This is a genomic window from Pectobacterium peruviense (genome assembly GCF_003312355.2).
Classification (GTDB): Bacteria; Pseudomonadota; Gammaproteobacteria; order Enterobacterales; family Enterobacteriaceae; genus Pectobacterium; species Pectobacterium peruviense.
The window spans coordinates 1,670,818-1,728,488 of sequence record NZ_CP161826.1 but is presented as its reverse complement, the minus strand read 5'-3'; the positions used below and the strand labels follow the sequence as shown (position 1 = coordinate 1,728,488).

Genomic DNA, 57,671 nt, shown 5'->3' with positions numbered 1-57,671 from the left:
GATTATCAGCGCGGAATTCGCTTACCGCTCGCGTCATATCGCTCCCTTGTGCTTCCGACAAGCCAGTACTGATGATGACAATCGCCTTAGGCGCATTGCGCTGACACAACGTGGTCAAGGCCGTCAAAATATTGCTGTCTGACCCCATCACCGTCGTGGTGGGATCCATGGCGGTGGACTGGAGCGGAATGGGATCGTGAAAATGCTGAATAAAAAACACCTTGGCAAAGGCGCTGCAACCCTGAGCGCCATGAACCAGAGGAATGCAGTGTTCGATGCCCTGACTGGCCAGAATCGCCCCCAGAGGCTGCCCGCTTTTAATTGGACTGGTCGCCAGCGGCTTTTTGTTACGAATAACCTGAGCCATAATTTGCTCCTAATGCCAAGGGGCACGTTGATGAGTCTGCGCCCAAATCGGGCTTTCCAGCGTCAGGCATAGCTGTTCCGCCAGCGTCACAATACCGCGATACCCAGCGTAGGCGTGTTCGCGCTCCTGATTGATATCGAGAAACGGCAACCGAGCCTTATAGGCGGTGTACATGTTGCGTCCCCCAGCGATCATCAGGTCAGCGCCATAGCGATACGCCACATCCAGCAAGGTGCGCGCATTCCCCTCATCTAGCATGATGGCATCATCCCCCATCAGTTCGCGGATACGCTGTTTGTCTTCCTCGGTAGATTTACGTGTCCCGGTCGCCACCACCGTCATACCGAGATCCTGCAAAGCCGAGACCACCGACCAGGATTTTACGCCTCCGGTATAGAGCAGTACCTTGCGCCCTTGCAGGCGTGCACGATACGGAGCCAACGCCTGTTGCGCCGTCGCTTCTTCCCGCGCAATCACGGTTTCTGTGCGCTGCATCAGGTCGGGATCGTCTAGCATGGCCGCGAGCTGACGCAGCGCATCGGACATGGCTCGTACGCCATAGAAGCTGCCTTCAAACCACGGTGTGCCATAACGTTGTTCCAGCGTGCGCGCCACGTTGATCAACGCACGCGAACACACCAGCATGTTGACCTGAGCGCGATGCATCGTCTGGATTTCGGCAAAGCGCCCATCGCCGGATAAATTGCCCAACACGCGGATACCCAGCTCATCCAGCAGCGGCTGCACATGCCAAAATTCGCCAGCAATGTTGAACTCACCAATCAAGCCAATATCGTGACGCTGTGCAGGGGAAAACGGTGTGTCATCCCGCCACGGTGCAGGCTCACGCGTCCCAATCACCTGTTTTACCATCACTTCCCCTGCCAGACGGTTACCCAGATTCTTGCTGCCGTAGAATCCAGCGGCATCCACCGCAATCACCGGAACCTCTACCGCGACTGACGCTGCCCGACACACCGCCTCAATATCATCACCCTCCATAGCCGGGACACAGGTGTTGTAGATAAAAACAGCGGCAGGGTCGTATCGCTCCACGATATGACGCACGGCATGAAACAGCCGCCGTTCACCACGCCCCATGATCACATCCTGCTCGTTGAGGTCGGTGGTAAACCCCAAACGATTGATCGCTGGCCCGGAACTTTGGCTACCACGGTTATCCCATGAACTGCCCGCGCAACCGATAGGGCCATGCACCAGATGGGCAACATCCGCCAGCGGCAGCAGCGTAATTTGCGCCCCGTCAAACGCACAGCCGCCTGCCGTCGCGCCAGGTTTAGGCGCACTGCATCCCGATTTTTGTTTGTGGTTATGTTCGCAGGCGGGCTCATCGAGCAACGCCAAAATTTCATTTCCCTTCATCTTGCCCTCGTCGAGTCGGTTGACCTTACTCAACTCTTTTTGTGCAATTCACAGGCCATAAATTAATCCATTAATTTCAATCAGATAGGTTTGTCGCCTTTGTAACAAAGGCGACAATAGCGGAATATTGAGGGGGAGTGGTGTTACTGGACTCCATTTTGGAAATGGAAAATATTGTACGTTATGGTTGTTTTTTGTACTGACTGACATCAATTGATCAAGCAGATAGAACAACACGATTAGGGTCAGACACATCGAAAACAGAATCGCATACGGGTTTGATTACAGGCTACAACCGTGCGGTGTCCCATAATTTCATTATTTGCGCGATGCCCCGTAGTGTCTCTTTCAGCGGCACATTATCCCGAGCGAGCGTCGATATTCCCACCAGAAAACTGTCAAAACAGACTGCCAGGGAAAGGGTATCCTCACCATTAACAAGCTCACCGCTGTTTATGCCTCTCTGTAAGCAATGCTTTATTCCCTCCCTGGTGTGACGCCTTGACTCAGCAAGGGGCTTCAGGAGATCCCCGTTTTCATCAGAGCATAGCGGCATTACGCTGAGCGCAACCATACATCCCCGGGGATGCCCGGGTTCATACTGCATTTTTGCCGAATTCGTTAATGCCATCTCCAGCGCCTGTCGTGGAGGCAGGTTGGGATCCCAGAGCGATGATGTTACCTGTGCATGTGTTTTCAGATAACAATCAACCGCCTCGTTAAAAAGAGAGGCTTTCGAACCAAACGCCGCATAAAAACTGGGCGCACTGATCCCTTTGCCTATCGAGGCCTTCAGGTGGGCAAGTGATGTTGCCTCATAACCCTGTTCCCAGAAAAGATGCATTGCCTGTACGACAGCTTCATCTCTGTCAAACTGCCTTGGTCTGCCTGTTTTCATGATCCTGCCCTCCTTAAATATATACTAATCGATACAAAATTCATTGACAACTCTCCCTCCCGACATCCAACATATATACCGATCGATACATTAATGGTCATTTATAGCTGCCTTGTGAAATCCACGCAGGGTGAGAAATCTTCTGGAGAGTTATTTTATATGAAAAAACATACGCAAAATGATGGGGCTGATAGCCTGCCTGTTTTTGCTTTACTGGCACTGGCCATGACGGGTTTCATCTGTATATTGACCGAAACAATCCCAGCGGGTCTTTTGCCTGGCATAAGTGCGGGCCTTAATATATCACCATCCGTTGCCGGGCAGATGGTAACCGCTTATGCAGCGGGTTCACTTCTGGCCGCCATTCCCCTGACTATCATGACCCAGGCATGGTCCAGACGTCTGGTTTTGCTTACTACGGTGGGCGGCTTTCTGCTCTTCAACAGCCTGACGGCTTTATCTGATAGCGTTGCTGTCATTATGTGCGCCCGCTTTCTTGCCGGTGCAGCTGCAGGGCTGGCATGGAGTTTAATTGCGGGCTATGCAAGAAGAATGGTTGCTCCTTCACTTCAGGGACGGGCTCTTACGCTGGCAATGATTGGTACCCCTGTCGCACTTTCCCTTGGCGTGCCTGCAGGAACCTGGCTGGGGGATCTCCTGGGGTGGCGTCTGACTTTCGCCGTTATGTCCGGATTATCCGTGGCACTGATGGCCTGGATCATTCTGGCTGTGCCTGATTACCCAGGGCAGGCCACCCGGCAAAAAATGCGTCTCACTTCTGTCCTGTTGATCCCCGGTATCCGTCCTATTCTGGGAGTGGTTTTGACCTGGATGCTTGCGCACAATATTTTGTATACCTATATCGCCCCTTTCCTGTCCCAGGCAGGGCTTTCATCAAGCGTGGATATTGTTCTGCTGGTCTTTGGCCTGGCTGCGATGGTCGGGATTTTCATCACTGGCAGAGTGATAGACTCCGGCCTGCGTATTGCCGTGCTTCTTTCACTTTCAGTATTCGCCCTTGTTTCTATCATATTTGGTATTTCTGCCACGTCCCCCGCCGTGATTTATCCCGGAATAGCAGTCTGGGGCCTGACGTTCGGAGGCGCTGCGACATTACTGCAAACAGCCCTGGCAGATACGGCGGGTGAGCATGCTGATATTGCACTTTCAATGAATGTGGTGACTTGGAATAGCGCTATCGCTCTTGGTGGCCTTACAGGCGGGCTTCTGCTCAGACATGAAGGAGCCAGTTCTTTACCCTGGGCCCTACTTGCTCTGTTAATCGTTGCTCTGATTATTGCCTTTCGTGCCAGGAACCATGGATTCCCTGCGGGGGAGCGCTCATCGTAAACAACTTGATTATATTTTTGTCAGGGCGATTAAGCCTGCCCATGACTTTCTTATAAGAGGTCGTAAAAAAGGTCGAGGGGCATGTGTTGGCAGGGTGTGGACACTGGCTACCCGAGGAATGTCCGGCACCGTTGAATCCACTGGTTGTGAAATTTATTAACGACCAATAATAGCCTCCTCTGTTTTCCACAAAAACTACGCTTTCGCGTAGTTTTTTATCCTTGAATATTTTCAGTTGAAGGTTAGATTTTACCCTTAACGTACAATAATTTCCGTTTCCCAAACGGAGCCCTTACTTGTGGGCTAAATACTTGCGGGCTAAAATATCCGTTCCTCCAGCGGATTGCCTTTTTCCAACCGTTTCGCCAACCAGGGTGGGAGACGGTCCGACATCAGCGCTTGCAGGGCATCGCACTGTGACAGAATAGAGGTGCCCGGAGGGACTTTCATCGGGTGCACATTATGGCGAATAATGCGCGCTGCCGCTGGACCGCCAATCGCTTCGCAAAAGAGCAAATGGCACCCTTCCAACAGCTGCGCACGGACTTCATTCCCCTCTTGTTCCCCTGACTCGCTAGGATAACGGCGTAGCCCATGTAGCCAGTACCCCGTCTCGTCACACGCATAGATAAAAAACAGCCGACACTGACCAAAATGTCCGTTGATGGTCATGCCATCCTGTGACGAAAATGCAGCCAGTAACTGCGGCTGACGTCCCTTCGGCGAGACCACAGCCAGATGCGGCGGCAGTTCGCCCCGCAGGCAAGCCATCACATCCCGCCAGCGGCTGCGTGTCAGGATCGCGGGTTCGCCAGGAAACGTAGCCACCAGCTGCGGCTGATTCAGGGACATGAGAAACGCCACATCCAGAGAGACATCCTCCCCCTGATTGATCCAATGTAATAACTGCGGTGGCGAGAGTTCCGGCAGGCATTGAATCAGCGCAAACAACCGCCAGAACAGACGATCATCATCAGACATGCTCCCCTCCTGTTCATACCAAATCAGGCCGTGTGGCACGTAAACTGATCGGAAAAGCAGGTTTCTCTGCTTGCGGATTAACGTAGTAACGTTTGCCCCCCTCCAGTTCAATCTCACCGCCCCAACGTTCGTGGCTGTCAAATTCAATCCCAGTCACTCTCGCTTCCAGATCCTGTTTGGCGATATAGCAGTACAGATGTGCATTGCGTTCACGAAAAATCACCATTGGCATCGCGTCCTCCTTTGCTGCATGTGACGGCCCGAACAACATCGGGCCGATATGGCGATCAAAATAACCACACGATTAGCGAACAAGATCAAAGCCGTAGTCCGTTTTCCCCAGCTTCATGGTATCGCGATCCAGCTTTTCCAATACCGCATTCACCAGCGAGGTGAGGATCGACATTGCGCCTTCATAACCCCATGTTGTTTGGCGGTGCAGATGATGGCGATCAAATAGCGGGAAACCGAGGCGAATCAGCGGTACTTCAAACTGCTCGCCCTTCGCCAACGTGTCACGCTGAATGAATTTGCCGTAGGAGTTGCCGATCATAAAATCGGGCTGTTTGGTGAACATCAGCGAGCGGAAATGCCACAGATCGCAATTGATGTACACGTCGCTTTCCTGTCCATAGGGCGACGCTTCCAGAATTTTTTTCATCGCTTTATGCCAGCGTTTGTTGCCGTTGTGGCACAGGATCACCGTTGGCTCGCATCCGAGTTCTAACAAGAACTGTGTCAGCCCCATGACAAAATCCGGGTCGCCATACAAACCGAAACGTTTACCGTGCAGCCAGGTATGTGAGTCGAGCATCATGTCCACCAGCCGCCCACGTTCCAGCGTCAATGCTTCACCGATCGGCACGTCGGTCAGCGCACTGATGGTCATCAGGAGTTTATCCGTTGCGCTTAATCCGATAGGGACTGACACCTCGGTGGCAGGCTGATTCCAGACATCCTGAACCATTTTCTTGGTTTTGATCAGGTGCCACGGCTGCAATAACAGCGTATCAATGGCGTTCGGCGCATCACGCATCTCTTGCTGGGTAGTCCCCCCGGCATACATGCGGTAGTGGCCGTCAGCAGGGGTATCCAGCACCTCGGAAGGGTCGGACAGAATGGCACAGGGGACGCCCATGTCAGCCATCATGCGTTTCAATACCCGATAGTTCCCCAGATAGGTTTCAAATCCCGTCACCAGATTAAGGCGCGGCAGGCTGCCCGGCTGATAATGTTTATCTTCCCCTACGGTAAAGGTACGGGCGAACCCCTCAAACATATTGTCCCAGCCGGTGATGTGGCTACCGATAAAGCTGGGCGTATGGGCATAAGGGATCGGCATATCGGCATCGACAAAGCCATCTTTCTTGGCATTGGCGATAAACGCCTGAAGATCGTCACCGATGACTTCCGCCATACAGGTGGTAGAAACCGCAATGACCTCCGGTTTATAAAGCGCGCTGGCGTTCTCCAGACCCGCGTTTAGATTGTTATTCCCCCCGAATACGGCGGCATCTTCCGTCATTGAATCCGAAACGCAGGCGATCGGCTCTTTAAAGTGACGGTTGAAGTAAGTACGAAAATAGGCAACACACCCCTGCGAACCATGAACATAAGGCAAGGTGTTGGCAAAGCCGAGAGAACACAGCACAGAGCCTAAAGGCTGGCAGGCTTTCGCGGGATCAATGGTTAGCGCTTCGCGCTTAAAATTCAGTTCCTGATACGCTTGTGTGGTGGTCCACTCAAAGACCTCGCGTACCCGCTGCTCATCATGCGCCTCTTCCAATGGGCGTTTATTGTGAAACAGCGTTTGGTATTCCTCCTGCTCGAACAAGGGGTAGCAGGACTGGGCTTTCTCTGCAGTTTGGCTCATGGTGCTCTCCTCCCGCGCCACTCATCTGTGAACTAACGGGATATCAGGATAATAAGAATCAGGCTGATTTCAGCCACGGGGCTGTCAACGCTTGCCAACTCGGGTTATTGAGCGTCATATCCATATCGCGGGCAAAAATGGCAAAACCGTCATAGCCGTGATAAGGGCCGGAGTAGTCCCAGGAATGCATCTGGCGGAACGGCACCCCCATTTTCTGGAAGATATACTTCTCCTTGATCCCCGACCCGACCAGATCCGGTTTTAAGGCTTTGACAAACGCCTCCAGCTCATAGCTGCTGGCGTCATCGAACAGCAGCGTGCCCTCTTTCAAATCAGGCAGCGTCCGGTCGTAATCGTCGTTATGACCAAACTCATAGCCGGTTCCGATAATCTCCATACCGAGATCTTCGTACGCCCCGATAATGTGGCGTGGACGCAACCCGCCGAGATAGAGCAGAACTTTGCGCCCTTCCAGTCGCGGACGGTATTTGGCGATCACCGCATCCGTTTGTGCCTGATAGCGAGCAATTACCGCTTCGGCGTTTTTCTGAATCGTCTCATCAAACTGTAAGGCAATCTTGCGCAGTGATTCGGCAATTTTGGTCGGCCCGAAGAAGTTGTATTCCATCCAGGGAATGCCATGCTTTTCTTCCATATGGCGTGAGATGTAGTTCATAGAGCGGTAGCAGTGAACCAGATTCAGCTTCACATAGGGGGTGTTTTCCATCTCCACCAGCGTGCCGTCGCCGGACCATTGCGCCACGACTCTCAGCCCCATTTCTTCCAGAAGAATGCGTGAAGCCCAGGCATCGCCGCCAATGTTGTAGTCACCGATAATCGCGACGTCATAGGCCGTTGATTCAAAAGGTTTACCCTCACGGTTATCCAGCACCCAATCGCGGATCACGTCGTTGGCGATATGGTGACCTAGCGACTGCGACACACCGCGAAAGCCTTCACAACGCACCGGAACCACAGGTTTGCCGATAGCTTCACGGCTAACATTCGCGACCGCTTCGATATCATCCCCAATCAACCCCACCGGGCATTCCGACTGAATAGAGATACCTTTGGTCAACGGAAACAGAAGTTCCAGTTCCTCGATCAGTTTGGTGAGCTTTTTATCGCCCCCAAACACGATGTCTTTCTCCTGAAAATCGGAGGAGAAATTGAGTGTACCGAAGCTGTCAACGCCGCTAACGCCGTTGTAGTAGTTACGGCGCCCCGCGCGGGAATATTGGCCGCAGCCAATTGGCCCGTGGGAAACATGGGCCATGTCCTTGATCGGCCCAAATACCACACCTTTGGAACCGGCGTAGGCGCAGCCGCGAACCGTCATCACCCCCGGCTGGGATTTACGGTTGGAAACCAGACATTTTCCGACGCCCTCCTGCGCCGGATCGGCCACCATCATGTGTTTCTTGCGCTCTTTACGCGTTTTGTCAGGGAAAACCTCCAGCACTTCCTGGATGATCGCCTGATTACGTTCACTCGTTGCATTTGCCATTCCAATGTTCCTTCTGCGTCAACTGCCCCCTCACGGCGGCCTATGACGGGGTTAAGCGATCAGGCAGCGTTCTCTTCGGCGGCAGTCTTACCGATGATAGTGGTGTCCTCTTCCTCCATGATGCCGAATTCCATAAGCAGCTCTTCCAGCTCATCCATGGTGCAGGGCACCGGTATAACCTTCATGGTGTTAGCGACAATTTTCTGTGCCAGTTGGCGATATTCATTAGCCTGACTACAGTTCGGGTCATACTCGATCACGGTCATACGGCGAATTTCGGCGCGCTGTACGATGTTGTCGCGCGGGACAAAATGGATCATTTGGGTGCCGATTTTTTCTGCCAGAGCGATGATCAGTTCATCTTCACGATCGGTGTTACGTGAGTTACAGATTAGGCCCCCCAGACGCACCTTGCCGGTCTTGGCGTATTTCACGATCCCTTTGCAGATATTGTTGGCGGCGTACATCGCCATCATTTCCCCCGAGCACACGATGTAGATTTCCTGCGCCTTGTTTTCACGGATCGGCATCGCGAAGCCGCCGCATACCACGTCCCCCAGCACGTCATAGAACACGAAGTCGAGGTCGTCGACATAGGCACCTTCCTCTTCAAGGAAGTTGATGGCGGTGATAACGCCGCGGCCAGCACAGCCAACGCCCGGCTCTGGGCCACCTGATTCTGCACAACGTACGTTGCCGTAACCGATTTGCAGCACATCTTCCAATTCGAGGTCTTCGACCGAACCGACCTCTGCGGCCATCTCCATAATGGTGTTCTGCGCTTTGGCGTGCAGAATCAAACGGGTTGAATCCGCCTTAGGATCACAACCGACGATCATGATCTTCTTACCCATTTCCGCCAGTGCGGCGACCAAATTCTGAGTCGTGGTGGATTTGCCAATCCCCCCTTTGCCATAAATGGCACATTGACGCATAGCCATGGTGTCTTCTCCTGTTTCGGGTTGAATGCGTGATGCACGTCCTAACCATTGCAGGGAACATACCAGCCAAGCCAACATCATTAATGCATTGAATTTTATGATTTTAATAAAAGAAGGGGCATGAAAGGCGAGACAAACACAAGACAATCAGCGAACCAATTGTTGTAAAGAGAACAATTGTGGTCAGAGAGGGGGTTGAGCGTGTCGGCGTGCCTGTTCAGCCCGCATCACCACGACAGTTTGTTGGCAGCCCGACAGGATGTGGCTGTTTCTGTCTTATTCCACGCAATTCCTCACCCTATCCCTGTGACATTCGCGGCAACCACTCAAGTTAACCCATTAAAAAATAGTGTCATTTTTTCTATAACTCGACATGGCACAGGCTGTGCTACTGACTCGCTGAGACGGTGAATCAGGGGCGCGGCCTGTCATTGCCCATTTTCACCTGCGCCCAACGTGTCACCTGCTCCCAACCAAGAGGAATCCCGCATGACCCGAAAAATGAAAACGATGGATGGGAATGCCGCTGCGGCGTATATCTCTTACGCCTTCACCGACGTAGCAGCCATCTATCCCATCACCCCTTCTACCCCCATGGCAGAAAACGTAGATGAATGGAGCGCACAGGGTAAAAAGAACCTGTTTGGTCAACCGGTGCGCCTGATAGAAATGCAGTCCGAAGCCGGAGCGGCTGGCGCGGTGCATGGTGCTCTGCAAGTCGGAGCTTTGACCACCACGTACACTGCCTCGCAGGGATTGCTATTGATGATCCCCAATTTATACAAAATTGCTGGTGAACTGCTGCCGGGCGTGTTTCATGTCAGTGCACGAGCGTTGGCTACCAACTCGTTGAACATTTTTGGCGACCATCAGGATGTGATGGCCGTACGCCAAACGGGCTGCGCCATGCTGGCAGAAAGCAGCGTGCAGCAGGTGATGGATCTCTCTGCCGTGGCGCACCTTACCGCCATCAAAGGTCGTGTGCCTTTTATCAATTTCTTCGATGGTTTTCGCACCTCGCACGAAATCCAAAAAATTGAACTGCTGGACTATGAAGAACTAGAACCGTTATTGGATCGTGACGCGCTGAATGCCTTTCGCCGTCGCGCCCTAAACCCCGATCACCCGGTGATTCGAGGGACAGCCCAAAACCCGGATATTTACTTTCAAGAACGCGAAGCCGTTAACCGCTTTTATGACGCGCTGCCTGAGATGGTGGAAGGCTATATGGCGCAAATCACCCACCTCACCGGGCGTGAATACCATCTGTTTAACTACTATGGCGCGCCGGATGCCGAACGGCTGATCATCGCCATGGGGTCGGTGTGCGAGACCATTCAGGAAACCGTCGATTATCTGAATCAGCAAGGGGAAAAGGTGGGGCTGCTGACGGTACATCTCTACCGCCCGTTTTCGCTGCCGCATTTCTTTGCCCACATCCCGGAAACCGTACAACGCATCGCGGTACTCGACCGTACCAAAGAGCCGGGTTCTCAGGCTGAGCCCTTATGCCTCGATGTGAGAAATGCCTATTACCGTCATGCACAACCGCCGCTGATTGTCGGTGGACGCTACGCGCTGGGAGGAAAAGATATTCTGCCAGCACACATCGTTGCCGTATTCGAGAATCTTAAGCGCCCATTGCCGCAAGATAGCTTTACCGTGGGGATTATTGATGACGTGACCCACACCTCGTTGCCGGTTTCAACGACACCGATCAATGCCTCGAAACCAGGAACGACCGCATGTAAATTTTGGGGGCTGGGTTCCGACGGTACTGTGGGTGCTAACAAAAGCGCCATCAAGATTATTGGCGATCACACCCCGCTCTACGCTCAGGCCTATTTCTCTTACGACTCGAAAAAGTCAGGTGGCATTACCGTCTCCCATTTGCGCTTTGGACAGAGCCCGATTACCTCGCCTTATCTGATCCACCATGCGGATTTCATTGCCTGCTCGCAGCAAAGCTACGTGGAGAAATACGATCTGCTGGTGGGGTTAAAACCGGGTGGCACTTTTTTGCTTAACTGTTCCTGGACGGCTGAAGAGCTGGCAGCGAAATTACCTAACGCCATGAAACGCTATCTGGCGCAGCACGCCATCCGTTTCTATACCCTCAACGCGGTACACATTGCGCAGCGTCTTGGGTTAGGTGGCCGTTTTAATATGATTATGCAGGCGGCTTTCTTCAAGCTGGCCGCGATCATTGCGCCAGAAACCGCCGCCGACTATCTGAAAGCGGCAGTAGTCAAATCCTATGGCAGCAAAGGCCAAAACGTGGTGGACATGAATAGCGCCGCGATAGACGAGGGGATGCAGGCGTTGGTCGAAGTGATAATTCCCGAAACCTGGGCGACGCTACCGAAGGTGGAAGGGAAAGAGGTGCGCGTCCTGCCCGATTTTATCCGCAATATTCTGGAACCGATGAATCGTCAGGAGGGAGACAACTTACCCGTCAGCGCCTTTATTGGCATGGAGGATGGGACTTTCCCTCTCGGTACTGCCGCCTATGAGAAACGCGGTATCGCAATTCAGGTGCCCGCGTGGCAACCCGAGGGCTGTACCCAGTGCAACCAGTGTGCCTTTATCTGTCCTCATGCCGCCATTCGCCCCGCGTTACTCAGTCAGGAAGACCGAAGCAACGCCCCAGTGGCGCTGTTAAGTAAGGTAGCTCAAGGGGCGAAAGCCTATGAATACCATCTGGCAGTATCACCGCTGGATTGCTCCGGCTGCGGTAACTGTGTCGATATTTGCCCATCACGCGGCAAAGCACTAGCAATGCAGCCGCTCGATAGCCAGCGTCATCAGATTCCGCTATGGGAGCATGTGCTCTCCCTTGCACCTAAAAGTAATCCCTTTAACAAAATCTCGGTAAAAGGCAGCCAGTTTGAAACGCCCCTGCTGGAATTTTCCGGCGCATGCGCGGGCTGCGGTGAAACGCCCTATGCCAAGCTGTTGACCCAGCTATTCGGCGATCGCATGTTGGTCGCGAACGCAACCGGATGCTCCTCCATTTGGGGAGCCAGTGCACCGTCCATTCCCTACACCACCAACCATAAAGGGCAAGGACCGGCCTGGGCTAACTCACTGTTCGAAGACAACGCTGAATTTGGTCTGGGTATGTTGTTGGGAAGCCGTGCGATCCGCGATCAGCTTGCTAAGGATGTGCAAACTGCACTGGCCTTACCCATTACTCCTGCACTGAATACGGCATTCAGCAACTGGCTGGAACTGAAGGATCGCGGAGAAGGTTCACGGGAACGTGCCGATGCAGTGATCGATATGCTGGCAGAAGAACGCGGTAAGGATCCCCTACTCACTCACCTTTACCAGAACCGTGATTACCTGACCAAGCCTTCGCAGTGGGTCTTCGGTGGCGATGGTTGGGCATACGATATTGGTTACGGTGGGCTGGACCATGTGCTGGCCTCCGGTGAAGACATCAATGTGTTGGTATTTGATACCGAGGTGTATTCCAACACGGGGGGACAATCATCCAAATCCACACCGGTTGCCGCCATCGCCAAATTTGCCGCCGAAGGAAAACGCACGCGCAAAAAAGATCTCGGCATGATGGCCATGAGCTATGGCAACGTGTACGTGGCGCAGATCGCCATGGGCGCGGATAAGACGCAAACCCTACGCGCGATGGCAGAAGCGGAAGCCTGGCCGGGTCCGTCGTTGATCATCGCCTACGCTGCCTGTATCAATCACGGGTTAAAAGCGGGCATGGGATGCAGTCAGCGTGAAACTCAGCGAGCTGTGGATGCTGGTTACTGGCATTTATATCGCTTCGATCCACAGCGTGTGGATAAAGGGAAAAATCCCTTCTCGCTCGATTCAGACGAGCCGGAAGAGGATTTTCAGGATTTCCTGATGGGGGAAGTTCGGTATGCGTCGCTAAAACGTCAGCACCCCGCTATCGCCAATAGCCTGTTTGAGCAAACGGAACGGGATGCTAAGGAGCGATATGAACGTTACCGACGTTTAGCGGGCGGCTGATCGCGGAAGAAGACACAACGGTGGGCGGATATAGCGAAAGCGCTATCCGTCCCTTCGTCCCCCAGCAAATTTTCCCTTGCTCACCGATGAAGGACAGTATCTTTTATATTGCCGATAATTTATCCTCTCCCGCCTTTCGTCATTGACCATAAAAATTAAGCCTGCACCTATGATCTCACCACCCGACGCAACGCCGACGCCGGTTCAATCAGCCACGTCAACGCTTGCCGCCTTACGCTCGCCCTCGCTGCTGATGCGCGAAATTTTGGCGGGCACTATCACCGCGCTGGCGCTTATTCCCGAGGTGATTTCGTTTTCTATCATCGCGGGCGTTGATCCCAAAGTCAGCCTGATCGCCTCGATTGTCTTATGCTTCACCATGTCTTTTCTCAGTGGCCGACCGGCGATGGTTACGGCGGCAGCAGGTGCCGTGGCGCTGGTTATCGGTCCGATGGTGCACGCACACGGCGTGGCCTATATTCTGCCCGCTGTGATTATGGCGGGACTTATCCAGATTCTGTTTGGGCTGGCTGGGTTGGCAAGAATGATGCGCTACATTCCCCGTTCGGTAATGATCGGTTTCGTGAATGCGCTGAGCATCCTGATTTTCGCCGCGCAAGTGCCGCATGTTTACGGGCATTCCTCGCTTGTCTGGCTGCTGTTTGCGTTAACAGTAGCGATCGTTTTGCTGTTGCCTTATGTGGTGAAAAGTATTCCCGCCCCGCTGGTCGCGATTGTGACCGTGACGGCGATTGCGATGTTTACCGGCATCACGGTGCCTAACGTCGGTGATGCTGGTCCTATGCAGCCCGGATTGCCGGGTTTCACCCACTGGCTGGTACCGTTCAATGTTGAAACACTGCGCATCATCTGGCCAACCGCGCTCAGTATTGCCTTCGTCGGCCTGATGGAATCGCTGCTAACCGCCAAACTGGTAGATGACATTACCGATACCCCGTCCAGCAAGCGCCGCGAATGCTGGGGACTGGGCGTTTCCAATATCTTCGCCGGATTCTACGGCGGCATTGCTGGATGTGCGATGATCGGGCAAACCGTGGTCAATGTAGAGTTAGGGAAAGCGCGTACGCGTATCTCCACCCTCGCCGCCGCACTGGTGCTGTTGCTGCTGGTGACCGGCCTGAGCGAGATCATGGCTAAGATTCCGATGGTGGTGCTGGCGGGGATTATGATGATTGTCGCGCTGAAAACGATGAACTGGCATAGCCTGCACCCCACCACGCTGAAACGGATGCCGCTGTCGGAAACGCTGGTGGTCGTAGTAACGGTGATCGCCACCGTCTCGACGGCAAATCTGGCAATCGGCGTAGCGGGTGGCGTGATCTTTGCCATCCTGCTATTTGCACGCCGCGTGGCGCACGTCATTCATGCAGAACGTCGCGTGAGCGAAGATGGAAAGTCGGTACACTACACAGTACGCGGGCCGCTATTCTTCGGCAGCAGCAACGACCTCTTCGAGCACTTCCTCTATGCGCAGGACCCGCAGAACGTCACTATCGACCTGACGCACGCCCAAATCTGGGATGCCTCCAGCGTAGCGGCGCTCGACGCTATCGAAACCCGCTATCACCGTTACGATGCGAAAGTTGCGATCATCGGGTTGGATAACCACAGCAGCAAAATCCATCAGCGCCTGTCAGGGCATCTCTGATCGCGCCTACCCCCTTGGCTACGGCCAAGGGGAATCGCCGGTATATCTCTTCCGTGAATATGAATAACAGGAATCAAACTAAAGCGTGACAGGCAGATGCTTTATCTTATCTCCTCATCTATAAGGAGGAGAGTATGCCCGCAACGTTTATTCCGCAAGAAAGCCCCCTCATCCCCTATCGCGTGTCAGAGAATAGCTATCATGCCACGACGTTCGTGCTGATACACGGTGCTTGGCACGGCGGCTGGTGCTGGTCTCGAGTGACCGAGCAGCTTACCGATGCTGGCTTTGCTTCTGCGCCGTTGACGCTCGCTGGGTTGGCGGAACGTCGTGCTGAGCTATCGCGCGGTATTAACCTAACCACGCACATTCACGATATTACCGACACGATCCGCCAACGGGGTTGGCGCGATGTTACGTTGGTCGGCCACAGCTACGGTGGATTTCCCGCCACGGCTGCCGCGTATCAATTGCCTGACGTCGTCACCCATCTGATTCTGCTGGATGCGTTTTTACCCGCACCGGGTGAGAAGTTACTGGATCACGCACCCGACCTTATCGCCGCCTACCAGACGCAGGCGGCACGCGACCCCGCGTGGCACATTCCCCCGCTTCCATCACTGCTGTTTGGCGTGAATGAAGCCGACCGCGAGTGGGTCGATGCTCACCTGACGCCGCAGCCGGTAAACACCTATTTTGAATCAATAGCCTTACCGCCCGCGCCACCGACACTGAAAAAGACCTATATCCGCTGCACGCGCGCGGCGGGCAACTACCTCACCACCTCGGTACAACGTGCTCAGACCGATCCAAGCTGGCGTTTTCTCACGCTCGATAGCGACCACGATGCCATGATCGATGCACCTGATGCGCTAACCGCTCTGCTGACGTCAGCGTTGACAACCCGCACACCTCTGTGATTAGACTCAATGCTAAGCAGGCTAACTTAAGGAAAGCGTTGATGAAAATTACCGATGTGCGCGTAATTTTAGCGAACCGATATATGTTTGTTGAGGTCACCACCGACGAGGGGCTGACGGGCATTGGCGAATCCGGTGCCTGGGGCTTTCTGGATGCGTCCAAAGGCGCGGTAGAGGCATTACGCACTTACCTGATCGGGCAAGATCCGCTACGTATTGAGCACCACTGGCAGTATATGTACCGCTGCTGGCATTTTCGTGGTGCCGCTATTATGGGTGCCATCAGCGCCATTGATATCGCCCTGTGGGACATCGCAGGTAAGTATTACGATACGCCAGTTTATAACCTGCTGGGCGGCCGCTGCCGCGACAAGGCGCGCGTTTATGCCCACGCGGGAGGACGCACCACTGAAGAAACCATCGCCAATCTGAAAAAAGCCAAAGCTGACGGCTTCACCGCGATTGGTCATCTGACGCCTTTTCTGGATGAATCGCGTGATACGCCCTATTTCACCACCCACGCCAAAGAGATCGGTGAAGCCATCGAACGTATCGGCCTTTATCGGGAAGCGGTCGGTAACGATGTCGACCTGTGTATCGAAGTCCACCGCCGCCTAAAGCCCGCCGATGCCGTGGTATTCGCTCGCGGCATTGAGCCGTTTTATCCGTATTTTATTGAAGATCCTATCGGTGCGGATAACTTCGATTCCATGGCGGAAGTGGCGGACAAAATCAATATTCCTATCGCCACCGGTGAACGCCTGAATAATCCGCAGGAATTCGCGATGCTGATTCGCCGTAATGCGGTCGCCTATGTGCGTCCTGACGTCTGCATGTGCGGCGGGATTACCGGAGCGAAAAAAGTCGCGGCCTTGGCAGAGGCCAACGATTTGATGGTCGTGCCACATAACCCACTTAGCCCCGTCTCTACCGCCGCCTGCTTACAGATCGCCGTCAGCATCCCGAACTTTGCGCTGCTGGAGTATCCGGGGGATGACCAACCCGCACTGTCAGAAAAATTTGGGGCGACGGGCGTCGAGAACGGCGTGTGGAAAAAAGACGTCGTGAAGAACACGTTCAAATGCGTAGATGGATTTATGGAGATACCGACGCAGTCCGGCATCGGCATTGAGCTGGCGGACGATCTAGAAAACCGCTTCCCTTATCGTCGTCGCGGCCTGAAAACCCGACTGCACGTCGACGGCTCCGTCGTCGATCAATAAAGCACATCAACAGGTCGTGACGCGTCACTGAGAGCGCCACGACCTGTCGTATTTTCCCCTACGACGTAGGATTTCCCACCTTCCGTCCTTCCCACTGCATCAATAGGCTCAGCGCCGCAGGCAGAGCAAGCAACGTCAGCAGCGTCGCCACCATCAACCCACCGATAATCGCGTAGGCCATCGGCCCCCAAAACACCTGATGCGCAATCGGGATCATGCCAAGAATCGCCGCCAGCGCGGTCAGCACTATCGGGCGTGAACGATGGCTGGCCGCATTCACGATTGCCTCCGTGGCGGGTTGTCCATTTTTCACATTCAGATCGACTTCGCCAATCAGAATGACTGCATTACGAATAATCATCCCCGCTAGCGCAATCGCTCCCAGCAGCGCCACAAATCCCATCGGCGTTCCGGTCGGCAACATGGCCGCAACGATGCCGATCAGGCCAAACGGTGCGGTCAGGAATGCCAGCACCATGCGGGAAATACGCTGTAGCTGAATCATTAACAGCACCAGCATCACCAACAGCGTAACTGGCAACACCGCATACACCGAACCATTGCCCTTGTCGGATTCCGCCGCAACGCCGCCTTCCGTGATGTGGTAGCCCGTCGGTAACGAGGCACGGTAGCGTTCAATTTCCGGTGCCAGCTTTTCAGACAGCGCCGGTGCCCGCACGCCCGGCGCGACATCCATCTGCACCGTGATGAACGGTTCGCGCTGACGCCGCCAGATAATCGGATCGTCAACGCCATACGACACCGTGGCAATCTGCCCCAGCGGTACCGAGCGCCCCTCCGCAATCGGAATTTGTAGATTCGCGATCGTGGCGACGTCTCTGCGTTCCTGCGGCGTACCGCGAATCACGACGTCCACCAATCGGTGTTCATCGCGCACCGAGGTCAGCGTTGAACCGGAGAATATCGCCGCCAGCATGCTGGCTACATCCTGTGAGCTGATGCCAACCGCGCGGGCTTCAGTCTGATTCAGCACCACGTTCACCGAGCGTTCAGGTTCACCCGCCGTCAGATTCACCTCGCGGACATCGGCCCGGTTTCCCACCAGGCTGGCAAGCCCCTGCGCAAGTTCACGAACCCGATTAATATCCGGCCCCGCGACCCGATATTTAAGCGGCCAGCCCACTGGTGGCCCTAATTCCAATGCCGAGACGCGCGCCACAATGCTACTAAAATCGCGCTCAAGCACCTGATTCAACCGTGCCGCCAGCGCGTCCCGCGCATCCAGATTTTTTGCTACCACCACCAACTGAGCGATATTTTCGTGACTCAGCAACACATCCATCGGGAGATAAAAACGCACCGCACCCGACCCAACATAGGTAGAGAAATGATCAACGTCAGGATCGTCCTTCAGAAGTGCTTCCAGCCGTTTCGCCTGCGCTTCCGTCGCGGCCTGTGATGCATTCGAGGGCAACGTCAGGCTAACCAGCAGTTCTGGCCTGTCCGACGCGGGAAAGAATTCTCCCTCCAATCGGGTTGCGCCGAACAAGGCGACAACCAGCAGGAGCACCGCAATGATCAACGTCATTCCCCGGTTTGCCAACGCCCGTTGCAGCCATTGGCGATAAATGCGCCCCACTCGTCCCGGTTCGTTGTTATGGTGACGAAACGTTTTTGGCAACAGCCAGACACCGAGCAGCGGGGAAAAAAGAATCGCGACGATCCAGGAACTGAGCAAGGCGATGAGGACGACGACGAAGAGCGAAAAACAGTATTCACCCGCGCTGGATGAAGCAAAACCGACGGGAATGAATCCAGCAATCATCACCAGCGTCCCCGTCAGCATCGGAAAAGCCGTACTTTCATACGCCCAGGCCGCCGCCCGTTTACGATCCCACCCCTCTTCCAGCCGCGATACCATGGCTTCTACCGTAATCATGGCGTCATCCACCAGCAGCCCCAGCGAAATAATCAGCGCCCCGAGCGAGATACGCTGCAAGCCAATACCGGTTATCTCCATGCCAATAAACGTCATCGCCAGCACAATAGGGATGGATGCAGCAACGACCAGTCCCGCGCGGCTGCCGAGAGAAACGAACGACACCGCCAGCACGATGGCAACGGCCTCCAGCAGCACTTTGATAAAGCCGCCGACCGCGCCTTTCACCACCTCAGCCTGATCGGCCACACGCGTCATGTCTATCCCATGCGGTAACTGGGCAGAAAGCGTGTTCATTTTTTCGCGAATAGCCTGACCGAAATTGAGCATGTTGCCAGTAGGTGCCATAGAAATAGCCAGTCCAATGGCTTTCTCGCCATTTACTCGAAACGTCGGTGACGGCGGTTCCGCTATTTCACGGCTAATGGTGGCGATATCAGTAAGCGGAACAAATTTCCCGCCGATGCGTAAGGTAATCTGGCGCAGACTCTCCTCAGAGGTAAACGCGCCGCTGACGCGCACGGCGATCTTTTCATCCCCAGTACGGATAATACCGGCTGGCGTAACCGCATTCTGCGCTTTAAGTGAATCAATCACCTGCTGTGAATCGATCCCTAATCCAGCCAGCCGTCGGGGAGAAAACGTTACGACGATCTGTTCTTCTTCCACCCCCAGCATGTCGACCTTGCCGACATCTGGCACGCTCAGTAGCGCAGAGCGAATATCCTCGACGCGATCGCGCAGTTCCCGTGGTGAGAACCCATCCGCGGTGAAGCCATAAATCGTACCAAACGTGTCATCAAACTCGTCATTGACGTCTGGCGGGCTGACACCATCGGGGAGCGAACTGGCGATATCCGTCATCTTCTTACGCACCGTATACCAGATATTCGGCACGGCAGAAGGCGGCGTATCATCGCGCAGGTTAACGAAAACCACCGCTTCCCCGGCACGGGTATAACTCTCGACATAATCGAGATACGGCGTTTCCTGTAACTTCTTCTCCAGCTTATCGGTGACGAAATTGACCGTGTCGCTCACCGTCGCCCCCGGCCAGGCGGCAGATACCACGGCAGATTTGATGGTAAACGCCGGATCTTCGTTGCGTGGCAAACGCTGGTAGCTCATCACGCCTGCCGCCATAATCACCAGCATCATAAAAGCGACCAATTGCTGATGCGCGAGTGCCCAGGCAGAGAGATTGAAGCGCGTAGAGGTAGAAGATTGAGATTCACGAGACATTAGCGACGCCCCTCTTCATCCAGCCGAATTTTCTCATCCGGCCGTAGTTTACTGACGCCAGCCGTTACCACGCGGTCACCCTGTTTCAGCCCATCGGTGATGTAGATCGCCGTGTCGCTGTAGCGTGCAACGGTAATCGGCTGCAAACGCACCGTCTGGGTTTCCGTGTTCACGACGTAAACAGCCGGGTTTTCTTCCTGACGGGTGAGTGCAGACGCGGGTAGCTCAATGACGGTAGTGTCGGACTGCTGTATTGCGCCATTCACGCTGGCACCCAGCACCATCGTCGCTGGTGGTGAGGTTAACGTCACCCGAACCCGAAACGTTCGCGTGACTGCATCAGCCTGCGGGCTGATATCACGCACGCGTCCTTGTACCTGAATCGCCGGATCGGATAGCAGCGACACGAGAATCGTGCGCGAGGGAAGCGACGGATTGACCAAACGTTCTGGTACATCAAACACCGCATCGCGCCCATCGAGCGATGCTAGCCTGACGACCTCCTGCCCGGCACTGACCACCTGACCGGGGTTCGCACTGACCGTTGTTATCACACCATCCTGTGCGGACGTGAGTTGCGTATAGCTGAGGCGTTCCTGCGCCCCTTTGACGGTGGTCTGAGCGCTTTCGCGCCGGGAAACGGCGGCATCCCAATTTGCCTGCGCTTCATCAAGCTGTACCCGCGCAATGGCCCCGCCCGGCGCCAGCGCCTTCATGCGGGAGAAATTGCTTTTCGCCAGCCGTTCTGCCGAGGTTGCGCTGGCTAAATCAGCCTGTGCGCTGCGCAGCTGATTTTCACTGTCGCGAGCATCGAGCATCGCAATCACATCACCGCGCTTCACGGATGCCCCCACATCCACCAAACGATTCAGGATGCGGCCATCCAGCCGGAAACCTAACGCCGTTTCTTCATGCGGGCGAATCTCCCCCGTCAGCGTCACAGGCTCACGACTCATTGCTGGCATGACGACCAGCGTTTTTACCGGCCTCACGGGCGGCGGCGCAGGCGAATCATCGGTACTGTCACAGCCGCTAAGCAACACAGCTGACAGCAGACAAAAGGCAAAACGGCTGACCATCATCACATCCTCTCACTCATCAAACGCCATCAGAACGAATACAGAACAGCCAACGTAGCGCCAGTATCATTCCGTCGTTCCACAACCTGACTATCCGCGACTTTGTCAGTCAGCCACGTTGAGGTAACCCCGACGTTGGTTGACCAGGCAGGGCTAAATTGATGCGTCCAGTTCGCGCCCAGCGCATAACCGTAGACACCTTTGCCAGCATGATAGGCGGCCAACCCAGAACGGCTGCTCTGCTGCTGCGTCACGCCGTAGTAGGTTTGATTAAAGCGGGCATCGCCCATCAACACGTCTGCCGACAGCGCCAGCACGTCGTCTTTTGTCGCGGACTGCCACACCGTGCTCTTTGCCCCGACGCGATACTGATTTCCTCTTTTTGTCTCGCTCAGTGCAAATTCACCGCTCGCTTCCAGCGCCAGCCAGGGCGCAAACTGATACCCCGCCGTTACGGTGGTAATTACCGATCCTTTGATTTTCCCCATCCCTTTCAGCCGGTTCGAACCCGCACGCCAATTGCTGTTTTTGTCATCCCTTCCCATGTCGTAGCCAATCGCGTGATCGAGATAAAAGCCGGAAGGAGACTGGTATTGCCAGCCAATGCCGTGCGAGGAATCGAAATAAAGTGGACCGCGCTGAACCGTCAGCACAGGCAGTGCCATGGTTTGACGATTTTTACTCCCCTTGTAACGCGGTGCATTCTGGGCTGCAACGCCAACGGTAACATCCGTGTGGTCACCCAAAAGCGAGGGCGCTGATGCTTCTGACTCCGCAGCGAATGCAGTGCCAGATAGCACGATAGCGGACAGACTGGTGGATAAAATCATTGTTGTTATGTTCATACATCCCCTCTTTAACGCGGTAATCTTGCACCGTGGTGTTTCCACGGCGGGTGCAATGTAATTGGTGTTGGCTTTTCAGCACCGTGACGAATTATGCTGACGCTTAATCAAGAAACGCTTTGTGGTTTTTTAAGATTTCATCAAGAGGTCGTCGATGGCAGAAAAACGGGTGTTGGTTATTGAAGACGATATGGATGCCGCCAGCGTGCTTGAGGCTTATCTGCGGCGTGATGGCTATCAGGTTTCTATCGCGTCTGATGGGCAAAAGGGTCTGCACATGGCGCTGACCAGTAAACCCGATTTGATTTTGCTGGATGTGATGCTGCCGAAAATGAATGGCTCTGAGGTGCTGTCCGCCCTGCGGCAGCGCAGTAATATTCCGGTGATTATGGTCACCGCCATCGGCGACGAACCAGAACGGATCGGCGCGCTGCGTTACGGCGCGGATGATTATGTCGTCAAACCCTATAATCCGCAGGAAGTAGTCGCGCGAGTGCAGGCCGTGCTACGGCGAACCGGCTACGCCATCCGGGAAGATGCGATCCTGACATTCGAGAATTTATCGGTTGATCCAACCTCCGTGACGGCAAGCATTGCGCTATCACCGTCTGAATCTGTCGTTCTCGATCTTACGCCCACCGAATTCAACATTCTGGTGACGCTGCTCAAAGCGCCAAACCGCGCCTTCACTCGCGGTGAGCTACTGGAAGCCTGCTTGCCGGAAAGCGATGCGCTGGAGCGCGTGGTGGATACTCACGTCCACAACCTCAGGAAGAAACTCAACCAGTACGACATCATCAACGTGCTCGTCACCGTCCGTTCTGTTGGCTATCGATTCCGGTGAACCTGATGAAAAAATCGATCTTCCTGTCAGAAAAAATGTCGCTGTGGCGCTGGCTGTGCTTTCGTATTATTTCTCTGCTGCTCGCCACCCTACTCATCATCGCCACCCTCATGTGGCTGCGCTTCGCCATCAACAATATCTACGTTGAACAGCAGATGCCGGACGAGGTACGGGCTGAGTTTCAGCAGTTAAGCAAACAAGAAGATTACGGTAATCCCCGCTACCAACAGATTGTCAATCAGTATTACGGCCCAGATTTCTTTGTGCCAAATATTGCCAGCACTGACTGGCTGGTGCTGGCGATTATGGTTCTGATCGCCTTACCGACCGTCGTCGTCATCGTGCTGTGGCGGGCGCGACCGCTGTCACAACAATTTTCCAATATCGCCAGCGCCGCACGCGACGTTGCTCAGGGAAATTTCGATGCTCGCACACAGCTTGTCGAGCAGGCACCGATGGAGTTGATTACGCTGGCGAACGACTTTAATAATATGACCACACAGCTGGAGCGCTACGAACGGGAACTGCGTGAATCCAGCGCGGCGTTGGCTCACGAACTGCGTACGCCGTTAAACGCGGCGATGGGGCGCGTTCAGGGCATGCTTGATGACGTCTTTCCGCGCGATAAATCACAGCTGACGATGGTCATCAAACAGCTCGAACAGCTCAATCACGTGATTCAGGATCTGCACTTTCTTTCACTCGCCAGAGCTGGACAACTGCAACTGGTCAAAACGCCGCTGTATTTCGACGAGATCGTCACTGAGCGGCTTACCTGGTATCGACCTCAGCTAGAGTTGGCTGGGTTTCAGACCCATGTTCATATCGAACAACCTGACTTTTGTGTTGCAGACCGTGAACGATTGGGACAGGTGTTCTCTATTCTGATCGAGAATGCCTTAAGCTACGCCAGCGAGGGGCGCTATCTGGCAATTGAGGTACGTGAACTGACCGTTCGTGAAATGGCAGTACATGAAAACGTGCCGTGCTGGCAGATTACGGTTTCTGACCACGGACCGGGGATTGAAGCAGAATCGCTGCCCCTGCTTTTCGACCGCTTCTGGCGGGCAGAACATTCACGTGGAAGACACTCCGGCGGCAGTGGGCTTGGGCTGTCTATCGCCTCAGCCATTATCACTGCACATGGTGGTACTATTTATGCAGAACGCGGCAATAACGGCGGACTTGCCATCGTGATGACGCTGCCACACACCGCCTGACGTAGCTGCATGCCGTTGGTCAATGACCAATAATGAGAAAGCATAGCGAAATTATTGCTATGCCCTTTCGCTGGTAAAAAAACCGGGAAATACCGCAATACTCATCCGCTCAACGATGAGACAAACGCAGCCACCCCAGACTCCACGCCCTACGGCGGGGTACACCGCTGTCCAACACGTTTTTTGTCCTGACCAATACTTATATTTATCTGGAATGAGATAAGGAAAAAAAGACTAATTTCGCTATAAGTATTTCGCTACTCTGCATGAGCGAAATATATCGCCTCGATTAAAACTCAATCATCAGGGTAACTATTATGAAACGTTCTCTTCACCAGGTATTCATGGCGATGACGCTAGTTAGCGCCTCCTTTTTCAGTCAGGCTGCGGAAACACAGCCATCAACGTGGCAACACATCAAACAAACCGGTGAATTACGCATCGGCGTGGCACAGGGTGAGCCGTGGTATTTTAAAAATCCGTCGACCGGAGAATGGGATGGCATCGGCTATAACATCGGCAAAGAGTTAGCCAACGATCTTGGCGTGAAACTAGTGACGGTAGAAACCACCTGGGGTAACGCCATTGCCGCCTTACAAACGGGTCAGATCGATACCATGTTGGTACTCGACCCGACAGAAGAGCGGAAAAAAGCGGTCGATTTTCCTGAGCAGCCTTTCTTTTGGTATGCACAGGGCGTATTGATTCGCGACGGCATTGCCGTTACCAACTGGGACGATCTCAATCGTGAGGATGTCAAAATCGGCGTCACGCTGGGTTCCAGCCCGGATCTGATTCTGACCAAACGTCTGCCAAAAGCACAGCTAGTGCGCTTCCCGAATATGGATGAGGGCGTAGCCGCATTCTATGCTGGCCGTGTCGATGCACTGTCGTATTTCCACCCGGCTCTGGCGCTGCAACAGGCTAAAGTCGGCAAAGGCAATTTGATTCTGCCGAAGCCGATTATTGAAGTCAGCACCAGCGGCGCAATCCGCAAAGAAGCCGACCAGACCTTCCACAACTTCCTGAATGACGAGTTTGCCAAGCTGTATAAGTCTGGTAAGACGCAGCACTACTATGAACAGGCGCTCAAACTGCGCGGCGTGGACGTCAGCAAAGTGCCGTCAGTCATTAAAGAAGACTGGAAATAAGCGGGATTCGGATAACAGAACTGTCCTGAACGGATTCAGGACGTCTGCATCAGCGGCGTCACCAGCGCAGCCACGTCCTTACATTGCTCAAGCTCAGAGAGCGCCGCCGTTGCCTGCGCAATATCAGCAGGAGCAAGCCGTGACGATAGATTTTCCGCAAATTTCTCCATGATGCGACTTTCCGTTAGCGGGTGTTCTGCGCAGCCCAGCGGAAACGCAATGCGTTCACCTGCCACAACGTTTCCTCGCGTGACGACGTCAACCTGCAATACCGGGCGGCGCGCTTGCGCCATAAGCTGGTCAAGTTCGGGAGACACCTCAACGTGAACCTTATCGGCTAGCGCCAGAAGCATAGGATTGATTAACGTATCGCCCGCACTCCAGCGGTGGCGCGGAATACGGTAGGCAAGACAGGCCAGCGCAAACGGCAGGCTGAACTGCGCATCCGTTTCATTTTTCGGTCGCCTATCCATAAAGTCAGCGGCCAATCTCTGGCTGCCTTTAACCCGAATAAGGTCAATATCCTGCGGCACCAGCGCCAACTCGTCCTGTACACGTTCGAAGGATTCCAGCGCGGTATGGATCCAGCGGCAGGCCGGATACGCTTTGAAACTGGCGTGCTGGAGCGCCCACTGTTCTCCCAAACCGCTCGACAAGATCGTCTCATCAAAATGGTCTGACCCCATCATGCGCCAGAACCCCTGATCGCCGGACAGCACATCTCTTGGGCCGATCATTCCACCGTGGTGCAGCTCAACACCACGGACGCCCGCTTCTGCGGCTGGCGCGTTGTAATCTTTAAAGGAAACCAGCGGTCGCTGCTGCCAGTTGTATTTGTGCAAGCTGGGCAACGGCGTCAAGGATGCCGCCAACCCAATCGCGTTCTCTAATCCTTCGGCATCACATCCTGTCAGCAATCCGTAGACCACCGCTGCACCTACCGACTCATGCTGGCACACGCCATAAACCTGCTGAAAACGCGCCGGACTCGGTTGCTGAGATTGGATGATCCGGCCATTGATTTCATACGCAGCGGTCAGCGCGCAGATCAGCGTTTCACCGTCGATCGAACGCTGCCCCAGCGCCGCCAGCGCGGCGGCAACCAGCGAGGCACCGGGATGCCCCATGCCGCGTCCAGCCACTTCATACCCGTCATCGTAATCCAGCGCATTGATCGCCGCCGCATTCAAAAACGCCGTGCCAATAGCCGCCAGCGGCGCTCCGCCATCCAAGATTGGGCTGTTGCCCGCAGCATAATGCAGGCGAGTGATACGTGCGCAATCCTGCACGACCTGACTCTTTGCACCTGCAATGCCGCAACCCAGGCTGTCGATAAAATGCAGCGCAATTTTTCTTCTTAATGCGACAGGAATGTCCTGAATCGTCAACCGACAGGAAAAGGTCGCCAGACGCAACGTCAGAGGTAATGCAGCAGGATGAGACATCGGCATACCGCCATTTCTTTATAAATAAAAGGAATATTAACACCACGTTTTATTATTTATTTATCATTTTTTCGACCTGCTAAGATGCATAGGTTCTAACAAAATAAGAAACGTTTTTCCTAATATACCCTAAATAATTCGAGTTTCAGGCAGGCGGCAAGCGAGGGAGTCCCGATGAGCTTACTCAGGTAAGTGATTCGGGTGACAAATCTGCCGGGAGCAGATTTGAACGCTGCTTGCAGCGGCCCTTCAGGGCGAGGCCCACGACGGGCCGAGTATTTAAACGTAGCCAACGCACATGCAACTTGAAGTATGACGGGTATACGCCATTTCCAGGGGTTCTGTATCTATGTCATATCAGTGGGATTTTTCTGCCATCTGGCCTTACCACCAGTTGCTGTTGGAGGGGCTATGGGGAACGATAAAGATCGGTGCTACCAGCATCCTGATCGGAATGCTGGCAGGCATGGTGCTCGCCGCGATGAAAATGTCGCCTCGGTTGCTATTGCGCCTGCCCGCCGTGATGTTGATTGGCTTCTATCGTAATACGCCCGCGATTGTGCATTTTTTCTGGATTTACTACGCCCTGCCCGTTATTACGCCCTTAACGTTTTCACCTTTCACCGCCGCCGTCATCGCGCTGTCAGCACAGTCCGGTGCCTTCTATGCCGAAGTCTACCGTGGGGCGATTTCTTCCATTCACCCAGGGCAATGGGAAGGGGCAAAAGCACTCGGCATGCCGCAATCGACGGCATTGCGCCGGGTCATTCTCCCGCAGGCCTTACGCAGGATGATCCCGCCTTTTATTGAGCGTTCGTTTGAACTCATCAAATCCACATCGCTGGCTTCCTCACTGGCCTATAGCGAACTGCTTTATCAGGCGATGCAGCTAAACAGCCAAACCTACCGACCGCTCGAAGTCTACAGTCTGGTGGCCGTGATGTACTTCACTCTGCTGCTGCTGATTAGCCTGTTCAGTCAACATATTGAGAAACGGCTGTCGCTGGCAGACCGTCGGCTCGCCTAAGGAACATCATGCACTATCAATGGGATTTCTCGCTGGTCTGGGACAACATTCCGGTGTTGCTGAAAGGCCTTGGCGTCACGCTCGAACTGTGGCTGATAGCAGGCGTGCTGGGAACCGCGCTGGGACTATTTTTGGGCATTTTACGCGTGTTTGGAAAGCGCTGGCTGTCATTCCCCGCCAGACTCTTTGTCGAAATATTCCGCAATACGCCCGTCCTGATCCAGCTGATCTGGTTTTATTACGCGTTCCCGGTTTTGGTCGGCGTGCAGTTTAGTACCTTTGCCGCCGCCGCACTGGCTCTGACGCTGTATAGCGCCGCGTACTGCACCGAAATTTTCCGCGCAGGACTGCAATCCATCGACCACGGACAGTGGGAAGGCGCAAAAGCGTTAGGCATGCGACACACGGTGATTCTGCGACGCGTGGTGCTGCCACAGGTATTACGCAACATGCTGCCCGCCTTAACCAACCGGATGATCGAGCTGGCTAAAGTCACTTCACTGGCTTCCATACTGGCCGTCAACGAACTGATGTATCAAGGGCGGCTGCTGAGCAGCACCTATTATCGTCCGTTGGAAATCCTGACGGTGGTGGCACTGCTCTATTTCGTTTTGATCTGGCCGGGGAGCTACCTTGCCGCACGACTTGAACGTCGTTTCCGTTCAACCCCCTAGCCTGACAGCGACACAGGATTGCTATGCGTGAAGATATTGCTTTAAGTGAAGAACGTGTTCTAAGCGAAAATCGTGATCTGAATGAAGATACCGTTCTGCGTATTCGCGGACTCCAGAAGCGCTTCGGTGCCGTTGAGGTCTTGAAAGGTATCGATCTGGATGTAAGACGTGGTGAAAAAATTGCCATCATCGGCGGCAGCGGTTCAGGGAAAAGTACCCTGCTGCGCTGCCTGAATTTCATGGAAATCCCCAGCGCTGGCACCATCGAACTGGATGGCGTGGTTTTGGGAAAAACAGACGCCAAAGGTCAACGTGACTACCCGGAGAAACAGCTTTGCGCCGTGCGGGAACGTGTAGGAATGGTGTTTCAGCAATTCAACCTGTTTCCCCATCTCACCGTGCTGGAAAATGTGCGCGAAGCACTGGTGTCGGTGAAAAAAATACCGCGACATGACGCAGATATCATCGCCAAAGCCCAGTTGGAAAAGGTTGGGCTAAGCAATAAGCAAGACGCTCGCCCCAGCAGCCTGTCCGGCGGCCAGCAGCAGCGGGTAGCGATAGCCCGTGCGCTGGCGATGTCGCCCGAGATCATGCTGTTCGATGAGCCAACATCGTCACTGGACCCAGAACTGGTAGGCGAAGTGCTGCACACCATCCGCGCGTTAGCGGAGGAAGGTCGCACCCTTCTGTTGGTCACCCACGAACTGGGATTTGCCTATCACTTCGCTGACCGCGTCGTGTTTATCGAAAATGGCGTGATCCATGAAATGGGCAGCGCCGAACAGGTGCTCAAAAATCCGCAACAGCCGCGTACACAGGCTTTTCTTGCCCGCTTTGCCGAGCGAGCCTTTTAATTCATCATTCACATTCAGGGACACCACAATGCAACCCACATTATCCAGCCAAAGCAGTCAGGCCTATTTGCAAGATCCGCGTAACAACGACGTACAGGTGTATGTGAATGGGGAATTTGTGCATCGCGACAACGCGGTGGTGTCGATCTTTGATTCTGGCTATGTGTGCGGTGACGGCGTATGGGAAGGCTTGCGCTTGGTTAACGGCCGCCTGATTGCGCTGGATGCCCATCTGGATCGCCTGTTCGAGGGTGCCGCCGCGATCCAACTGGATATCGGCCAGAACTGGGAAGCGCTGACCGCTATTCTCTATAACACGCTCGCCATTAACGGGATGACCGATGGCGCGCATATTCGCCTGATGATTACCCGTGGGAAAAAGCATACCCCGAATCAAGATCCCCGCTTTATTATCGGCGGTGCAACCATCGTGTGCGTGGCGGAATACAAGGTCGTCGATACAGAGGCGAAAAAGCGCGGGCTGACGTTGTTTACGTCCACCTACCGCACCAGCACACCGGACGTCTTCGATCTGCGACTCAATTCGCACAGCCGACTTAATCTTATTCAGGCGCTGCTACAGGCATTGCAAGCGGGAGCCGATGAGGCGCTGATGCTTGACCCACACGGCTTTGTCGCCAGTTGCAACTCCACCAAACCAACTTTTTTATCGTTCGTCGCGGTGAGCTGTGGACGTCATCGGGGCGTTACTGCTTTAACGGCATTACCCGCCAGACCCTTATCAATCTCGCTCACGCCAACGGACTCACGGTCAAGACTCAGGATTTTACGCTGGCAGAAGCCCTTACCGCCGATGAAGCCTTTGTTACTGGCACGCTGGCGGGTATTACGCCAGTAAAAGCGCTGGATGGCCGCCCGTTTAGCGCCGAACACCGCCCAGTAACTGAACAACTCAGCCGCTGGTATGAGGCGTACCTGCACGCGCAGTGATAGCGACGCATCGTCGTGATAACAATGACGATGCCACATAAAGAATATATTGGATCAGGCTTGCTCTGGCCGTGTTCTGTATGAGAACGCGATTAAGCCTGATAATCGGCAAGGGGCGAGGATAGGACGTTGCTAACAGCATTTCGTGTGAATCAACGGGGAGCAGGTCAGAGGATACAACCAATAGAGGTCTACCAGTCATTTGACCGTGTGAGAGTAGGACAAAGATGTGATTTGGATTAAAACAAGCAATTAGCACAGATACTTTGAGCCGATTCTGGACGAACCGACTCAAACTACAAATACATGGAATTCATATTGCTAATAGAACATGTTGCGATTATTTATACCACTCTGCCTTAATGGCAGCAAAATCCATCAATTTCCATTCCTCCTTCCAGAGTTGCCAATAAGGAATATCATTTGAAGATGGAGAGTGAGTACATGGTTCAATTTGGACGATTGAGGGGAGAATTATAGATTCACCAACTAGTAATGCTTCCCCTTGACGGAACGATGTCATTTTATCGATCAAAGAACCGAGCGAGTCCGGAAGTAACTTTTTAACGTATCCTTGATCCGCCGGGTTGGTTAACCGCATAGCAATAAAGTTGCTGCACTGTGAAAAGATCGTTTCGGATATCTCGGACGGACGCTGACTTGCTAGCAGTAGCGTTACACCATATTTCCTACCCTCCTTTGCAATTCGCTCTATGGCTACTTTTGAAGAACGATATTTCGACAGGTCACTATTTGGGACATATTTGTGTGCTTCTTCATAAACTAATAGAATCGGGATATCATTATTTATTTTCTCATTATTATTTCTGGCACAACGCATACGTTTGTATATGTAACCGTATTCGAAGACGAGGCGTGAAATAAGGGATACTGTTATGCTCAAAACTTCGAACGGAACTCCACTTAGGTCAATAACGGTTACGTTCGATTCACTTTCAGAAGAATATCCCAGCAGCTGTTGGAGGGTTTCTTCAAATGTGGTTTTCATGGATCTTTCACCAAGAAAAAAATTTAATCTACTATCATTAAGTTTATTCTCAAGCCGATTAACAAAGTTCGTCAACTTTCCATGGAGACTCCCCTGTGTATATTTTGGCTGTCCCGCTTTTTCTTTATTGCTTGCCGCGTAAACTTCTCCAGTATCAATCATCTCTTCATTTTTTGCGATCGTGTACGCAAGTACTTCCCGAATATCGAACAGGATAGGAGTGTCGAGGTGGATACTTTGTTTTTCAGCATCTGAACCAGAGAATTTCGCAAGTCGGTCTTTTACTATGGCTTCTTTAAAAATATTTCTCTGATTGTGATCATTGGCCTCAGTATCGAGGAAAAATTCTTCCAACTCTTCACTGTTCAGCATCCAATATGGTAAGGCTAAATTGGATATATCAATGTGATTTGCAGAAGGAAATGCTGATTTATACTCGGAGTGAATGTCGAAGATAATTACATGTGAATTATTTAGAGAGAAATCCCCTCCTTTTTCAGAAACAGCTTTCTGAATAATAGTCGCTAAAGTATGTGATTTTCCGGAACCAGTGGAACCGACAACTGCAATATGCTTATTGAAAAATTTATTTCCGTTGACAGGAACTGGAACGCTTATATTTGAAGCTAATGTAGCAAAACGGAAAGATTCCTCTTTTGGCACAGAGTCTTCATAGATTTTCTTTATGTCAGTAATAGTTGCGGGTTGAACCTCTTTTGGCGGAATAGCTAGAGAATCACCGCCTCGTTCAAACTTACCATTTCTTAAGATCCCTAAAGGAAAAGCTTCAATAATGTGATCCCGATTACCGTCAGCGCTAACTGCAATCTGGAAGTTTTCAATGATCGCTATAAGAACCGCGTTTTCGTTGTCCGCTATTTTAATGTAAGAGCCAACTTTCAATGACTCTTCCGCTATCTTAAAATTTTCGAGGTCATCCACAACGATGCGTACTTTATCGGGGAAGACTGCGATGACTTGGGCATTAATCTGCTTTTCTTGTTTGGGAGCCATGTTCATTTTCCTTTAACTAGATGATTGATTTGACGTCTGAAAGTTGTTCTATCTGGATTTTTACGTGCTGGACCGCTGGTTTGTCGTATTCAAAAAAGCTAGGGCCTATGTGAAATTGGTAAATGCGCCGAGTCTTAGTAATGATATCAACAGTCTGCATAACGTCTTGAAGAGTATTCAGAACTTTAAGTTTGATACCATTGCCATGTGTGGCTTTTAGGACAATCGATTGACAACTAAAGTCGGCACCATGGAAGTCGTGACCGTCAATGATCTTAAAACCTTCAGTGCTGAGTTCACTTTTAAGTGCGAGTAACTCACTGTCTGGTACTCCATGCAGATATATGTACGGACAGAATGAGGAAGGCTCACGCTTCGACAATTTGGACCACTTTATGGAAAGCTCAAATAAAAGATTCTTGAGCTCGTATCGAATGTAAGAAGCTGCACCTATTTCTATTAGAAAGAAGCGTTCGAACGGAGATATGTTCAATTCCGAGAAATATTCATCACGTAGAGCTGAAAAATGCGCTTTCTTTCCTTTCTTCTCTACGAACCATTCATTGAAGAGAACGCTAGAAGTATTGATCCTTTCTAGGAACTCTCTCTTTGTAATTGAGCGATTTGTTTGAGCAGCCTCGATTGAAAGCTCGCGTATAACAGCTAACGAGTTATTATAATAAAAGTATTCGGCTGAGAAAGATTTAGTCTCAAAGATCGTTTGGAGAACATCGATCACTTCACGAAATTGTGTGTCAAACTCCACTGCTCTGATATTTATTGTTAAGCGCCTCAGGAACTCTTCAAGATCTTCATCGGTAAGTTGTAAATCTTGGTGATGGTAGTATGTAACTTTGTCCTTGGTGTAAGTCAGGAAGTATTTCTTTAGGAAATCAATGTCTATATCCACATCTAATTTTTCTTGACCTGATGCATAGTGTCCGTAAATTGAGTAAAAGATCTTTGGCTTCGTACCTGCCAGCGTTTCCTTGAAATGTGATACCATATGCTTTATCGCATCTTTAATAACAGAGTGATTATATTCGGTCTTCGCATAATACTTACATTGTGTGGCAGTGACGTCAGTTGCGGTTCGAATATCAATGTCCTCTGTGCATTCTATTTCAACAGATTCGTCTAAGGATGTTAATTTCAAGATACTGAGAATAGTCAGATCGAATTGGTAAAAATAACCTCGTATTGTGTCAACTGCACTTCTGTCGGCCATAGTATGTCCAATAGTTATCGTGGTAGTTTTTTTGAATATTAACTCTCATGTGTGTCAGTATGTTACAAACCGATGCATAGTTCAATTTCTGGTCATAAAAAATTCCAACAACTAGCGATCTCGAATAAGCATCTTCATGGAAATCTTCGAAATTATACCTCTTAGTATCCTACAGAATGCTCTTCGTAGTCAGAAAATGGGAACCAGATAACATCAGTCTCATTGGTTTACTCGCTACGCAGTATGCAAGTTAGCAACGTCTGCTCCTGGCACGAAGTAGACGTTATGCCTTTTGGGCCTGCCAGCTTCAAGCAAGGTCCGAATATTCGCTTTCACACTATTGTGATATGCCCGTTGGGCGGCTCTGTTGTTTTGCCATCACGGCGCTGTAGCAGCTGACCATAATGATAGAAGTGCCACTATGCAAAGTTCTCCAGTATCTGCTTTGCATGAAGGTATTCGTAAGACGTCACTTCAATCTTGTTGTCACTGAGATCGCAGAAATATACGGACATAGATACATCGTGGTCACTGATGGTGAAAGGGATTTTTTTGTCCTTGAGGGTTGGGATCAGCCCAATAAATGCTGATCCCCCTACGCCGAAAGCCATCGTATGGCCGGGATGCTGAGATGTTCTGAGGAAAAGGGAAAGTGACGATCCGTTATTGCTTATAACCAACGGTCCTCCCTGTTCAAACCAAAAATACAAAGCGTTATCCCGGGAGAACCCCAGAACCTCGTTATACCAGTGCTCTGCCTGCTGAATGTCTTCGACGTAAACGTGTATATGATCAATTTTAGCTATTTCCATAGCGCCATTCCCTCATTGTTGTTATCAGAAAGACTTCCTGAATCGTCTTTGATAAACAGCCAGCAAAGAATTGATTCAACCAAATATTAACCGTTAGAAACATTTCATGTAACCTATGCGCTCTTTTTGAAAGGAGCAGGTCAGGGAATGAAAGTCGTAAAGTTACTGTTTGGCATCCTACTATTGAATATAGCCATAGGGATTAGCACGGCTATCGCAGCCCCAGACGACACTCCTCCCCCTTTTTACGCAGGTAAAACGCTGGCACATCCGATCATTTCGGGCGCACGCGACAGTAATGCCCTTCTGGTTTTCATTCAGGAAAATCAGGTGGTCAACGGCTATTACTGCTTCTGTAGCGAAGGGGATCACAGTGTCGATCACCTTCCCCACCTGCTCGGTACCTTCCCCGATTCCACCATCGAATCCGTGTTTTATGCCGATGTGGACAAGGCTGGTCAAATCACGCTGGTGTTGAGTAAAAGCCACGGCAAGTTCGCCCTGCGCAGTTGGCGTTATATTGAAGACGACGGCAGCTATATTCCGGTACTGAGTTTACAACCGGTTCTGGATAAGCTGGTACGCGAGAATAAAGACCTCAACTCAACGCTGGTGAAACGTGCCCTCGGCCAACTTCCGCCTTATGACTACAGCGCGCAGTACCCTACGTTCGATAATCAGGATTTCGATAACATCGACTTTACTCAGGGCAAGTTTGTCGGCTGGTATTTTGAGGATGGCATACCTTCCCATGCTGCGAAACAGCCAGCAGAAAATGTCTACGCCTATAAAAAAACGTTTGCGGAAAAAGACGGTTTATTTCTCACCGCGACGTTCAGCCGTGAGTCAGACAGCGCCACAGCCGAATTTCGTGTAACTGCCATCAGTTGGCAAGCTGATCCGGCTAAATTCAGCGGCAGCGAGAATGGGCCTTATGTCTATTACTCGAAGCAATATGGCTTAGTAAAAGGTTTTTTCCTCCATGGCATTCCTGACGGAAAATGGACCACCGTCGGTGAGAACTTCAGCAGTTCAGGTAGCTATATAGAGGGGCAACAGCAAGGACAGTGGACCATCAGCGATGAGCAAGAAACGGCCACTGGCTTGATGAAAAACGATAAGCGTGAAGGCCGCTGGGAGATAACCGACGGCGCGAATGGCAATACACCAGAGCTAAGTGGCTTCGATACTTACCTCAATGGTCAGCGTCATGGCCCAAGTGAGCGCCGTCTGGCGGGCGTGCTGCGCACGAAAGGCGATTATATTGATGACCAGCCTGAAGGCATGTGGATCACCGAAAACGGCGAAGGCCCGTTTGTGAAAGGCGTGGCTAACGGGATGTGGAAGCTAAACACGGCTGACGGCGAAATCCAACAGGTCGAACTGATCGCTGGTGTAAAGCAGGGAGAGCTGCGCTGGAGTGATAAGAAAGGCCATCTGACACAAATCATTCATTATAAAGATAATCTTCCTCACGGTGTGTACCAGAAATTCAACTCTGACGGAAAAATGGTGTATCAGGCTGACTATGTCATGGGGACGCTGAACGGCCGCGAAATCGAATATTACGACGATGGCACCACTTTGCGCGCCGATCGCGGCTACCGCAATGGCGAACTCGACGGCCCGTATATCTATAATTACCCCGACGGAAAACCGAAGTTCGTATCGACTTATGACCACGGTGATGAAGTCGGACTGATGCAGGAATTCACCGCCAGCGGTGTCAAAATTATCGAACGTAATTACTGCCCTCCGTCGATGAGTGGCCGCGGCTACTGCGGTAAACAGCAAACTTTCAACCCTGACGGTACGCCCCTCACCGAGGCCGATTATCTGTTCAACCGTCAGCAAACCAATAATACCTGGTATGCCAACGGTCAGCGTCAGGATGAAACGCGTATCGGCACCGATGACAGTTACACCCAAATCAGCTATTACCCTAACGGTCAGATGCAATGCATTAGCCGCGCTCAGGGTTTCAAACCGTTGGTGGTCGATGGTAAAGAGTACAAAGATTATCAGGGCGCGCTGCGTCAGGGAGAAAGCGGCTGTTATTACCCCGATGGCAAAGTCAAAAGCAGCGGAGTCTGGAAAGACGGCTGGCTGACCACAAAATGTGAAACACGTTTCGATGAGAATGGAAAGCAGACCGCCCCCGGCCCTAACGGTTGCGTATTTCCGAAATGGGAATACGAACGCTGATCTTTATGGATAGACTGCTATGAATACTTATATTCTTCTTGGCCTGGCCATCGTTGCAGAGGTAATTGGTACAACGATGATGAAATACTCTGAAGGGTTTAGCCGCCTATGGCCCTCCGTGGGAACCATTTCCTGCTATGCCGCCGCGTTCTATCTGCTTGCGCAGACACTGGCACACATCCCTACTGGGATAGCCTATGCCATCTGGTCAGGCGCAGGAATTGTGCTGATCAGTTTGCTGGGCTGGTTGGTCAGCGGACAGAAGCTGGATCTGCCCGCCATACTGGGGATGGGGCTGATTTGCGCGGGCGTGCTGGTGATTAATATCTTTTCGAAAGTGGCACCGCATTGAGTGAGGTTATGTGGAGGCTGGTGCTTTCCATTTCTGATTGCGTTCATACGGAAAGCCAAGCCTCTGGGATTGTGACATAGCACTATCCGGCCAAACGTTCGTACATAACAGTGAGTCGTGATTTTTATCGCCCCGTAGCGGCTATCAGAAAATCAATTAGGGCTTTCACTCTTTTCGTTTTGCCCGCGTTTTTCGGGTAATAGAGATAAACAAGCGGATAGGTTTTCCAGTAGCTTTCCATCACGGGTATAAATTGCTCCCGATCGGGCTGTAACCGCAAGATGGGTTCAAACAAGCGCCCAATCCCCAGCCCGTTACGGATACCGTCTGCCATGACGTCTATATCGTTGCTGATTAACTGCCCGGGCATCTCAACGGTCAACTGCTCCCCGTGGTCATTCAGGATCAGCGGAAGGATGCGGTTGTTGGTGATGAAACGATAGCCAATAAGCCGGTGATGGCTGAGATCGGCTGGCACCTCAGGCATACCATACTCGGCGAGATAGGCTGAGGACGCATATAATCCTTCACGAAACGGTTTCATTAACGGCCGTGCCACCACCCCACCCTCCAGAATATCGCCAAAACGAATACCCACGTCAAAACGCTCCTCGATAATATTCACGGTACCGTCATAGACAGAAATTTCCAGCTGTATGCCTGGGTATTGCTGACAAAACGCAGCCATTACAGGCTTAAGAATTAGCAGGTAGCTAAAGCGCGAGAGCGTAATTCTCACCACGCCGGAGGGTTCCTGATTCTGATCGCGAATACTTTCCAGCGATTTTTCCAGCGAATCCACCGCTGCGGCGGTTTGCTCCAGTAACTGTTGTCCGGTTTCTGTCAGCTCAATACGCCGGGTCGTGCGCAGAAAAAGCGGATGGCCAATGTGCTCTTCCAGCAACTTGAGCGCATTGCTGACAGAAGGCGGCGTGATTTCAAGCTTCCTGGCCGCTGACGATATATTTCCTTCACGCGCAATACTCTGAAAGATGCGTATCTGATTATAAAGAGCGTTATTCATAGCATTATCCTTAAGAAACTATCGCCTTATTATTAAGTACAGACTAAATATTCTTAAGTCAATGACCGTCTAATCTTCTCTGAATGAGGCTCTTATACTTTCGTCTCTTCCCACTGAAAACTGAGTACAGGAGACGATAATGCGAATTTTATGTCTGGATATCCCCACCCCTGGTGCGTCGCTGGAAAAATATGCGCCACACCTTACGGCTGAAGTACTACACGCCTGGGGGCTTTATAAATCCGGCTTCATCCGCGACATCTATTTCCGTCAGGACAGACCCGGCGTTGCCATTTTCCTCGAATGTGACACCGTTGAAGAAGCCAGTAACGCGATGGCCGAATTTCCACTGGCTGAAGCGGGTTTATTAACATTCGAGTGCATTCCTCTCGGCTCCTTCATGAACTGGGAAAATCTCTTCTCCGCTGAATTTAAAAATCAAAAGTGAGGAATGAATGAAACCCTCTGATAAACCAGTGCTGTGTGTGGTAACCAGCCATCCCCTCAAAGGCGCATCCGGCGTACCGACCGGTTTCTACATGGCGGAGCTGGCGCATCCGCTAAACGTTCTCGAAGAGGCTGGCCTGAAAACGGTGATCGCCAGCATCCGTGGGGGACAGCCGCCGTTGGATGGATTTGACCTCAGCGATCCCATTAATGCCAGATTCTGGAACGAAACTGATTTTCAGCATCGTCTGGCGACAACACGTCCGTTATCAGAAATTAATGGTGCCGATTACAGCGCTATTTTCTTAGCGGGCGGGCATGGCACCATGTGGGATTTCCGCGACAGTCTGGACGCCCAGCGCATAATCCGTGAAGTGTATGAAAGTAATGGGATTGTCTCAGCCGTCTGCCACGGGCCTGCGGCACTGATTGACGCAAAACTCAGTAGCGGGGAATACCTGGTAAAAGGGAAAAACGTGGCTGCCTTTACCAATAAGGAAGAAGAAGAAGTTCAGACCACGCATGTGGTTCCCTTTCTGCTGGAAACAGCACTTCGCGAGCATGGCGCGCTTCATCATGAAGCCCCAAACTGGTCTGAAAACGTGATTACCGACGAACGCCTTATTACAGGGCAAAACCCCGCTTCAGCGCACGGTGTGGGCATGGCACTGGTGAATGCGCTCCGCCAGCAAGCTTGAGGCTGCATGAAGCAATTCATCTTTCTATTTCCCCCCTTTACTTACCCTCTTTGGCTGGTGAAGAAAGCAGCGTTCCGGCCTTTTTTAAGGAGATGAATATGAAAATACTCCCCCCAATTGCACTGGGCACATGGTCCTGGGGCACAGGCTTTGCTGGCGGCGATACCGTCTTCGGCAATCATCTTTCTGATACTCAGATGGCAGAGGTGTTCACCACAGCCATGAGTAAGGGTCTTAATCTCTGGGATACCGCCGCGGTATATGGGATGGGGAGTTCCGAAGCAGCGCTGGGAGCCTTAGTCCGTCAGTTTCCCCGCGAGGACATGATTTTATCAACCAAATTCACACCGCAAATTGCCGACGAACAGTCAGCACAGCCCGTCAGCGACATGCTTGAGGCAAGCCTCGGGCGCCTTGGTGTGGAAGAGATTGATATCTACTGGATCCATAATCCTCTCGACGTCGAGAAATGGACACCCGGACTGATCCCACTCCTACAAAGCGGTAAGGTAAAACAAGTCGGTGTATCCAACCACAATCTGACACAAATCAGACGCGCCAACGAGATCCTTAACGCCTCCGGTTATGCCATCAGTGCGGTGCAGAATCACTACAGCCTGCTCTATCGTGCCTCTGAAGAGGCAGGGATCCTTGACTATTGCCAACAAAATCACATCACGTTCTTTGCTTATATGGTCCTGGAGCAGGGCGCGCTGAGTGGTCGTTACGATTCAAATCACCCGATGCCTAACGGGAGTGGCCGGGCCGAAAGCTATAACGCTGTGCTTCCGCAAATTGAAAAACTGACCGCCGCCATGAAAGAAATAGGAGCAGAAAGGAAAGCCAGCGTTGCGCAAATAGCCATTGCATGGGCTATCGCGAAAGGCGCCCTTCCGCTCATTGGCGCGACTAAAGTCCATCACGTTCTGGATGCGGCCGGCGCTGCTGAGATCCAATTACACGATGCGGAAATCATTTTGCTGGAGCAACTTGCCACAGAGACTGGTGTGGATACGCGCGGCGCCTGGGAAAAACCGATGGTGTAAACAGAGTCCAGACAGTCTGTCATGAATAACACACATGTACGGACTGCGATTTAGGGCACGCCATTATGCCCTTTGCACTTGAGCAGGCGCCTCAGGGATATGGATGAGGCGGGAATTACGATGCAGGTTCTCTCTGTGGCGGATTCCCTCAACTGGTACCCGCGTATGAAGCGGTAAGGTTAAACCGGGCGGCAAACGATCGCCTTGCCGCCGCAGTAAGGAATTACCCGGATCGCTTCACGGCATTACGGCATAGTTCTTCGTGTTCATTACGACTGAACACTATTAGATCCAAGAATTGATTATTAGTTTTTGCCTAACATTGATTGAGCCTTTACTGCTCTAAAAAAAATAATGCTGTGACTTTATACTGGGTTAACTATCTATCAATACTGCTTAACTTATTGAAATGAAGAATATCCTTATCGTTTCCGGACATCCTGATCTTAACCATTCCGTCGCCAACGCCACCATCCTTGACGAAGTGGCGACCGCCCTGCCCGACGCTGAAATTCGTCGTCTGGACTGGCTCTATCCGGACGGCAATTTCAACATCGGTGCGGAGCAGGAAAGCCTGCTAAAGGCCGATGTGATTGTCTGGCAGTTCCCCTTTTCCTGGTATGGACTCCCGGGGCTAATGAAACAGTGGCTGGACGAGGTGTTTGTCCACGGCTTCGCGCATGGCTCAACGGCGAAACTGGGCGGTAAAAAACTGCTCCTCTCCTTCACAACGGGGGCACCGCAGGAGCTTTATACCGCTGACGGTTTCTTTGGCAACGCCATTGAGGAGTACCTCATCCCGTTCGAGACGACGGCAAGGCTGTGCAAGCTTGACATGCTGACGCCGGTTTATACCTGCGGTATTAGCTACGCCGACAGGGATGCCGAAAAAATCGCCCAGCAAAAAACGCTTGCCCGGGAGCATGCGTCAAGGCTTGTCGACCTGCTTCACACCATTGGTGAATAAAGCAAAAGGAGAATAAAGATGCAGTATATCCGGCTAGGAAAAAGTGACTTACTTGTCTCCCGCATCTGCATGGGATGTATGGGGTTTGGCGATCCGTCGACAGGCCAGCATCGCTGGACGCTGGACGAAACGGAAAGCCGGAACATCATTCGCTACGGCTTGGAAAAGGGCATCAATTTTTACGATACCGCTATCGCCTACCAAAACGGCTCAAGTGAACGGTACGTTGGCCGGGCACTGCGTGATATGGCAAAGCGCGATGACGTGGTGCTGGCTACAAAGTTTCTTCCGCGAACCCCTGTGCAAATTGCCGAGGGTATCAGTGGAAAGCAGGCAATAACCCGCTCGCTTGACATGAGCCTGCAGAATCTTGGTACGGACTACATAGACCTCTACATCTGCCATATCTGGGATTACAACACTCCCGTCATTGAGGTGCTTGAAGCCCTGCATGCCGCCGTCACCGCTGGCAAGGTGCGCGCTATTGGCATTTCAAACTGCTATGCATGGCAGTTGGCCAAGGCGAACGCTCTAGCAGAGCGCGAAGGGCTGACGACCTTTGTTTCTGTTCAGAGTCACTACAACCTGATAATGCGTGAAGATGAACGAGAACTCTTCGGACTGTGCGCTGAAGATGGCATCGCGTTGACGCCCTATAGCGCACTGGCCAGCGGGCGTCTAGCACGTCGGGAAGGCAACACGCGGCGAGCCACGGAGGATGACTATGCGCGCGGGAAGTACGACCGCACGGCAGAACAGGATCGGGTCATTATCGAGCGGGTAGCCGATCTTGCCGATCAACATCAGGTGTCCATGACGGAAATCTCGCTCGCATGGTTACTGACAAAAGTAACCTCCCCTGTGGTCGGCGCCACGCAAAAACATCATGTTGACGATGCGGTAAACGCCGTGAACCTTCAACTGAGCCCGGAAGAAATCGGATATCTGGAAGCGTGCTATCAGCCGCATTTTCATACTGGAATCATGGCGCAAAACACACCGCAGACCAAAGATGCTAAGCAGGTCTGGACGCGGTAGCCGTTATTCAATTTCATGAAATGTAATTCGGAGGACGGATGATTTATAAAACAGCGGTAGCCTGTCTGGTCGCGTTTACTGGGTTCGCTTCAGCACTGGCGGCAACGCCTGCTTATTACATCGCGGAGTTTCAGGCAACCGATCGTGAAGCTATAAAACCCTACAGCGCTCAGGTTGAGTCAACCTTCAGGCCCTTTGGAGATCAGCTGCCTTCCTATCAACGTCAACTGATAGAGCGTCTTAAACAGTAATTGGCCGAAACGTACACATTAATTTCAGTAAAAGGTTAACGTGAAAAATAGTCTCATGATTTTAATTTGCATGCTAATAAGCAGCCCTATTTTTGCAAAAAATCCGGACACGCAGGACAAGCCCGTGATGAATATCTTTGAGATTAGCATCAGGCCCGATCGGGACAGGCATTTTGATGAGGTTGCCAGACAAACGATTTCTGCCTCGGTTGATCATGAAGCGGGCACGCTGGCGATGTACGCCCTGAAACGCAGTGACAATGCGCATCAGGCATACATGGTCGAACTCTACGAAAACGATAGTGCCTACCGCAAACATCTGGATGCCGCTCCGTACAAGGCATTCGCTGCTCATGCACCTGACATTATTGATCAGAAGCAGAAAATCACCCTGGTACCACAATTTCTGGGGGACAAACACATCATACCGGATGAGCGGACCATCAATAATCTGGTGGTAGTCGAGGTAAAGCCTGAATTTCAGACAGCATTCAAAAACATTGTCCTTCCCGAAATGGCGCAGTCGCTCAGAGTAGAAAAGGGAGTGTTTGCCATGTATGCCGCGACAGACACAAAGAATCTCCATCGCTGGTATTTCTATGAGATTTACGCCAGTGAGGAAGATTATCAACTGCACAGACAAACGCCACACTTTAGGGATTATCTCAAGCAAACGGCGCATATGAGCGCCCGTAAGGAGTCTATTCCTGTCAAACCGGTATTTCTCCGTAACAAAGGCGGAATCAAATAAGGGGATTCGTACTTAACCATCCGTACCGTTGACCAATGAGGATTAACATGAAAAGCGTGATTGCAGCGGCGGCCATATCGCTTGTTCTTTCTGATTTTGCTAACGCTGAGGAAAAAAGAGGTGAAGCTATGATGAAAGTTGAACCTTCAGCCCTTTCGGAAGCTGATATCCGTTCTGTCTCACCGGCACTGGCGCGCTTTAGCCGTGAAGCTATTACTGAAGATCTCTGGACACGCGATGCCCTCTCGCCTCGGGAGCGTAGTATGGTGACCATCGCCATGCTAATTGCTCGAAACCAGACTGCCGAGCTGAAGCACTATTTAGAAGTTGCCCTCAATAGTGGCGTTACGCCAGCAGAATTATCAGAGATCATTACTCATTTGGCGTTCTATGCCGGATGGCCGAATGCAATGGCAGCCGTCAGCGTTACCAAAGCGGTTTTTGAGGCTCGTGGCGTCAGGGCAGACGCACTTCCTGAAGCCTCTCCAGCGCTGCTTCCTCTTAATAAAGAGGCAGAAAAGCAGCGCTCAGAAACGGTGGAAAAAAATGTGGGCCCCATTTCGCCCGGGCTGGTTAAATTCACCGCTGATCCATTATTCCTGGATCTCTGGCAAAGACCTGCACTTAAGCCCCGCGACAGAAGTCTGATCACGGTCAGCGCGTTAATCGCATCCGGACAAAGCGCACAGATTGGCTATCACCTTAACAGAGCGATGGATAATGGCCTTTCAGTTGAAGAAGCGGGTGAAGTCGTTACCCAGGCGGCGTTCTACGCTGGCTGGCCAAACGAATTTACCGCGGTCCCAGTTGTCGGTGAGGTATTACGCAATCGGTCACCCATCAAAGGGTAAAACCAACAGGAAGGGCCGGCTTTCAGTGGCTCCTTCCGTATCTTTTTTCCTCAGACAATTTCCTGCCTCTTCACACAGAAAAGTGTGGGTAAAACCAAGGTATTACACCTTAACCACCTGCCCGCAGATGATTCTCTCTTCGCGATGTCAGCGACGTCCGTTTCTGGCACACAGGGGACAAGCACGTGACGCTGAAGGTCTGCTGAGAGCGAGGAGCGGACTTAACCGTGGTATGTTAGGCAACATATAACTGAAAACTTAAAAAGGATGTCATTTCCAGTGAAAGTGAACAATTGCCAGACCTGTGTCCAGCCAATGAGCAAAACACCAGATTTTGATTGTGGTGGAAATTGTTTAACTTGCATGGCTTCGCATGGCGTTCCAGACACAATAGAGGCCATTGAGAGTCTTACTGACGAGAAAGTTGATGTCCATAGATGTTCATATCGTTCCCGTAATGCTGAAGGTCAGTGATCAACGGGATGGGGACATAATAGTTCAGGCCTAAAGTGGTATGAGAATATGCATCTATATAAATCAATTAGGTTTTATTTAGTTGATTAAAATCAATGTTTTTATAACTAATTGTCTTGAGCATCTACAACTTTCGACATTATACTAATACCTAATAAATTCCATTTAAAATAGACAAAATAAATGAGTTTTGTTTTTTTTATTTCCGCAGGGCAACTGAAAACAAAGAAAGGGAAAAGTGTTTCCAATCAGAGGAATATGTACCTCAATTATGGGCTTCTTTCTTTAGCCACTGTTGTAAATAATGCTGGCTATAATTCTCTTGTTTTTCATGGCAACTTCACATCGCCAGTCGAATTCTTTGATATATTAATTTCGAATGGGTTATTAAAAACACAGCATCCTGTTTATATATCTATACCAAGCTACTACGCTTTAACGTGGACAAAAGAACTTACTTTTCTCATAAGACAGAAAATAAATAATAAAATCTTCATTGGAGGCCGTTGGGTAATTGATGGTGATGAAGATAGTTTAAAGGCTGAACTCCCTTATGCGGATGAGATAATTACAGGCCTAGGTGAGAATAAAATCCTTACAACCCTTACAAATATAGTTGACAATAATGACTATAGCCATCACGCCCTTAATTATGCACTACTAAATGATCGCCAATATTATCAACCAAGCATTGAGGTTTCCAGAGGTTGTGGCAAAGGTTGTGTTTTTTGCCAAGAAAAAGATGAGCCATTAAAAGAATTAAAATCACCAGAATGGATTTTGAAAGAATATAATGAGTTATTGCTCGTGGATGATTTTAGAGTTATGACTCCTTATTTCGAAGCCTCTCTGTTTACGCCTACAGAAGAATGGTTGAAAAAACTAATCAACGCCCGTAATAAACATCAAAAATTTTTCTTTTGGCGAGCTGAATGCCGAGTTGACTCCCTGCCAAACAGGATTATCCCGCTAATGGCTGAAGCTGGAATGGGCGTAATAGATCTTGGCCTAGAGAGTGCCTGTCTAGAGCAGTTACGCAAGATGAATAAATCACCAAGACCAGAAAATTATTTAGAACGTGCATCCAGTTTGTTGAAACTTTGTCATGAGCATAAAATAAAAACCAAAGTGAATATTATGTTTTATGCTGGGGAAAATGAAACCACCATAGCTGAAACTCGTAATTGGTTAAACGCACACAGGGAATATATTTACGGTGTTTCGTGTGGTGTGGTATCTGCATTTGGCTGGGATCACAACAAACAGAAATTCATTGACGATCTTTGTCAACTTGGTGCATCCATCTGTCATGAAGAGAGTTTTCTCGGCGTTACAAATTTTAATCTTAGTAACACATTGACCTATCACCAAGCCGTAGATGAAGCAAAAAAACTTTCTAAAGAGTTTATGACGATGGAGCAGTTTTTTAATTTAAAAGCATTCTCTTACTATCCACGAAATTACACATTTGAGCAATTTAAAAAAGAAGTTTCGATTGAACAAGGTAGTTATAGTTTTAGGTGTGATTAATCACCCGCAACTTCAATACTCCACTATTGATGGTTGGCAGCACCTGATACATTCTCGGGCTATGTACGTCCGTTTCTGGCTGTGAGTTCAGACAGTGTTGCCAGACAGCTCAACGAGAGGCCGAGAAAAACGCTAGACTATGAATCACCCGCAGAGCGGTTCAATAGTGTGTTGCATCCATCGGTTGAACTCACAGCACTAACCAGCCCACAAGTTGTGGCACTGTCTGAAATGAACTGTGAGTTACTTACAGACTACAATCAGCGAATATGAATTATTTTTAAGCGGTTATACCGATTTAAAATAAATATCGAATTTGTCGCTATGCAAATTACCTTTGTAGTATTTAACATTTGAGTCAGGAATGATACTGTTTACCAAATGTATATCTGACATATCTACCTTGCATCCAAAATAGACCGAAGTTAAAGCAGCTGGACAAGGATGTAATTCATTACCTTGCTCAACTATATGCCTCCACTCCTGTTCGCATTCCCAATTTTTAGATTTTGTGTGTAATATTCTTATTTTATTAGATAACGAATATTCTTCATTTAAAATTGAAGGCGCATTTATCGAAGGATAATTATCATTGTAACTCATAGGCTTGGTTTTTTCATTGTCTGCTAATGCTGTATTATGAAGGCGTTCAAATTCTAAGCACATACCTTTATGTTCAGAAGCATAATGCGACCACATCAGTAAGCTCTTATTACTACTTGATAATGAAAGAATACCTAACCTTTCTATACCTTTCTATACCTTTCTCGAAGTTACGCAAAAGCTCGTCAAGAGATCTTTTACTAAAAACCATCGCATCAGACATGTCTTCATGAAAAATAGCAGATGATTTTTTAGAGTCCATTTCCTGTTCGAATACATACTTCTTTCCCCTGACACTAAATTTAGTGTCAAAAGGATCATTAAATTCTGCCGATTTTGAGTACCAAATTTTCCGTTGCGCAAGAGCACTCAATTGATTCTTACCAATAGGGCAGTACCTGAATAGAGATGTAATTTCAGGATGTATCACTCGCGTTCTCATATTGTCTTCATTATCAATGAAGCAACTTTAGCATCTGAAACACCAGTACTAAATCTATCATTACAATCAATGCATTAGTGGGTTCGCACATGAAAAAAAATGCATTTAGACTTACATTCTTCAAACATACGAACTGGGTTCATTGTCGTAGTACATTAGTCCTTTTGAATTAGGTTAATAATGTCCGCTGCTGGCACACAGCAGACAAACACGTGACGCTGAAGGACTGCAGAGAGCGAAGAGTGGAAGTTCAAAATTGTTCTCTCAGTTGATGGAGAAATTACTAACATTGCAGTGTGTTAATCAACGGGGAGCAGGTCACGGTTTCCCTTGTTAATATCTTCAAGCAGCGAGAATGGCAGAATGCTGACGAAGATGATTTTGGAAAAGTTCTGCATAATCTGATGATACCGCGGCTTTTACGCTTTCCCTTTTCGCAAGTGCGGCTTTCCATGCGGAAGTACGCGGAAGTCCCTCAAAAATCGCCTCAGATACTGATGCATCGATGATGGAGAAGTAACGAAAAATAGGAGCGTAGACCGCATCAACCATACTGAATTCGGCACCAGAGAAATAAGGCCCTAAGCTCAATTCAGATTCAATACGTTCAAGCTGCTCACGGAACACCGCGCGTTTGCTGTCTGCAATGACCTGATCAGTCGCATTTAAAAATTGCCATGCATTTCCAAGCATTGATGTAGAGAACTCGATCCATGCGCGCTGTCTGGCTCTTACTAATGCATCGTCAACATACATCGGATCACCGTCTTGCGTTTCATTAAGGTACTCGCAGATCACCATGCTCTCGAAAATAATGGCATCTTCGCCGTTTGCCTGACGCACTTTAAGTAGCGGCACCTTGCCAGTGGGCGACAGAGCAAGAAACCAATCAGGCTTCGCCGATAAGTCTACATTTACGCGTTCAAATGACACATTTTTTTCCAGAAGAACGATCGCTGAACGCTGCACAAAGGGACATAGTGGGTGGCTAATAAGTGTTAGGTCATGGGTAGACATCTCAAACTCCAGATAAAATGATAGCTCGCCGCCATAAAAGATGGCGGCTTGATGAACTGTAAATCTTATTTTGGTGGCTTAGATTGAAACGCCGCCGTCGATGATGATTTCTGAACCCACGGTCCAGGCAGACTCATCAGATGCAAAGTAAAGTACCGCTTGCGCGACTTCTTGAGGTTTACCAAAACGACCTGCTGGGATGGTTGCAACGATCTCTTTCATCACTTGATCATGATATTCCACTGGAATCCCCGCCTTATCGTAAAGCGGTGTATCAACAGGGCCAGGGCTCACTGCGTTGATACGGATCCCACGAGAAAGTAACTCGTTAGAAAGTGTTTTTGACATGTTCAGCAATGCCGCTTTGGTTGAGCCATAAACGGAAGAGTTCTCAGGTCCGGTGTGAGCATTTATAGACGTATTAAAGACCACTGATGCAGAGCTTGCGAACACTGGCAGCAGCGCCTGCATTAGGAAGTAAGGACCTTTAACGTTGATATCATAAATGCGATCGAACATCTCTTCTGTCCATACCTCGATTGGCATATACATTGATATACCCGCATTCAGGAAAGCGATATCCAGTTCACCAAAGTGTTCCTTAACCGTTTGAGCCAGCGCTTTCTGTGCGTTCACATCAGCGGAATCAGCGCTCACTACCAACACATCATTACCCAGTTCCACTTTCGCCTTTGCGATAGAATCCGGGTTAACACCAGTAACAATTACGCGTGCACCTTCTGCAACAAACAGCTTCGCTGTTTCAAGACCAATACCACTTGTTCCACCAGTAATCAGTGCGCGTTTACCTTGTAATCTAGACATGTAAAAATCTCCTGTTAGTTTTAACAACCGATCGGCGAATGACCGATTTGATAGCCACTATAAACTCATGCTCATATAGTGATAAGATTGTATTTTTAAATATGTTTCATGCATTAAAAGCATAAATGGGTTTTAGGATGGATAGATTACTTTTGATGACATGCTTTGTGCGTACCGCTGAAACAGGCAGCTTTTCCGCAGCCGGTAGGGATTTAGGCTTAGGGCAACCGAACGTGAGTCGTCATGTTGCAACCCTCGAAGAGCATTTGCAGACCCGATTACTTCACAGATCAACCCGCAAGCTTTCCCTAACTCCTGAAGGAGAACGTTATTATTTGGAAGCAAGGCGTATTCTGGAAGCCGTCGAAGAGTCAGAGTCTTCTTTCAGAGAAAATGTTACACCCACAGGGCTATTACGCGTTGCTTGCCCCACAGCATTGGCTCACACATTCTTAGTCCCGCACATCCCAGATTTTTTAGAACGCTACCCTGAGCTAACACTCGAACTACAGATTAATGACCGCTATATCAATCTCGTTGATGAAGGGGCTGAGCTGGCAATCCGCATTGGACACCTGGAGGACAGTGCTATGCGTGTCCGCAGACTTGGCATGTATGAGCGAGTCTGTGTTGCCAGTAACAAGTACTTAGCTAAACACGGAACCCCTACTACCCCAGAGGATTTAAAAAAGCATGATTGTTTGATCTATACCTTGCTAACAACGGGAGCTACCTGGAGATTTCAGGATATCAATGTGCCTATTTCTGGTCGGCTCAGGGTCAATTCACCAGAAGCAGTACAGAAATTTGTCAATGCAGGGGTTGGGATCGCACAGGGCCCAGAATGGCTGTTCGAGGAGGGACTGGAAAATGGCAACTTACAATTATTGCTGACTGATTACACTGCGCCGCCCGTTCCCATTCAAGCCGTTTATGTTGCTAATCGACTTTTACCAAAACGGGCGATTGTGTTCATGGATTTTGTTGCTGAAATTTTTGAAAAAAATCCCGCCTTCAAAGTTTACAACTCAATGAAATGAGCCTGAGGTGTCTGTTAAACCCATGGCGATTCACACCTTCGGGAGTTCAGACGGTTTGAAGCCGCGAAAATGCATCACGCCTGGGCGTTACGTTACGACCAGGATGGAACCGGGAATATGTGGCAAGATCACAGCCGCGATAGCGTACCCTAGATGCCACCGTGCGCGGCGATGAACATCGCGACGGCCGACCGACAATAAGATTCGATTTCGTTGTCATCCTCTGCTCTGGCCTCATCGAAGCGCGCGATCATCAGAAGGTCGGAGCCTTTGAAAAGCGCGGCAAACAAGCGAGCGGACTGGAGAGGATCGGGAACGTTCAGAAGCGCCTTCGCGTGCAACTGACGCAAAAGGGCCTCGATTTGGGCGATGACATGAGCAGGGCCGGCTTCGTAATGGAGCTTGCTTAACGACTTTTGATTCGTCTTGTCGGCCATGACCATGGCTTCGACACTACTAACGTCTGATCTCAACAGCGTGCGAAGCAGTAATGATCCCACCGCCATCAGTTGATCTTCAACCGAACCGTCGACGCCTTCAAGAAGAGCCTGTGGTGCAAACAACTGATGACACCCGGCCACGATAGCCGCACTGAACAGCGCCTCCTTGTTATCGAAGTGCCGATAGATGCTGAGCTTGGATATCTTCGCTCGCTGGGCGATTTTGTCCAATGTCGTCGCTTGAAATCCCAATTCCACAAAGAGTTCGGACGCGGCGTCGACAATTGTTTGGCCAAGCGCCTCGTTGACGGGCCGACCCCGCCGAGTCTGGCTGTTTTTATTGGTCACGAAAATACAGTCCTTGACAGTATCCTAATTCATTAATTAGGATACCACGTAGTTTTATAAATATGCAAGGTGCGCCAGGCCGAGCCCATATCCCTCCATCCAAAACACGGAGCCCATCACCATGAATGACGTCATCATCATAGGCGGCAGCTTTGCCGGCCTCGCCGCCGCCCTGCAGCTTGGACGTGCCCGTCGCAAGGTCACAGTCCTCGACACTGGCCGACAGCGCAATCGCTTTGCCAACCATTCGCATGGTGTGCTTGGCCACGATCACAAACCGCCGCTGGACATCCTGGTCGAGGCACGGCAGCAGTTGGCGCGCTATCCAACGATCAGGCTGGTCAATGCGCGGGCCGAGAGCGTGTCCGGCACCATCGACGATTTCTGCGTCGTCACTGACGATAACGAAAGCCTGAGGGCGCGACGCCTGATCCTGAGCTATGGCGTTGCTGACCAGATGCCTGATATTCCTGGCTTTGCTGAAGGCTGGGGTACGTCCATCATACCCTGCCCCTATTGCGACGGCTTTGAAATCGCCGACCAGCATTGGGGCCTCGTCTGGTCTGGCCCACAGTCGCACAATCAGGTCAGGCTCTTCCATGACTGGACCGACAGGTTGACTGTCTTCGGCAATGGTCACGACATCACCCCCGACATACGCGCCGATCTGGTGGCCCGTCAGGTCCCTCTCGTTGATGGCCGGATCACCGAAATCGCACGTCACGGAAGCCATAGTGCCACCATCAAGATCGATACCGGCCCCGATGTCGCAGTCGATGTCCTATTCGCGCATCCGCGTAACAGGCCGTCCGCAAGCCTTCATGACACACTGGGCCTCGCCACGGTCAATACGCCAACCGGCATCGCCCTCAAGACCGACGAGCGCCGCGAAACCAGCATGCCAGGCATCTACGCCGCCGGTGACCTTGCCAACCCCGGCATCCCCTCGGTCACCACAGCAACATGGCAAGGCGCGATGGCGGGTATCTTCGCCCAGCAGTCGATGCTGAGCTGAGAAACCTCACGTCGGAGTAATACCTTTTCTGACGAGATATCGCTATCAAGCCAAAAAGAAACGAGCGTCTCTCGCCCAGCATTGACATCATTAATGACACTGACTTCCAACGTCCGTTTCGGACAAAGCAGTCTGCCAGACTAGGTATGACGCGGAGCAACGAAAGTGTCCACTCAACGGGATCGCGTCGCTGACGGTTCGGAAGACGGGCATGGGCATCGGAGGGGAAGCATTATCGCCAAAAAACGAGTTATTAGGGTGCCTGCGATTGGGCACCCTAAGTCGGGCGTGGCATCAGTGCTACAGAAAAACTCCACTGCTTATCGCCACGAAACCCGACTATTGCTTATATTGGAATACGTATAGCTGCCACAGAAATATTGACCAGCAATAACAGTGATTAATAACGTTCCAACCAGTGAGCGTAAGGTGTTGGCAGCGTCCACGAGGCGCGATCGATGCCCAGTTCGCGTGCAGCCTGATAGCTCCAGTGCGGGTTCGCCAAATGTGCTTTTCCTACCATCACCAAATCCAACTGACCCGATGCCACAGCCTGCTCAGCCAATTCCGGCGTCCCGAAGCCCCACGCGGAGGACACAGGAAGATCGGCCTGTTCACGCACCTGCTGAGCAATCGGTCCCATAAAGGCTGGAGCCCACGGGATGTTAGCTTCCGGCGTAGAGAAACCAATGCTAACGCTCAGCATATCCAACCCTGCGGCTTTGAAGCGGCGCGTCAGTTCGATGGATTCTTGCAGCGTTTCTTCATCGCGGCCGTCAAATTCAATCACGCCGAAACGGGCAGTCAGCGGCAGGTGTTGTGGCCAAACGTCACGAACAGCAGCCAGCGTTTCCAGCAGGAAACGGCTACGGTTGTCAAAACTGCCGCCGTACTGATCGGTGCGTTTGTTGGAGTGAACGGAGAAGAAACTCTGTGCCAGATAGCCATGAGCAAAATGCAGCTCCAGCCATTCAAACCCAGCGTCCAAAGCACGGCGAGCGGCAGCGACAAAGTCATCACGGACGCGGGCGATATCTTCCAGCGTCATTTCTTGCGGCTGCTTAGGCAAATTCGCACCGAAAGGCACTGAGGAAGGAGCAATCGTCTGCCAACCGCTCGGGTCACCCGCGGGGATATGGTCATCACCTTCCCAAGGGATGTTAGCGCTGGCTTTGCGTCCAGCGTGTGCAATCTGAATACCCGGCACAGAGCCTGCATCCTTAATAGATTTGGCAACCTTGGCAAACGCCTGTGCCTGCTCATCGTTCCAAATTCCGGTACAGCGCGGAGAAATGCGACCTTCGGGAGCAACCGCCGTCGCTTCAACGATAACTAACCCTGCTCCACCGCGCGCCAGCGACGCATAATGCACTTCATGCCATTCGTTGATCAGGCCATCAGTCGCGGAATAGGTACACATCGGCGGAACGGCAATACGGTTACGTAACGTAATATCTTTCAGTTTGAAAGGCTGGAATAGTGCGGACATAACATTTCCTATTTCATCTGTTAATTTCGATAATTCGATATTAATCGAACAATGGATTTTAGACAACCCTATCGCTATAATTCATCTATGAGACCTTTTAAGCACCCGTCCCCTGAAGAATTTACTCTTGAGCGCGTCCTGTACGCCTTGAGCGATCCGTTGCGCTTAGCGATTGTGCGTTGTCTATCCGTACAAGAAGAAGCAACGTGTAGCGAACTCGACGCAGGTCGCCCGAAATCCAGCGTGTCACACCATTTTCGCGTTTTACGCGATTCAGGCCTGCTGCATACCACCAACAGCGGCACCACGCACATCAACCGACTACGCCGCAGCGAAATGCAACAGCGCTTCCCCGGCTTGCTCGACGCCATCCTGTCGCAATCGGCGGAATAAGTTATAAAAAAAGCATCTTGTTTTTTATCCCTATAAAGTGAATGGTTAACATTCTATACCTAAGGGAAAAACAGCCATGACAACGCTATCGATTTACCACCGACCACACACCACACAACCCGTCCAGCAGCTCACCGCGTTTAATGATATTGCGTCACTGCTTGCTGGCGCTGGTATTCAGCTAGAGCATTGGCAGGCCGAGGCGCCTCCACTCGACGCTAGCAGCGAAACCATTTTGACGCAGTATCATGCCGATATTGAGCGCCTCAAACAGCAAGAAGGCTACACTTCCGCCGACGTGATTAGCCTGACGCCAGATCACGCAGAGAGAAAGGCATTACGAGAGAAGTTTCTTCAGGAGCACACGCACAGTGAAGATGAGGTTCGTTTCTTCGTACGCGGTAGCGGATCGTTCTTTGTACCGATTGGCGAACAGGTTTTTCAACTTACCTGTGAAGCAGGCGACCTCTTGCGCGTCCCAGCCAATACGCCACACTGGTTTGACTGCGGTGAATTTCCTGATTTTGTCGCGATCCGTATTTTTACCAATCCAGAAGGTTGGGTTGGACACTTTACCGGACGGGAGACGTTCCACTAATTCCACGATCGTTTCTGCATTTCTTCGCCGTTCCCTTTATACTGTGCGTTTTGTACCAAGACGAATGGCGAGATCCCCTCAGTAATGATGAATAACGATGTCCTGCGCAGCGTGCGCTATATGCTGAATTTCAATAATGACCACCTGCTGAAGATTCTGGCGCTGGTGGAGATGACCGTCCCTCCCCAGCAGTTGGCGAGCTACGTCAAAAAAGAGGGAGAGGAAGGCTATCAGCCTTGCCCGGACATCGTGATGAGTTATTTCCTGAATGGGTTGATTCTGCAAAAACGCGGTCAAGATGAAAACCAGCCTGCGCCGCAGTTTGAGCGCAAGATGACGAATAACATTATCCTGAAAAAACTGCGTGTCGCGTTTTCACTCAAAACGGATGATATTCAGGCTATCCTGCTGGCACAAAACTTTCGAGTTTCACTACCGGAAGTGACTGCGATGATGCGCGCGCCTGAGCACAAAAACTACCGCACCTGCGGCGATCAGGTTATCCGCTACTTTCTAAAAGGGCTGACCGCGCGGGTACGCAAAGGCTAAAAACATCCCGTTGACGAAAAGACGTGAGCGTTGCCCGACTGGCCTTTCCCCGTAAAAGGCACTGACAACGCTCCGTTTTTAGTACGGTATCAATGCTGAGTTTCATGCAGGACAGCCGTTACCAGTTGATCCAGTTCTTCGTCATCAATCTGAGTGACCTGTTGCACGCTGCTCTTATCCATCCCCGTTAGCAATAAATTACGCGCAATCTGCCTAGCACTGTTTTTCATTCCCTGCTCCAATCCTTGCTGAATACCGCGTTGGATTCCCTCATCGAATCCCATTTTTTTCAATTGTTCTGCAATCGTCATAATGTCCTCCTGACCGGTTGATAGCGGTGCAGCCAGTGCGTCAATGAAATCTGCGGGTCTGGATGTGCTTCCCGTTTGTGCAATATAGAATAGTATCGCTCGGCGCTGCGTCAGCGGTACCGCCCAGCGTTCAAATAATAACCCAATCTCGCGCGCCAACTCCAGCATATCGCGGGTACGAATATGTTTTTGCACCAGTTCCAACAACGCCACCCGTCGGTGCGTTCGAATTTCATCATCCGACATGACGGTTAAATCGACCAGCGGAAAGGGCTGTTCATACAGCGCTTGTGCCAATACAGGATCGGCGAAACTGTCCAACCACCGTAGACTATAAGGGTAAGGCCGCGATCTGCCGTGGTAAAACAGCAACGGCACCACCAACGGTAAGCGATCGTGCCCCTGATCCAGATGCTGCTGCATGGCAGCCAGACAATAGCGAAGCAGCCGGAAAGCCATCTGCTTTTCTGGGCGACTTTGGTGTTCGATCACACAGTAAATGTATCCTTTACCCGCAGTGGTGCGCAGTGAATACAACACGTCCGATATCCGCGCACGCAGTTTTTCATCGATAAACGACGCAGACTCTAGTTGAAGCGTGTTGAAATCACATCGCTCACGAATTTTATCCGGTAGATGGATAGTCAGAAAATCCCGTGCGACTGCGATGTCGCTCAGAAATTGTTTAAAGATCGCATCGTGCGATGGCATTTCGTCCCCTTCCTTGTCAGACACTGTCTAAAACTCAGTGGGGAGAATAATGGGGATGCGATATCAAAACAGAAAACAAGGTAGGAAGTGGAAAGCGCCTCGAAGAAAAACACGTTCTTTCACGTTAAAAAGTACTTCACGTTCAAAATGAGGCGCTAACCGTAATAAGGAATCTGTTGCTGTCAGGCGGCTTCATGTTTTTCCATCGTCAGCAGTGCGGGAGTCGCTTCAACACGCAGCGCAGAGTGACGGCAGAAACGGACAACATCCCCGACCACCAACAGGCTAGGCGACTGTGGCTGATAGCGCGCCAGCAACGCTGGTAAGGTCATCAGCGTTGCAGTCAGTAATCGCTGATCGGGCTGCGTGCCACGTTCGATAATCGCTACCGGTGTCTGCGCTGACAGCCCATGTTCGATCAGACGCTGGCACAGCCGACTGCTGTGGCTCAGCCCCATATAAAACACCAGCGTTTGCTGGCTGTCCGCCAGCGTCGGCCAGTCCAGTTGCGGCTCGCCGTCGCGCGAATGGCCGGTCACGAAACGCACCGACTGCGCACAAGCTCGATGTGTCAGCGGTAGTCCTACAGCCGCCGCACAGCCTGTCGCAGCAGTAATACCGGGCACCACATGACAGACGATCCCCGCCTGCTGGGCATAGTCCATCTCTTCACCACCGCGCCCAAAAATAAACGGGTCGCCACCTTTGAGACGGATCACCCGCTGCCCAGCCTGCGCCAGCTCGACCAACAGCTGATTGATTTTTTCCTGTGACAGGCGGTGACAACCACGCGTTTTACCGACGTCAATACACAGCGCCAACTCCGGTACCAGATCCATAATTTCCGCCGATACCAGCCGATCGTAGACCACTACATCCGCCTGCTGGATTGCCCGCAGTGCCTTCAACGTCAACAGTTCCGCATCACCCGGCCCTGCCCCCACCAGCCAGATTTCACCGCCGAGTACGGGCTGACGCCGCTGGCCCTTCGCCAATATTGATTGTGTTGTCATCATGTCACACCTCATTACGCCGTGGCGCTTAACCTGCTTTTTTCAATTCATTGACCGTTATCGGTACATGCTGGCTCAATAACGCCTTCAGTTCAGGGATACAGGAACCGCAGTTGGTGCCACATTTCAGTGCGCCGCCTAATGCCGCCACGCTGTGGCACCCTTTACGAATGGCGCCGACAATGATCGCTTCACCGACGCTATAGCAACTGCAAATAGTTGCCCCTTGCGTCACCTGACCTTGCGGTGCCTGACCCGCCAGCAGAGCATGGCGCTCGTGTGGCAACTGTGGTGGCGTGATAAACGCCTGACGTATCGCATCGCTATCAATATGAAGCGCCTGCGCACTGACATAGCAGGCCAAGGCCACGCGGCCCTCGCGCCAGCCAATCAGATGAAATATGCCTTTGCCCTGCGCAATCTGACATTGCATATTTTCCAACCCATAGTGTTCAGTCAGCCATGCCTGCCAGTCGTCTACTGACGTGCGGTCGGCAAACAGATACTGCGTCACGCCCTCATGAGGGATCTTGCTCCAATAGGTCGCGGGCGGCGGCAGGACATCATGCTCATCCGGTAACGCTAATGGTGATGACATAGGTTCGTCGGCAAAGAATAGCGTGGCCTGCCAGGCGGTATGCCACGGCTGGATACGCACCCGACTATGCTTGCTTTCCGGCTGGCCGGAATAAGGATCGGTAATTGGGGCAACTAAACTGTCGACCCGTGCCTGTGCGCTGAACTCCTGATTCCAGTGCATCGGTACAAACACGCTACCGCGCGCTTGCCCAGCATCGAGCCGCACCCGTGCCAGCATCCAACCGTGTACTGACG

The 57,671-nt window shown here is 51.4% G+C and carries 51 protein-coding genes and 1 pseudogene (2 of these 52 only partly in view); 28 read left to right on the top strand and 24 right to left on the bottom strand.

Going from position 1 to position 57,671, the window contains the following annotated elements; all coding sequences use genetic code 11:
• The 3 genes from nifN to DUT67_RS07810 all read right to left on the bottom strand — a co-directional run.
• On the bottom strand, positions 1-367 hold the 5' portion of the coding sequence (gene nifN, locus DUT67_RS07820) for a nitrogenase iron-molybdenum cofactor biosynthesis protein NifN (RefSeq protein WP_113626198.1). Its footprint begins 1,019 nt before the window's first position; the window shows 367 of its 1,386 coding nt (coding positions 1-367); the start codon lies at positions 365-367; the stop codon falls past the left edge of the window.
• Between the two features lie 9 nt (positions 368-376).
• Positions 377-1,750 (bottom strand): nitrogenase iron-molybdenum cofactor biosynthesis protein NifE, encoded by a 1,374-nt coding sequence (nifE, locus tag DUT67_RS07815; RefSeq protein ID WP_113626197.1) that lies wholly within the window; start codon positions 1,748-1,750, stop codon positions 377-379.
• 289 nt (positions 1,751-2,039) lie between these two features.
• On the bottom strand, positions 2,040-2,648 hold the full coding sequence (locus tag DUT67_RS07810; protein ID WP_113626196.1) for a TetR/AcrR family transcriptional regulator: 609 nt from the start codon (positions 2,646-2,648) through the stop codon (positions 2,040-2,042).
• Between the two features lie 159 nt (positions 2,649-2,807).
• On the opposite strand from DUT67_RS07810, the gene DUT67_RS07805 reads away from it, so the two are divergent.
• Entirely contained in the window at positions 2,808-3,998 is a 1,191-nt protein-coding gene (locus tag DUT67_RS07805) for an MFS transporter (protein ID WP_113626195.1), read from the top strand.
• Between the two features lie 318 nt (positions 3,999-4,316).
• On the opposite strand, the gene DUT67_RS07800 is transcribed toward DUT67_RS07805, so the two are convergent.
• The 5 genes from DUT67_RS07800 to nifH form a co-directional block, all read right to left on the bottom strand.
• Positions 4,317-4,979, bottom strand: a complete 663-nt coding sequence (locus DUT67_RS07800) for a NifB/NifX family molybdenum-iron cluster-binding protein (protein ID WP_113626194.1) — start codon at positions 4,977-4,979, stop codon at positions 4,317-4,319.
• A 13-nt stretch (positions 4,980-4,992) separates the two neighbouring features.
• Complete coding sequence (gene nifT / locus DUT67_RS07795; protein WP_113626193.1) at positions 4,993-5,211, bottom strand: putative nitrogen fixation protein NifT; 219 nt, start codon at positions 5,209-5,211, stop codon at positions 4,993-4,995.
• A gap of 72 nt (positions 5,212-5,283) precedes the next feature.
• Positions 5,284-6,852, bottom strand: a complete 1,569-nt coding sequence (gene nifK, locus DUT67_RS07790; protein ID WP_113626192.1) for a nitrogenase molybdenum-iron protein subunit beta — start codon at positions 6,850-6,852, stop codon at positions 5,284-5,286.
• A 58-nt stretch (positions 6,853-6,910) separates the two neighbouring features.
• The gene (nifD, locus tag DUT67_RS07785; protein ID WP_113626191.1) at positions 6,911-8,359 is read right to left on the bottom strand and encodes a nitrogenase molybdenum-iron protein alpha chain; all 1,449 of its coding nucleotides are present in this window, start codon (positions 8,357-8,359) and stop codon (positions 6,911-6,913) included.
• 59 nt (positions 8,360-8,418) lie between these two features.
• Positions 8,419-9,300: a nitrogenase iron protein gene (gene nifH / locus DUT67_RS07780; protein WP_011094487.1), complete on the bottom strand. Its 882-nt coding sequence runs from the start codon at positions 9,298-9,300 to the stop codon at positions 8,419-8,421.
• Between the two features lie 489 nt (positions 9,301-9,789).
• Between nifH and nifJ the strand changes: the two genes are divergently transcribed.
• From nifJ to DUT67_RS07760, 4 genes are all read left to right on the top strand, one after another.
• On the top strand, positions 9,790-13,302 hold the full coding sequence (nifJ, locus tag DUT67_RS07775; RefSeq protein WP_113626190.1) for a pyruvate:ferredoxin (flavodoxin) oxidoreductase: 3,513 nt from the start codon (positions 9,790-9,792) through the stop codon (positions 13,300-13,302).
• 169 nt (positions 13,303-13,471) lie between these two features.
• Positions 13,472-14,971 carry a SulP family inorganic anion transporter gene (locus DUT67_RS07770; RefSeq protein ID WP_113626189.1) on the top strand — a complete coding sequence of 500 codons (1,500 nt, stop codon included), beginning with the start codon at positions 13,472-13,474 and terminating at the stop codon, positions 14,969-14,971.
• Positions 14,972-15,105: 134 nt separating this feature from the next.
• Positions 15,106-15,891, top strand: coding sequence for an alpha/beta fold hydrolase (locus DUT67_RS07765; protein WP_080965225.1), 786 nt, complete (start codon positions 15,106-15,108; stop codon positions 15,889-15,891).
• A 41-nt stretch (positions 15,892-15,932) separates the two neighbouring features.
• A complete protein-coding gene (locus tag DUT67_RS07760) occupies positions 15,933-17,114 on the top strand; it encodes a mandelate racemase/muconate lactonizing enzyme family protein (protein ID WP_048259542.1) in 1,182 nt (393 codons plus the stop codon).
• 58 nt (positions 17,115-17,172) lie between these two features.
• Here DUT67_RS07760 and DUT67_RS07755 read toward each other — a convergent pair whose 3' ends face one another.
• From DUT67_RS07755 to DUT67_RS07745, 3 genes are read right to left on the bottom strand one after another with little or no spacing between them, the layout of a single operon-like run.
• Entirely contained in the window at positions 17,173-20,256 is a 3,084-nt protein-coding gene (locus DUT67_RS07755) for an efflux RND transporter permease subunit (RefSeq protein ID WP_113632560.1), read from the bottom strand.
• On the bottom strand, positions 20,256-21,338 hold the full coding sequence (locus tag DUT67_RS07750) for an efflux RND transporter periplasmic adaptor subunit (RefSeq protein WP_113626187.1): 1,083 nt from the start codon (positions 21,336-21,338) through the stop codon (positions 20,256-20,258). Before DUT67_RS07750 ends, DUT67_RS07755 begins: the two co-directional genes overlap by 1 nt.
• Before the next feature lie 26 nt (positions 21,339-21,364).
• Entirely contained in the window at positions 21,365-22,180 is an 816-nt protein-coding gene (locus tag DUT67_RS07745) for a MipA/OmpV family protein (RefSeq protein ID WP_113626186.1), read from the bottom strand.
• A gap of 154 nt (positions 22,181-22,334) precedes the next feature.
• On the opposite strand from DUT67_RS07745, the gene DUT67_RS07740 reads away from it, so the two are divergent.
• The 3 genes from DUT67_RS07740 to DUT67_RS07730 all read left to right on the top strand — a co-directional run bounded on the left by DUT67_RS07740 (position 22,335) and on the right by DUT67_RS07730 (position 25,395).
• Entirely contained in the window at positions 22,335-23,024 is a 690-nt protein-coding gene (locus DUT67_RS07740; protein WP_039292677.1) for a response regulator, read from the top strand.
• Positions 23,025-23,029: 5 nt separating this feature from the next.
• The gene (locus tag DUT67_RS07735) at positions 23,030-24,244 is read left to right on the top strand and encodes a cell wall metabolism sensor histidine kinase WalK (RefSeq protein ID WP_113626185.1); all 1,215 of its coding nucleotides are present in this window, start codon (positions 23,030-23,032) and stop codon (positions 24,242-24,244) included.
• 317 nt (positions 24,245-24,561) lie between these two features.
• On the top strand, positions 24,562-25,395 hold the full coding sequence (locus tag DUT67_RS07730; RefSeq protein ID WP_039298539.1) for a transporter substrate-binding domain-containing protein: 834 nt from the start codon (positions 24,562-24,564) through the stop codon (positions 25,393-25,395).
• A 35-nt stretch (positions 25,396-25,430) separates the two neighbouring features.
• Here DUT67_RS07730 and DUT67_RS07725 read toward each other — a convergent pair whose 3' ends face one another.
• Entirely contained in the window at positions 25,431-26,840 is a 1,410-nt protein-coding gene (locus tag DUT67_RS07725; RefSeq protein ID WP_113626258.1) for an MmgE/PrpD family protein, read from the bottom strand.
• A 349-nt stretch (positions 26,841-27,189) separates the two neighbouring features.
• On the opposite strand from DUT67_RS07725, the gene DUT67_RS07720 reads away from it, so the two are divergent.
• The 4 genes and pseudogenes from DUT67_RS07720 (at position 27,190) to DUT67_RS07705 (ending at position 30,346) form a co-directional block, all read left to right on the top strand.
• Entirely contained in the window at positions 27,190-27,867 is a 678-nt protein-coding gene (locus DUT67_RS07720) for an amino acid ABC transporter permease (RefSeq protein ID WP_011094499.1), read from the top strand.
• Between the two features lie 8 nt (positions 27,868-27,875).
• Positions 27,876-28,541: an amino acid ABC transporter permease gene (locus DUT67_RS07715; protein WP_113626183.1), complete on the top strand. Its 666-nt coding sequence runs from the start codon at positions 27,876-27,878 to the stop codon at positions 28,539-28,541.
• 23 nt (positions 28,542-28,564) lie between these two features.
• Positions 28,565-29,395: an amino acid ABC transporter ATP-binding protein gene (locus DUT67_RS07710; protein WP_113626182.1), complete on the top strand. Its 831-nt coding sequence runs from the start codon at positions 28,565-28,567 to the stop codon at positions 29,393-29,395.
• Between the two features lie 28 nt (positions 29,396-29,423).
• Positions 29,424-30,346 (top strand): annotated as a pseudogene (locus DUT67_RS07705) (aminotransferase class IV).
• 340 nt (positions 30,347-30,686) lie between these two features.
• Here DUT67_RS07705 and DUT67_RS07700 read toward each other — a convergent pair.
• From DUT67_RS07700 to DUT67_RS07690, 3 genes are all read right to left on the bottom strand, one after another.
• The gene (locus DUT67_RS07700) at positions 30,687-32,369 is read right to left on the bottom strand and encodes an ATP-binding protein (RefSeq protein WP_223254624.1); all 1,683 of its coding nucleotides are present in this window, start codon (positions 32,367-32,369) and stop codon (positions 30,687-30,689) included.
• 16 nt (positions 32,370-32,385) lie between these two features.
• Positions 32,386-33,597: a DUF4297 family anti-phage-associated protein gene (locus DUT67_RS07695; protein ID WP_113626179.1), complete on the bottom strand. Its 1,212-nt coding sequence runs from the start codon at positions 33,595-33,597 to the stop codon at positions 32,386-32,388.
• Positions 33,598-34,016: 419 nt separating this feature from the next.
• Complete coding sequence (locus DUT67_RS07690) at positions 34,017-34,409, bottom strand: VOC family protein (RefSeq protein ID WP_113626178.1); 393 nt, start codon at positions 34,407-34,409, stop codon at positions 34,017-34,019.
• 147 nt (positions 34,410-34,556) lie between these two features.
• Here DUT67_RS07690 and DUT67_RS07685 point away from each other — a divergent pair, with 147 nt between their 5' ends.
• Positions 34,557-36,614: a hypothetical protein gene (locus DUT67_RS07685; protein WP_113626177.1), complete on the top strand. Its 2,058-nt coding sequence runs from the start codon at positions 34,557-34,559 to the stop codon at positions 36,612-36,614.
• A gap of 19 nt (positions 36,615-36,633) precedes the next feature.
• Positions 36,634-36,966, top strand: a complete 333-nt coding sequence (locus DUT67_RS07680) for an EmrE family multidrug efflux SMR transporter (protein WP_113626176.1) — start codon at positions 36,634-36,636, stop codon at positions 36,964-36,966.
• 124 nt (positions 36,967-37,090) lie between these two features.
• Here DUT67_RS07680 and DUT67_RS07675 read toward each other — a convergent pair whose 3' ends face one another.
• Positions 37,091-37,990, bottom strand: a complete 900-nt coding sequence (locus tag DUT67_RS07675) for a LysR family transcriptional regulator (protein ID WP_048259527.1) — start codon at positions 37,988-37,990, stop codon at positions 37,091-37,093.
• 139 nt (positions 37,991-38,129) lie between these two features.
• On the opposite strand from DUT67_RS07675, the gene DUT67_RS07670 reads away from it, so the two are divergent.
• From DUT67_RS07670 to DUT67_RS07630, 9 genes are all read left to right on the top strand, one after another.
• The gene (locus DUT67_RS07670) at positions 38,130-38,438 is read left to right on the top strand and encodes a superoxide dismutase (RefSeq protein WP_113626175.1); all 309 of its coding nucleotides are present in this window, start codon (positions 38,130-38,132) and stop codon (positions 38,436-38,438) included.
• Between the two features lie 7 nt (positions 38,439-38,445).
• Positions 38,446-39,135 carry a type 1 glutamine amidotransferase domain-containing protein gene (locus DUT67_RS07665; RefSeq protein ID WP_113626174.1) on the top strand — a complete coding sequence of 230 codons (690 nt, stop codon included), beginning with the start codon at positions 38,446-38,448 and terminating at the stop codon, positions 39,133-39,135.
• Between the two features lie 98 nt (positions 39,136-39,233).
• Positions 39,234-40,181, top strand: coding sequence for an aldo/keto reductase (locus DUT67_RS07660; RefSeq protein WP_113626173.1), 948 nt, complete (start codon positions 39,234-39,236; stop codon positions 40,179-40,181).
• Between the two features lie 409 nt (positions 40,182-40,590).
• A complete protein-coding gene (locus DUT67_RS07655; protein ID WP_113626172.1) occupies positions 40,591-41,148 on the top strand; it encodes an NAD(P)H-dependent oxidoreductase in 558 nt (185 codons plus the stop codon).
• An 18-nt stretch (positions 41,149-41,166) separates the two neighbouring features.
• Entirely contained in the window at positions 41,167-42,186 is a 1,020-nt protein-coding gene (locus DUT67_RS07650) for an aldo/keto reductase (protein WP_113632561.1), read from the top strand.
• 38 nt (positions 42,187-42,224) lie between these two features.
• Entirely contained in the window at positions 42,225-42,437 is a 213-nt protein-coding gene (locus tag DUT67_RS07645; protein WP_048259521.1) for a DUF1330 domain-containing protein, read from the top strand.
• 70 nt (positions 42,438-42,507) lie between these two features.
• Complete coding sequence (locus DUT67_RS07640; RefSeq protein ID WP_189339530.1) at positions 42,508-43,188, top strand: antibiotic biosynthesis monooxygenase family protein; 681 nt, start codon at positions 42,508-42,510, stop codon at positions 43,186-43,188.
• 47 nt (positions 43,189-43,235) lie between these two features.
• A complete protein-coding gene (locus DUT67_RS07635) occupies positions 43,236-44,039 on the top strand; it encodes a carboxymuconolactone decarboxylase family protein (RefSeq protein ID WP_113632563.1) in 804 nt (267 codons plus the stop codon).
• Between the two features lie 657 nt (positions 44,040-44,696).
• Positions 44,697-46,043 (top strand): radical SAM protein, encoded by a 1,347-nt coding sequence (locus DUT67_RS07630; protein ID WP_113632564.1) that lies wholly within the window; start codon positions 44,697-44,699, stop codon positions 46,041-46,043.
• A 288-nt stretch (positions 46,044-46,331) separates the two neighbouring features.
• Here DUT67_RS07630 and DUT67_RS07625 read toward each other — a convergent pair whose 3' ends face one another.
• The 3 genes from DUT67_RS07625 to DUT67_RS07615 all read right to left on the bottom strand — a co-directional run bounded on the left by DUT67_RS07625 (position 46,332) and on the right by DUT67_RS07615 (position 48,930).
• Positions 46,332-46,742: a DUF2971 domain-containing protein gene (locus DUT67_RS07625; protein ID WP_223254625.1), complete on the bottom strand. Its 411-nt coding sequence runs from the start codon at positions 46,740-46,742 to the stop codon at positions 46,332-46,334.
• A gap of 688 nt (positions 46,743-47,430) precedes the next feature.
• Entirely contained in the window at positions 47,431-48,105 is a 675-nt protein-coding gene (locus DUT67_RS07620) for a glutathione S-transferase family protein (protein WP_113632566.1), read from the bottom strand.
• Positions 48,106-48,183: 78 nt separating this feature from the next.
• Entirely contained in the window at positions 48,184-48,930 is a 747-nt protein-coding gene (locus DUT67_RS07615) for an SDR family oxidoreductase (protein ID WP_113632567.1), read from the bottom strand.
• Positions 48,931-49,067: 137 nt separating this feature from the next.
• Here DUT67_RS07615 and DUT67_RS07610 point away from each other — a divergent pair, with 137 nt between their 5' ends.
• Positions 49,068-49,970, top strand: coding sequence for a LysR family transcriptional regulator (locus tag DUT67_RS07610; protein ID WP_113632568.1), 903 nt, complete (start codon positions 49,068-49,070; stop codon positions 49,968-49,970).
• A 149-nt stretch (positions 49,971-50,119) separates the two neighbouring features.
• Here DUT67_RS07610 and DUT67_RS07605 read toward each other — a convergent pair whose 3' ends face one another.
• A complete protein-coding gene (locus DUT67_RS07605) occupies positions 50,120-50,758 on the bottom strand; it encodes a TetR/AcrR family transcriptional regulator (RefSeq protein WP_113632569.1) in 639 nt (212 codons plus the stop codon).
• Between the two features lie 121 nt (positions 50,759-50,879).
• Between DUT67_RS07605 and DUT67_RS07600 the strand changes: the two genes are divergently transcribed.
• Positions 50,880-51,773: an NAD(P)/FAD-dependent oxidoreductase gene (locus DUT67_RS07600; protein WP_113632570.1), complete on the top strand. Its 894-nt coding sequence runs from the start codon at positions 50,880-50,882 to the stop codon at positions 51,771-51,773.
• A 400-nt stretch (positions 51,774-52,173) separates the two neighbouring features.
• Here the strand turns inward: DUT67_RS07600 and DUT67_RS07595 are convergent, their stop codons facing one another.
• Positions 52,174-53,262: an NADH:flavin oxidoreductase/NADH oxidase gene (locus tag DUT67_RS07595; RefSeq protein ID WP_048259512.1), complete on the bottom strand. Its 1,089-nt coding sequence runs from the start codon at positions 53,260-53,262 to the stop codon at positions 52,174-52,176.
• 87 nt (positions 53,263-53,349) lie between these two features.
• Between DUT67_RS07595 and DUT67_RS07590 the strand changes: the two genes are divergently transcribed.
• The 3 genes from DUT67_RS07590 (at position 53,350) to DUT67_RS07580 (ending at position 54,802) form a co-directional block, all read left to right on the top strand.
• On the top strand, positions 53,350-53,655 hold the full coding sequence (locus tag DUT67_RS07590; protein ID WP_048259511.1) for a helix-turn-helix transcriptional regulator: 306 nt from the start codon (positions 53,350-53,352) through the stop codon (positions 53,653-53,655).
• Positions 53,656-53,731: 76 nt separating this feature from the next.
• Positions 53,732-54,253: an acireductone dioxygenase gene (locus tag DUT67_RS07585; protein ID WP_048259510.1), complete on the top strand. Its 522-nt coding sequence runs from the start codon at positions 53,732-53,734 to the stop codon at positions 54,251-54,253.
• 84 nt (positions 54,254-54,337) lie between these two features.
• On the top strand, positions 54,338-54,802 hold the full coding sequence (locus DUT67_RS07580; RefSeq protein ID WP_113626167.1) for a DUF1456 family protein: 465 nt from the start codon (positions 54,338-54,340) through the stop codon (positions 54,800-54,802).
• An 89-nt stretch (positions 54,803-54,891) separates the two neighbouring features.
• On the opposite strand, the gene DUT67_RS07575 is transcribed toward DUT67_RS07580, so the two are convergent.
• The 3 genes from DUT67_RS07575 to DUT67_RS07565 all read right to left on the bottom strand — a co-directional run.
• The gene (locus DUT67_RS07575) at positions 54,892-55,824 is read right to left on the bottom strand and encodes an Rpn family recombination-promoting nuclease/putative transposase (RefSeq protein WP_048259508.1); all 933 of its coding nucleotides are present in this window, start codon (positions 55,822-55,824) and stop codon (positions 54,892-54,894) included.
• Between the two features lie 182 nt (positions 55,825-56,006).
• A complete protein-coding gene (gene cobA, locus DUT67_RS07570) occupies positions 56,007-56,840 on the bottom strand; it encodes a uroporphyrinogen-III C-methyltransferase (protein WP_113626166.1) in 834 nt (277 codons plus the stop codon).
• A gap of 25 nt (positions 56,841-56,865) precedes the next feature.
• On the bottom strand, positions 56,866-57,671 hold the final stretch of the coding sequence (locus DUT67_RS07565) for a nitrate reductase (protein ID WP_113626165.1). The gene runs 1,903 nt beyond the window's last position; only the last 806 of its 2,709 coding nucleotides appear in the window; its start codon lies off the right edge, out of view; it ends in the stop codon at positions 56,866-56,868.

Excerpts from the sequence above, each read along its gene's own strand:
- nifE (WP_113626197.1), bottom strand. The coding sequence starts at position 1,750 with ATGAAGGGAAATGAAATTTTGGCGTTGCTCGATGAGCCCGCCTGCGAA.
- DUT67_RS07810 (WP_113626196.1), bottom strand. The coding sequence starts at position 2,648 with ATGAAAACAGGCAGACCAAGGCAGTTTGACAGAGATGAAGCTGTCGTA.
- DUT67_RS07805 (WP_113626195.1), top strand. The coding sequence starts at position 2,808 with ATGAAAAAACATACGCAAAATGATGGGGCTGATAGCCTGCCTGTTTTT.
- DUT67_RS07800 (WP_113626194.1), bottom strand. The coding sequence starts at position 4,979 with ATGTCTGATGATGATCGTCTGTTCTGGCGGTTGTTTGCGCTGATTCAA.
- nifT (WP_113626193.1), bottom strand. The coding sequence starts at position 5,211 with ATGCCAATGGTGATTTTTCGTGAACGCAATGCACATCTGTACTGCTAT.
- nifK (WP_113626192.1), bottom strand. The coding sequence starts at position 6,852 with ATGAGCCAAACTGCAGAGAAAGCCCAGTCCTGCTACCCCTTGTTCGAG.
- nifD (WP_113626191.1), bottom strand. The coding sequence starts at position 8,359 with ATGGCAAATGCAACGAGTGAACGTAATCAGGCGATCATCCAGGAAGTG.
- nifH (WP_011094487.1), bottom strand. The coding sequence starts at position 9,300 with ATGGCTATGCGTCAATGTGCCATTTATGGCAAAGGGGGGATTGGCAAA.
- nifJ (WP_113626190.1), top strand. The coding sequence starts at position 9,790 with ATGACCCGAAAAATGAAAACGATGGATGGGAATGCCGCTGCGGCGTAT.
- DUT67_RS07770 (WP_113626189.1), top strand. The coding sequence starts at position 13,472 with ATGATCTCACCACCCGACGCAACGCCGACGCCGGTTCAATCAGCCACG.
- DUT67_RS07765 (WP_080965225.1), top strand. The coding sequence starts at position 15,106 with ATGCCCGCAACGTTTATTCCGCAAGAAAGCCCCCTCATCCCCTATCGC.
- DUT67_RS07760 (WP_048259542.1), top strand. The coding sequence starts at position 15,933 with ATGAAAATTACCGATGTGCGCGTAATTTTAGCGAACCGATATATGTTT.
- DUT67_RS07755 (WP_113632560.1), bottom strand. The coding sequence starts at position 20,256 with ATGTCTCGTGAATCTCAATCTTCTACCTCTACGCGCTTCAATCTCTCT.
- DUT67_RS07750 (WP_113626187.1), bottom strand. The coding sequence starts at position 21,338 with ATGATGGTCAGCCGTTTTGCCTTTTGTCTGCTGTCAGCTGTGTTGCTT.
- DUT67_RS07745 (WP_113626186.1), bottom strand. The coding sequence starts at position 22,180 with ATGAACATAACAACAATGATTTTATCCACCAGTCTGTCCGCTATCGTG.
- DUT67_RS07740 (WP_039292677.1), top strand. The coding sequence starts at position 22,335 with ATGGCAGAAAAACGGGTGTTGGTTATTGAAGACGATATGGATGCCGCC.
- DUT67_RS07735 (WP_113626185.1), top strand. The coding sequence starts at position 23,030 with ATGAAAAAATCGATCTTCCTGTCAGAAAAAATGTCGCTGTGGCGCTGG.
- DUT67_RS07730 (WP_039298539.1), top strand. The coding sequence starts at position 24,562 with ATGAAACGTTCTCTTCACCAGGTATTCATGGCGATGACGCTAGTTAGC.
- DUT67_RS07725 (WP_113626258.1), bottom strand. The coding sequence starts at position 26,840 with ATGTCTCATCCTGCTGCATTACCTCTGACGTTGCGTCTGGCGACCTTT.
- DUT67_RS07720 (WP_011094499.1), top strand. The coding sequence starts at position 27,190 with ATGTCATATCAGTGGGATTTTTCTGCCATCTGGCCTTACCACCAGTTG.
- DUT67_RS07715 (WP_113626183.1), top strand. The coding sequence starts at position 27,876 with ATGCACTATCAATGGGATTTCTCGCTGGTCTGGGACAACATTCCGGTG.
- DUT67_RS07710 (WP_113626182.1), top strand. The coding sequence starts at position 28,565 with ATGCGTGAAGATATTGCTTTAAGTGAAGAACGTGTTCTAAGCGAAAAT.
- DUT67_RS07700 (WP_223254624.1), bottom strand. The coding sequence starts at position 32,369 with ATGGCTCCCAAACAAGAAAAGCAGATTAATGCCCAAGTCATCGCAGTC.
- DUT67_RS07695 (WP_113626179.1), bottom strand. The coding sequence starts at position 33,597 with ATGGCCGACAGAAGTGCAGTTGACACAATACGAGGTTATTTTTACCAA.
- DUT67_RS07690 (WP_113626178.1), bottom strand. The coding sequence starts at position 34,409 with ATGGAAATAGCTAAAATTGATCATATACACGTTTACGTCGAAGACATT.
- DUT67_RS07685 (WP_113626177.1), top strand. The coding sequence starts at position 34,557 with ATGAAAGTCGTAAAGTTACTGTTTGGCATCCTACTATTGAATATAGCC.
- DUT67_RS07680 (WP_113626176.1), top strand. The coding sequence starts at position 36,634 with ATGAATACTTATATTCTTCTTGGCCTGGCCATCGTTGCAGAGGTAATT.
- DUT67_RS07675 (WP_048259527.1), bottom strand. The coding sequence starts at position 37,990 with ATGAATAACGCTCTTTATAATCAGATACGCATCTTTCAGAGTATTGCG.
- DUT67_RS07670 (WP_113626175.1), top strand. The coding sequence starts at position 38,130 with ATGCGAATTTTATGTCTGGATATCCCCACCCCTGGTGCGTCGCTGGAA.
- DUT67_RS07665 (WP_113626174.1), top strand. The coding sequence starts at position 38,446 with ATGAAACCCTCTGATAAACCAGTGCTGTGTGTGGTAACCAGCCATCCC.
- DUT67_RS07660 (WP_113626173.1), top strand. The coding sequence starts at position 39,234 with ATGAAAATACTCCCCCCAATTGCACTGGGCACATGGTCCTGGGGCACA.
- DUT67_RS07655 (WP_113626172.1), top strand. The coding sequence starts at position 40,591 with ATGAAGAATATCCTTATCGTTTCCGGACATCCTGATCTTAACCATTCC.
- DUT67_RS07650 (WP_113632561.1), top strand. The coding sequence starts at position 41,167 with ATGCAGTATATCCGGCTAGGAAAAAGTGACTTACTTGTCTCCCGCATC.
- DUT67_RS07645 (WP_048259521.1), top strand. The coding sequence starts at position 42,225 with ATGATTTATAAAACAGCGGTAGCCTGTCTGGTCGCGTTTACTGGGTTC.
- DUT67_RS07640 (WP_189339530.1), top strand. The coding sequence starts at position 42,508 with ATGCTAATAAGCAGCCCTATTTTTGCAAAAAATCCGGACACGCAGGAC.
- DUT67_RS07635 (WP_113632563.1), top strand. The coding sequence starts at position 43,236 with ATGAAAAGCGTGATTGCAGCGGCGGCCATATCGCTTGTTCTTTCTGAT.
- DUT67_RS07630 (WP_113632564.1), top strand. The coding sequence starts at position 44,697 with ATGAGTTTTGTTTTTTTTATTTCCGCAGGGCAACTGAAAACAAAGAAA.
- DUT67_RS07625 (WP_223254625.1), bottom strand. The coding sequence starts at position 46,742 with ATGTGGTCGCATTATGCTTCTGAACATAAAGGTATGTGCTTAGAATTT.
- DUT67_RS07620 (WP_113632566.1), bottom strand. The coding sequence starts at position 48,105 with ATGTCTACCCATGACCTAACACTTATTAGCCACCCACTATGTCCCTTT.
- DUT67_RS07615 (WP_113632567.1), bottom strand. The coding sequence starts at position 48,930 with ATGTCTAGATTACAAGGTAAACGCGCACTGATTACTGGTGGAACAAGT.
- DUT67_RS07610 (WP_113632568.1), top strand. The coding sequence starts at position 49,068 with ATGGATAGATTACTTTTGATGACATGCTTTGTGCGTACCGCTGAAACA.
- DUT67_RS07600 (WP_113632570.1), top strand. The coding sequence starts at position 50,880 with ATGAATGACGTCATCATCATAGGCGGCAGCTTTGCCGGCCTCGCCGCC.
- DUT67_RS07595 (WP_048259512.1), bottom strand. The coding sequence starts at position 53,262 with ATGTCCGCACTATTCCAGCCTTTCAAACTGAAAGATATTACGTTACGT.
- DUT67_RS07590 (WP_048259511.1), top strand. The coding sequence starts at position 53,350 with ATGAGACCTTTTAAGCACCCGTCCCCTGAAGAATTTACTCTTGAGCGC.
- DUT67_RS07585 (WP_048259510.1), top strand. The coding sequence starts at position 53,732 with ATGACAACGCTATCGATTTACCACCGACCACACACCACACAACCCGTC.
- DUT67_RS07580 (WP_113626167.1), top strand. The coding sequence starts at position 54,338 with ATGATGAATAACGATGTCCTGCGCAGCGTGCGCTATATGCTGAATTTC.
- DUT67_RS07575 (WP_048259508.1), bottom strand. The coding sequence starts at position 55,824 with ATGCCATCGCACGATGCGATCTTTAAACAATTTCTGAGCGACATCGCA.
- cobA (WP_113626166.1), bottom strand. The coding sequence starts at position 56,840 with ATGATGACAACACAATCAATATTGGCGAAGGGCCAGCGGCGTCAGCCC.